General features: G+C 67.8%; 49 protein-coding genes, 1 tRNA gene and 2 pseudogenes (1 of these 52 cut by a window edge). 26 read left to right on the forward strand and 26 right to left on the reverse strand.

The window, feature by feature from the left end; genetic code table 11:
- A protein-coding gene (locus tag FFS15_RS06480; RefSeq protein ID WP_137844200.1) for an AI-2E family transporter crosses the window boundary here: on the forward strand, positions 1-188 show its final stretch. 964 nt of this gene lie to the left of the window's left edge; 188 of the gene's 1152 nt are visible here — the last part of the coding sequence; the start codon falls outside the window, past its left edge; its stop codon occupies positions 186-188.
- Between the two features lie 46 nt (positions 189-234).
- On the forward strand, positions 235-1281 hold the full coding sequence (locus FFS15_RS06485; protein WP_137844201.1) for an ATP-dependent DNA ligase: 1047 nt from the start codon (positions 235-237) through the stop codon (positions 1279-1281).
- A 117-nt stretch (positions 1282-1398) separates the two neighbouring features.
- Here the strand turns inward: FFS15_RS06485 and FFS15_RS06490 are convergent, their stop codons facing one another.
- From FFS15_RS06490 to FFS15_RS06505, 4 genes are all read right to left on the reverse strand, one after another.
- Complete coding sequence (locus tag FFS15_RS06490) at positions 1399-2286, reverse strand: hypothetical protein (RefSeq protein ID WP_137844202.1); 888 nt, start codon at positions 2284-2286, stop codon at positions 1399-1401.
- A gap of 19 nt (positions 2287-2305) precedes the next feature.
- Positions 2306-3349 (reverse strand): non-homologous end-joining DNA ligase, encoded by a 1044-nt coding sequence (gene ligD, locus FFS15_RS06495; RefSeq protein ID WP_137844203.1) that lies wholly within the window; start codon positions 3347-3349, stop codon positions 2306-2308.
- Between the two features lie 75 nt (positions 3350-3424).
- Positions 3425-7882 (reverse strand): carboxypeptidase regulatory-like domain-containing protein, encoded by a 4458-nt coding sequence (locus FFS15_RS06500; RefSeq protein ID WP_137844204.1) that lies wholly within the window; start codon positions 7880-7882, stop codon positions 3425-3427.
- A gap of 159 nt (positions 7883-8041) precedes the next feature.
- The gene (locus tag FFS15_RS06505) at positions 8042-8515 is read right to left on the reverse strand and encodes a helix-turn-helix domain-containing protein (protein ID WP_137844205.1); all 474 of its coding nucleotides are present in this window, start codon (positions 8513-8515) and stop codon (positions 8042-8044) included.
- A gap of 98 nt (positions 8516-8613) precedes the next feature.
- Between FFS15_RS06505 and FFS15_RS06510 the strand changes: the two genes are divergently transcribed.
- The gene (locus FFS15_RS06510; RefSeq protein ID WP_212743121.1) at positions 8614-9135 is read left to right on the forward strand and encodes an SRPBCC domain-containing protein; all 522 of its coding nucleotides are present in this window, start codon (positions 8614-8616) and stop codon (positions 9133-9135) included.
- Between the two features lie 13 nt (positions 9136-9148).
- Here FFS15_RS06510 and FFS15_RS06515 read toward each other — a convergent pair whose 3' ends face one another.
- The 4 genes from FFS15_RS06515 to FFS15_RS06530 form a co-directional block, all read right to left on the reverse strand.
- Entirely contained in the window at positions 9149-10165 is a 1017-nt protein-coding gene (locus FFS15_RS06515) for an SseB family protein (RefSeq protein WP_137844207.1), read from the reverse strand.
- 28 nt (positions 10166-10193) lie between these two features.
- Complete coding sequence (locus FFS15_RS06520) at positions 10194-12683, reverse strand: UvrD-helicase domain-containing protein (RefSeq protein ID WP_171013106.1); 2490 nt, start codon at positions 12681-12683, stop codon at positions 10194-10196.
- 67 nt (positions 12684-12750) lie between these two features.
- A complete protein-coding gene (locus tag FFS15_RS06525) occupies positions 12751-13176 on the reverse strand; it encodes a TA system VapC family ribonuclease toxin (protein WP_249353789.1) in 426 nt (141 codons plus the stop codon).
- An 8-nt stretch (positions 13177-13184) separates the two neighbouring features.
- On the reverse strand, positions 13185-13442 hold the full coding sequence (locus FFS15_RS06530; protein ID WP_137844209.1) for a ribbon-helix-helix protein, CopG family: 258 nt from the start codon (positions 13440-13442) through the stop codon (positions 13185-13187).
- A gap of 104 nt (positions 13443-13546) precedes the next feature.
- On the opposite strand from FFS15_RS06530, the gene FFS15_RS06535 reads away from it, so the two are divergent.
- Positions 13547-13936 (forward strand): YccF domain-containing protein, encoded by a 390-nt coding sequence (locus tag FFS15_RS06535; protein ID WP_137844210.1) that lies wholly within the window; start codon positions 13547-13549, stop codon positions 13934-13936.
- A gap of 7 nt (positions 13937-13943) precedes the next feature.
- Here FFS15_RS06535 and ppk2 read toward each other — a convergent pair whose 3' ends face one another.
- The 5 genes from ppk2 to FFS15_RS06560 form a co-directional block, all read right to left on the reverse strand.
- The gene (ppk2, locus tag FFS15_RS06540) at positions 13944-14744 is read right to left on the reverse strand and encodes a polyphosphate kinase 2 (protein WP_137844211.1); all 801 of its coding nucleotides are present in this window, start codon (positions 14742-14744) and stop codon (positions 13944-13946) included.
- Between the two features lie 51 nt (positions 14745-14795).
- Positions 14796-17816, reverse strand: coding sequence for a hypothetical protein (locus tag FFS15_RS06545; RefSeq protein ID WP_137844212.1), 3021 nt, complete (start codon positions 17814-17816; stop codon positions 14796-14798).
- Between the two features lie 78 nt (positions 17817-17894).
- Positions 17895-18782 carry a CHAD domain-containing protein gene (locus FFS15_RS06550; protein ID WP_137844213.1) on the reverse strand — a complete coding sequence of 296 codons (888 nt, stop codon included), beginning with the start codon at positions 18780-18782 and terminating at the stop codon, positions 17895-17897.
- A gap of 56 nt (positions 18783-18838) precedes the next feature.
- Positions 18839-19621 (reverse strand): ABC transporter permease, encoded by a 783-nt coding sequence (locus FFS15_RS06555; RefSeq protein WP_137844214.1) that lies wholly within the window; start codon positions 19619-19621, stop codon positions 18839-18841.
- Positions 19618-20700, reverse strand: coding sequence for an ATP-binding cassette domain-containing protein (locus FFS15_RS06560; RefSeq protein ID WP_349290454.1), 1083 nt, complete (start codon positions 20698-20700; stop codon positions 19618-19620). The genes FFS15_RS06555 and FFS15_RS06560 overlap by 4 nt, the downstream gene beginning before the upstream one ends.
- 15 nt (positions 20701-20715) lie before the next feature.
- On the opposite strand from FFS15_RS06560, the pseudogene FFS15_RS18840 reads away from it, so the two are divergent.
- From FFS15_RS18840 to FFS15_RS18595, 6 genes and pseudogenes are all read left to right on the forward strand, one after another.
- A pseudogene (locus tag FFS15_RS18840) lies at positions 20716-20841 on the forward strand (helix-turn-helix domain-containing protein); the annotation flags it as partial.
- A gap of 385 nt (positions 20842-21226) precedes the next feature.
- Positions 21227-21706, forward strand: coding sequence for a WYL domain-containing protein (locus tag FFS15_RS18845; protein WP_249353791.1), 480 nt, complete (start codon positions 21227-21229; stop codon positions 21704-21706).
- Positions 21703-22182 (forward strand): heme-degrading domain-containing protein, encoded by a 480-nt coding sequence (locus FFS15_RS06570; RefSeq protein WP_137844215.1) that lies wholly within the window; start codon positions 21703-21705, stop codon positions 22180-22182. Before FFS15_RS18845 ends, FFS15_RS06570 begins: the two co-directional genes overlap by 4 nt.
- Positions 22183-22198: 16 nt before the next feature.
- Positions 22199-23863, forward strand: coding sequence for a SulP family inorganic anion transporter (locus FFS15_RS06575; RefSeq protein WP_137844216.1), 1665 nt, complete (start codon positions 22199-22201; stop codon positions 23861-23863).
- Complete coding sequence (locus FFS15_RS06580) at positions 23860-24531, forward strand: GAP family protein (RefSeq protein WP_137844217.1); 672 nt, start codon at positions 23860-23862, stop codon at positions 24529-24531. Before FFS15_RS06575 ends, FFS15_RS06580 begins: the two co-directional genes overlap by 4 nt.
- Before the next feature lie 92 nt (positions 24532-24623).
- Positions 24624-24699 (forward strand) — tRNA-Met (locus FFS15_RS18595).
- A 146-nt stretch (positions 24700-24845) separates the two neighbouring features.
- Here FFS15_RS18595 and FFS15_RS06585 read toward each other — a convergent pair.
- Positions 24846-25997 (reverse strand): tyrosine-type recombinase/integrase, encoded by a 1152-nt coding sequence (locus tag FFS15_RS06585; protein ID WP_137844218.1) that lies wholly within the window; start codon positions 25995-25997, stop codon positions 24846-24848.
- On the reverse strand, positions 25984-26727 hold the full coding sequence (locus FFS15_RS06590) for a hypothetical protein (RefSeq protein WP_137844219.1): 744 nt from the start codon (positions 26725-26727) through the stop codon (positions 25984-25986). Before FFS15_RS06590 ends, FFS15_RS06585 begins: the two co-directional genes overlap by 14 nt.
- Before the next feature lie 95 nt (positions 26728-26822).
- On the opposite strand from FFS15_RS06590, the gene FFS15_RS06595 reads away from it, so the two are divergent.
- Positions 26823-27038, forward strand: coding sequence for a helix-turn-helix domain-containing protein (locus tag FFS15_RS06595; RefSeq protein WP_137844220.1), 216 nt, complete (start codon positions 26823-26825; stop codon positions 27036-27038).
- Between the two features lie 103 nt (positions 27039-27141).
- Positions 27142-28341, forward strand: a complete 1200-nt coding sequence (locus tag FFS15_RS06600; protein ID WP_137844221.1) for a Fic family protein — start codon at positions 27142-27144, stop codon at positions 28339-28341.
- A gap of 16 nt (positions 28342-28357) precedes the next feature.
- On the opposite strand, the gene FFS15_RS06605 is transcribed toward FFS15_RS06600, so the two are convergent.
- Positions 28358-31105: an AAA family ATPase gene (locus FFS15_RS06605; protein ID WP_137844222.1), complete on the reverse strand. Its 2748-nt coding sequence runs from the start codon at positions 31103-31105 to the stop codon at positions 28358-28360.
- Positions 31106-31598: 493 nt separating this feature from the next.
- On the opposite strand from FFS15_RS06605, the gene FFS15_RS18600 reads away from it, so the two are divergent.
- Positions 31599-31736: a hypothetical protein gene (locus FFS15_RS18600; RefSeq protein WP_171013105.1), complete on the forward strand. Its 138-nt coding sequence runs from the start codon at positions 31599-31601 to the stop codon at positions 31734-31736.
- Here FFS15_RS18600 and FFS15_RS06610 read toward each other — a convergent pair whose 3' ends face one another.
- Positions 31737-32975 carry a hypothetical protein gene (locus FFS15_RS06610; RefSeq protein ID WP_137844223.1) on the reverse strand — a complete coding sequence of 413 codons (1239 nt, stop codon included), beginning with the start codon at positions 32973-32975 and terminating at the stop codon, positions 31737-31739.
- 1149 nt (positions 32976-34124) lie between these two features.
- On the opposite strand from FFS15_RS06610, the pseudogene FFS15_RS06615 reads away from it, so the two are divergent.
- Positions 34125-35281, forward strand: a pseudogene (locus tag FFS15_RS06615) (IS3 family transposase).
- Positions 35282-35771: 490 nt separating this feature from the next.
- The gene (locus FFS15_RS06620; protein WP_249353793.1) at positions 35772-36554 is read left to right on the forward strand and encodes a CPBP family intramembrane glutamic endopeptidase; all 783 of its coding nucleotides are present in this window, start codon (positions 35772-35774) and stop codon (positions 36552-36554) included.
- Positions 36555-36782: 228 nt separating this feature from the next.
- On the opposite strand, the gene FFS15_RS18850 is transcribed toward FFS15_RS06620, so the two are convergent.
- Positions 36783-37283: a hypothetical protein gene (locus FFS15_RS18850; protein WP_249353795.1), complete on the reverse strand. Its 501-nt coding sequence runs from the start codon at positions 37281-37283 to the stop codon at positions 36783-36785.
- On the opposite strand from FFS15_RS18850, the gene FFS15_RS18855 reads away from it, so the two are divergent.
- The 6 genes from FFS15_RS18855 to FFS15_RS06650 all read left to right on the forward strand — a co-directional run bounded on the left by FFS15_RS18855 (position 37260) and on the right by FFS15_RS06650 (position 43327).
- Positions 37260-37925 (forward strand): zinc-binding dehydrogenase, encoded by a 666-nt coding sequence (locus FFS15_RS18855; protein ID WP_249353797.1) that lies wholly within the window; start codon positions 37260-37262, stop codon positions 37923-37925. The genes FFS15_RS18850 and FFS15_RS18855 overlap by 24 nt on opposite strands.
- Before the next feature lie 21 nt (positions 37926-37946).
- Positions 37947-38759 carry a MoaF C-terminal domain-containing protein gene (locus FFS15_RS06630; protein WP_212743124.1) on the forward strand — a complete coding sequence of 271 codons (813 nt, stop codon included), beginning with the start codon at positions 37947-37949 and terminating at the stop codon, positions 38757-38759.
- A gap of 12 nt (positions 38760-38771) precedes the next feature.
- Positions 38772-39170, forward strand: a complete 399-nt coding sequence (locus FFS15_RS06635; protein WP_137844225.1) for a nuclear transport factor 2 family protein — start codon at positions 38772-38774, stop codon at positions 39168-39170.
- Positions 39171-39266: 96 nt separating this feature from the next.
- The gene (locus tag FFS15_RS06640; RefSeq protein ID WP_137844226.1) at positions 39267-40223 is read left to right on the forward strand and encodes a helix-turn-helix domain-containing protein; all 957 of its coding nucleotides are present in this window, start codon (positions 39267-39269) and stop codon (positions 40221-40223) included.
- 134 nt (positions 40224-40357) lie between these two features.
- Positions 40358-41773: an aldehyde dehydrogenase family protein gene (locus FFS15_RS06645; protein ID WP_137844227.1), complete on the forward strand. Its 1416-nt coding sequence runs from the start codon at positions 40358-40360 to the stop codon at positions 41771-41773.
- A 39-nt stretch (positions 41774-41812) separates the two neighbouring features.
- The gene (locus FFS15_RS06650) at positions 41813-43327 is read left to right on the forward strand and encodes a GMC family oxidoreductase N-terminal domain-containing protein (RefSeq protein WP_137844228.1); all 1515 of its coding nucleotides are present in this window, start codon (positions 41813-41815) and stop codon (positions 43325-43327) included.
- Between the two features lie 56 nt (positions 43328-43383).
- Here FFS15_RS06650 and FFS15_RS06655 read toward each other — a convergent pair whose 3' ends face one another.
- The 6 genes from FFS15_RS06655 to FFS15_RS06680 all read right to left on the reverse strand — a co-directional run bounded on the left by FFS15_RS06655 (position 43384) and on the right by FFS15_RS06680 (position 50787).
- Entirely contained in the window at positions 43384-44070 is a 687-nt protein-coding gene (locus FFS15_RS06655; RefSeq protein WP_137844229.1) for an ATP-binding cassette domain-containing protein, read from the reverse strand.
- Positions 44067-45845, reverse strand: a complete 1779-nt coding sequence (locus FFS15_RS06660) for an ATP-binding cassette domain-containing protein (RefSeq protein WP_137844230.1) — start codon at positions 45843-45845, stop codon at positions 44067-44069. The genes FFS15_RS06655 and FFS15_RS06660 overlap by 4 nt, the downstream gene beginning before the upstream one ends.
- A complete protein-coding gene (locus FFS15_RS06665; RefSeq protein ID WP_137844231.1) occupies positions 45832-46695 on the reverse strand; it encodes a branched-chain amino acid ABC transporter permease in 864 nt (287 codons plus the stop codon). Before FFS15_RS06665 ends, FFS15_RS06660 begins: the two co-directional genes overlap by 14 nt.
- An 86-nt stretch (positions 46696-46781) precedes the next feature.
- The gene (locus tag FFS15_RS06670) at positions 46782-48017 is read right to left on the reverse strand and encodes an ABC transporter substrate-binding protein (RefSeq protein ID WP_137844232.1); all 1236 of its coding nucleotides are present in this window, start codon (positions 48015-48017) and stop codon (positions 46782-46784) included.
- Positions 48018-48236: 219 nt separating this feature from the next.
- On the reverse strand, positions 48237-49706 hold the full coding sequence (locus FFS15_RS06675; RefSeq protein WP_171013108.1) for an alpha/beta hydrolase domain-containing protein: 1470 nt from the start codon (positions 49704-49706) through the stop codon (positions 48237-48239).
- Positions 49707-49875: 169 nt separating this feature from the next.
- Complete coding sequence (locus FFS15_RS06680; RefSeq protein WP_137844234.1) at positions 49876-50787, reverse strand: helix-turn-helix transcriptional regulator; 912 nt, start codon at positions 50785-50787, stop codon at positions 49876-49878.
- A gap of 136 nt (positions 50788-50923) precedes the next feature.
- On the opposite strand from FFS15_RS06680, the gene FFS15_RS06685 reads away from it, so the two are divergent.
- The 5 genes from FFS15_RS06685 to FFS15_RS06705 all read left to right on the forward strand — a co-directional run bounded on the left by FFS15_RS06685 (position 50924) and on the right by FFS15_RS06705 (position 54805).
- Complete coding sequence (locus tag FFS15_RS06685; RefSeq protein ID WP_137844235.1) at positions 50924-51805, forward strand: aldo/keto reductase; 882 nt, start codon at positions 50924-50926, stop codon at positions 51803-51805.
- Positions 51806-51874: 69 nt separating this feature from the next.
- Positions 51875-52552, forward strand: coding sequence for a flavodoxin (locus FFS15_RS06690; protein WP_137844236.1), 678 nt, complete (start codon positions 51875-51877; stop codon positions 52550-52552).
- Between the two features lie 49 nt (positions 52553-52601).
- Positions 52602-52985: a DUF2255 family protein gene (locus FFS15_RS06695; RefSeq protein WP_137844237.1), complete on the forward strand. Its 384-nt coding sequence runs from the start codon at positions 52602-52604 to the stop codon at positions 52983-52985.
- A 28-nt stretch (positions 52986-53013) separates the two neighbouring features.
- Complete coding sequence (locus tag FFS15_RS06700) at positions 53014-53988, forward strand: aldo/keto reductase (RefSeq protein WP_137844238.1); 975 nt, start codon at positions 53014-53016, stop codon at positions 53986-53988.
- A gap of 73 nt (positions 53989-54061) precedes the next feature.
- Positions 54062-54805 (forward strand): class I SAM-dependent methyltransferase, encoded by a 744-nt coding sequence (locus tag FFS15_RS06705; protein WP_171013109.1) that lies wholly within the window; start codon positions 54062-54064, stop codon positions 54803-54805.
- Between the two features lie 31 nt (positions 54806-54836).
- On the opposite strand, the gene FFS15_RS06710 is transcribed toward FFS15_RS06705, so the two are convergent.
- The gene (locus tag FFS15_RS06710; RefSeq protein WP_137844240.1) at positions 54837-56402 is read right to left on the reverse strand and encodes an insulinase family protein; all 1566 of its coding nucleotides are present in this window, start codon (positions 56400-56402) and stop codon (positions 54837-54839) included.
- Positions 56399-57361, reverse strand: coding sequence for a hypothetical protein (locus tag FFS15_RS06715; protein WP_137844241.1), 963 nt, complete (start codon positions 57359-57361; stop codon positions 56399-56401). Before FFS15_RS06715 ends, FFS15_RS06710 begins: the two co-directional genes overlap by 4 nt.
- Between the last annotated feature and the right edge of the window lie 58 nt (positions 57362-57419).

Below are 57419 nucleotides of genomic sequence, written 5' to 3' on the forward strand. Positions count from 1 at the left end.
GCCGGTCGATGAAGCTGCACGCCTTCGTGATCCTCGTCGCCCTGACCGTGGGCACCGTGCTCGGCGGCATCGTGGGGGCAGTCCTCGCCGTGCCGATCGCCGCCGCGGCGTGGGGCGTCATCCAGGTGTGGGACGGACCGAACCTGCCCGCCCGGTGGGCGCGCCCCAAACATCCGATCGAGGCGTAGCGCGGGGCCCTGTCGCTCGCCGCGCCCCGCACGGCAGGATGGGGGGATGCCGTACGACATCCCCGCGCCGATGCTCGCGAAGTCCGTGCCCGACGTGCCGGACCCCGCCAAGACGCCCGGCGGGCTCAGCTTCGAGCCGAAGTGGGACGGCTTCCGCGGGCTCGTGTCGTGGGACGGCGAGAACGTCGAGATCGGCTCGCGCGGCGCGAAGCCGCTGACCCGGTACTTCCCCGAGCTCGTCGAGGCGTTCTCGCAGCTGCTGCCCGAGCCGTGCCTCCTCGACGGCGAGGTCGTGGTCCCGAAGGGCGAACCGGGCGCGCAGCGCCTCGACTGGGAGTCGCTCACGCAGCGCATCCACCCGGCGGCATCCCGCGTGAACATGCTCGCCGAGACGACGCCGGCGATGTTCATCGCCTTCGACATCCTGGCCCTCGGCGAGCGCGATCTGCAGCCCGAGCCGTTCGTGGCGCGCCGCGCGCAGCTGGTCGACCTGCTCGGCGGCGTGCCGCACCCGATCCATGTGACGAGGACGACGACGGATGCAGACACCGCCCGCCGCTGGCTGAGCGAGTTCGAGGGCGCGGGGCTCGACGGCGTGATCGCGAAGCCGCTCGCGCAGCCGTATGCTCCGAACAAGCGGACGATGTTCAAGATCAAGCACGCGCGCACGGCCGACGTGGTCGCACTCGGGTACCGCATCCACAAGTCGGGCGCCGGGGTCGGGTCGCTCCTGGTCGGGCTGTACAACGACGACGGCGTGCTCCACAACGTCGGCGCCGTCTCAGCATGGACCGACAAGCGCCGCCTCGAGCTCGTCGACGAGCTCGCTCCTCTCGTTCAGCGCGACGACGACGGCGCGGCACTCACCGGCGAGGGCGAGAAGTCGCGGTTCCAGTCCGGACGCGCCGACTCGTCCTTCGTCAAACTCCGCCCCGAGCGCGTGCTCGAGGTGCGGTACGACCAGCTCGAGGGGTGGCGGTTCCGTCACACCGTGCAGTTCGAGCGCTGGCGCCCCGACCGCGACCCGCGCTCGTGCACGTACGAGCAGCTCGAAAGTGTGTCGGCCTACGACGTCGGCGCCGTGCTGGATTGACCGGACGCTCCCCCTTCCTCCCGGTTTGGGGCGCGTTCCGTGCACGCCACGCCGCGGCATCCGGCGCGTCGCGCAGGTTTGACGCCCCAAACCGGGGAAGACCGCCGGTTCAGCGACTCAGGACGGGGCCGCGGGACCCTCGAGCTCGGGAAGGAACTCAACCGGCACCGCGAAGAAGCGCTCGTCGCGTTGATAGGCGCGGAAGAACGTGAGGATGAACCCCATGCGGTCGTCGAAGTCCTCCCACACGAGGGAATTGGATGCTGCGACATCCGCCTCGTGCGACTGACCGAACCGGTCGCACAAGGCACACAGGTCGGGATCTTCCAGCTGCATGAGCGGGAGCGGGAAGGCGTCGGGCGCGAGGTACCCCGGAACCACAACGTCTTCGCACACGTCGAGCTCACCGTCCGGCGTCACGATGCGCACGAACCGCGTCGTCACGAGCCCGAAGACGCCCCCAAGTGGCATCGCCTCGTCGATGAAGTGATCGACGACGTGCTGCTCGTGCGCGCCGACGAGGATGTTCGCGCGCAGCACGAGCTCGGCGATCAGCTTGTCGGTCGCCTCGAGCCCGTCGCCGGCTGCTGCGAGCTCGATCGCGCGCTGGTAGCACCGCACCGCGTCGGAGAGCAGCGGCGCGGCCTGCAGCAGCGGGTCGGCGAGCGCGCGCTCCAGCGCGTCACGGGTGGGCGCTCCGGCCTGCTCGACCGCGCACAGCCACGCAAGGAACGGCGGTGCGACGTCGACGATGATCGCGAGGTTTCCGGCGGCGACGTTCCGCGACGTCCCGAGGTCGAGGGGCAGCCCCTCGCCCCGGATGGCGGCCCCCGCGGTGCCGCTCGCCCACGCGCCGAACGCGAACCAGCTGAGATCGCGGCGACCGATCAGCGCCGCGAGGTGCTCGGCGAGGTCGCGGTAGCACTGCGTGATCATGCGGTTGCGCACGACCGGATCCGGCTCGATGGCAATCCGCTGCAACAGGCGTTCGGTGTCGGCGATCATCGCGGGCTCCGCACCCCGGTCATCCGTCGGCCGCCGGCCAGTTCTCGGGGTTGATGCGGCTGGGCTGAACGCGCGGCGGCTCGCCCGGCATCTTCGGGAAATCGGGCGGGAACGACAGTTCACCGAGGCCTGCATCGAGGTCGCGCCGCCACCACTCCAGCAGCGTGTCGATGCGGCCGGGCCCGTCGAGCAGTCCCGCCCACGGGTCGCCGACCTCCGCAAGGCGCTCCGGCACCGACCGCACCGTGAACGACCCCGGATCGACTCCGGCCGCGAGCTCGTCCCACGTCACCGGCGTCGACACGGTCGCGCCCGCGAGCGCTCGCGGGCTGTACGCCCCCGCCATCGTGCGATCGCGGTTGGCCTGGTTGAAGTCGATGAAGATGCGCTCGCCGCGCTCCTCTTTCCACCAGTTCATCGTCACTCTGTCAGGCATGCGGCGCTCGAGTTCGCGGCCGGCGGCGATCACGGCGTGACGCACGTCGAGGAACTCGTGCGTCGGCTCGATCGGGCAGAAGACGTGCAGCCCGCGGTTGCCGCTCGTCTTGACGAACGCGTCGAGACCGGACTCGGCGAGAACCTCTCGCAGCGCGGGCGCGACGGCCGCGGCATCCGCGAAATCCGTGCCCGGCTGCGGGTCGAGATCGATGCGCAGCTCGACGGGGTTGTCGGTGTTCGACGCGAGCGACGCCCACGGGTGGAACACGATCGTGTTCATCTGCACGGCCCACACGGCCGCGGCGATCTCGGTGAGGACGAGCTGGGGATGCCGTCGGCCCGAGTTGTAAGTCACGGTCTGCGCAGCCACGAATGCCGGCGCACCCTTCGGCGGGTTCTTGGAGTAGAAGCGCTCGCCGTCGACGCCCTCAGGGAACCGCTCGAGCGACACCGGCCGATCGCCGTTCGCTGCGAGGAATGGCTGCGCGACCGCGATCAGGTACGCGGCGAGTTCATGCTTGGTGATCCCGAGCTCAGGCCACAGCACGCGGTTGGGGCTCGACACCCGAACCTCGCGGTCGCCGTCGGGTCCGGGCACGGTCAGCATCACGAACTCGCTCGCCATGATGTCGACCCTAAGGCCGGTCGCCGCCGCCCGCACCTCCGCGGCTTCGTCTGGTCCGCCGGATGCCGCACGAGGTCACGTGATCGTGACCGTCCCGGACGTACGGGCGAGGGTCGGATAGCCGCTGAGTGTACCGGTGACCTTGACCGAGACCTGCTTCCCCGCGTGTACCGCCGTGAGACTGAGCGACGGCGCCGTTGCGCCCGAGAGCGCGACGCCGTTCGCGTACCACTGGTAGGCGAACGCGGTACCGGCGGTCCACACACCGGGTTGCGCGGTCAGCGCCGAGCCGACGCTCGACGTGCCGACGATCTTGGGCACGGCTGTGAGCGCCACCCGCAGAGTCTTCGCGGACGTCCTCGCCACCGTTCCGTAGCCGGGTCGCTGCCCCGTCACCGTGACCGAGATCTGCCCGCCGACCTGTGCCTCGCCGAGCAGCAGCGTCTTCAGCGTCGCTCCGGGGATGGCCACTCCGTCGTCGAACCACTGATAGGTGAAGGTCGTTCCCGTCCCCCACGTGTTGGGACTCGCCGTCAACGTGGCGCCGGCCCTCGGCGTTCCGGTGATCGTCGGCGTCGCGACTGTCGTGACCTTCGGAGAGAGAGCGGATGCCGCGACAACGGTCGCGAAGCCCGACTGCGCGCCGGTCACCTTGACGCTGATCTGCTTGTCGCGCTGCGCCGTCGTCAGCACCAGGGTGGACTTCGTGGCGCCGGTGACGGCGACACCGGCCGCGAGCCACTGGTACGAGAACGTCGTGCCCGCCGACCACGTGTTCGGCTTGGCGGTGAGCGTCATGCCGACCGCGAGTGAGCCGCTGATCGTCGGCGCGCTGAAGCGCATCACCTTGAGCGTCGCCGCGGAGGTCCGAGCCACCGTTCCGTAGCCGGCCCTTGTCCCGGTCACGCGAACCGTGATCGACTTGGCGTCCTGAGCGGCGGTCGGCACGAAGGTGTTCTTCGTCGCGCCCGCGACCGCGACCTTGTCTGCGTACCACTGGTAGGCGAAAGTCGTCGAGGTCGCCCAGACTCCAGGGACGGCAGTCAACGTGGCGCCGGTCCGCGCCACTCCCGTGATGGTGGGCGTGCCGACCGTGGTCACCTTCGCGCTCGCCGCCGACGTCTTGGATGCCGGGTTGTAGCCGATGAGGCTTCCGCTGACGCGGACGGTCATCTGCTTGTCCTTCTGGGCCGTGGTCAGAAGGAACTGGGGCGCGGTCGCCCCCGAAACAGCGACACCGCCGGCATACCACTGGTACGTGAGAGTCGCCGCCGGCGTCCAGGTGCCGGGCACCGCGGTAAGTCGGTAGCCGACGGCAAGGGAGCCCGAGATCGTCGGCGTCGGCGCGACCAGCGTGCCGAGGACGACGGTCGCCGTCTGCGAGGAGGTCTTGGTGACGGTGCGGTATCCCGGCTTCGTCCCCGTGATCGATACCGAGATCTTCTTGCCGAGCATCGCGGGCGTCACGACGAAGGTTGAAGCGGTCGCTCCGGGTATGACCACAGCGGACGCCATCCACTTGTAGGTGAAGGCGGTGCCCGAGGTCCATGTCCCGGCCACGGCTGTCAGGGTCGTGCCGACGGCCGCGGTACCTGTGATCGTCGGCGTCGCCGACGTCAGGGTCTTCCACGCCACGAGGCCGATATCGATCCGGTCCCGTTCGTCACCCGGCTGCATCACGATCGCGGCCCCGACCGTCGGCGACGTCCCTGGCGCTGCCTGACCGATCGTGCCGTTCCAGCAGCCCGGGACGATGTCTGTCCGATCGGGTGGCGGATCGACGCAGATCTTGTACGTGCCGGCCTTCACCCGGAAGCGGAAGGCCCCGGGCGCGTCACCCGACAGGTAGCCGGATTGCACGTCGGTTGTGGCCAGAAGCTCGCTCCCGGAGTAGAGCTTCACCTGCGCGCCCTTGAGCCAGATCGTCGGGTGAGGAGTCACCGACGCCCTGACCGTCCCCGAGATGAGAGCCCCCTGCTCGACCAAGCCGATGCCGAGGGTGACGTTCGAACTGATCGGCACGATCGTCGAGCCGCCCGACCCCAGCGAACCGCCGTACCACTCCGGCCCGTAGTACCCGTGGAGTGCCTCCGCCGTCTCGAAGTCACCGAAACGGATCTTGTAGTTGCCGGCGCGAAGATGCGTGATCGAGTACGCGCCGACTGCGTCGGTCCGCGCTTGATAGGTATCGCCGTTCACGGTGTCGATCGCGGTGACGAGGACGTCGTGGAGGCCCGCGCTGGTCGTCTGATCGCGCACCTCACCCGACGCCGAGAACCGCTGTCCGAGCCGGAAGTCTATGTTGACGATCGGAGTATCGACGTAGACGAGGTGCGAGTCGCCGATGTCTCGCACGCTCCATCCGCTCGTGTACCACTCATCCCAGCCTTCAAAGCCGGTGTAGATGACGTAGTACTGGCCGAGACGAACGTCATTGGTGAAGAAGAACTCCCCGTTCTTATCGGTCGTCGTTTCATCCACATAGCGCGCGGTTCCGTCGACGTCGACGATCAGGAGTGTCACCTGGGCGTCCCTGCCCGGTTGATTGTCTGTTCCCTCGAGACGCCCGCGTAGTGTCGCGTTGGCCGCGATCGCGGTGAAGTTGACGGTCACGGCAGTCGAGCCGACGGTCACGGGGGTTGCCGCGTCGGCCGAGACCGTCGCTGTCGTTGAGCGGTACCAGGTCTCGATATGACCCTTGAGCCCGAAGATCGCGACCCGATAGGTTCCGGGTGCAAGCCCGGCAATGGTGAATCGGCCATCGGGCGATGGCCGCACCCCCAGGCCCTCGGTCCCGTCGAAGGTCTCCGCGTAGACCCATGCATTGCTCCAATCCGTGGCGACACCGGATGCTGCGGTCACTCGACCCGAGATAGCACCTGAGAACTGGGGGAACGCGACACTCAGGCCGGTTATCGACTCGCCTGCCAGCACCGACACCGAGGACGCCTGCGCTGCCGTCGCCGCTCCCCCCAGCCAGCGCTGACTGTCACCTGAGGTGACCCCGACCGTGTACGTGCCCGCGACGAGATTCGTGAACTCGAACTCGACTGAGCCGTCGAGGTCGGCCGCATAGACACCGACGACGATTCCGCCAGCCGCCCAGCGATACAGGGTGACCGTGAGGTCGTCATCGGGATGCGGCGGCACGACCGTGCCGGCGATCGAGCCGCCCGCTGCCAGAGTGGTGGTGCCGGCATCGAGATCGGACTCGTCGATGGTGAAGTACACGGCGCCTTGTTCCGTCGGCGACTGGTACCACGAGTTCGCGAGCGCGGACCCCTCAGGTGGTTCCACCAGCAGCGTGTACTCACCGGCACCCGCGTGGGCGAACCCGAACCGGCCGTCAGCTCCGGACTCGGTGCTGACGTCCGTCGGGGCGGACTTGGCGACGAGCCATATCCGAGCACCTTCGACGGGAGCGCCGTTGGCATCGACGACCTTTCCTCCGATGCGCGGCGACGCAGGAAAGGCGAGGTCGGCGTCCTCGATCGACTGCGAGCTGAAGGCGTAGCGGTACTCGGCGTCGAGCGGCGACGTCGCACCACCGAGATACAGAGGCACACGGCCATCAGCCGACGCGCGGATCGTGAGCGAGCCATCGAGGAGACCCCGTAAGACATAACCTCCCGCCGCGTCCGACATCGTCGTCAGCGCCACAGCGCCGCTCGGCCGAACCGCTTCGACGAGCGCGCCCTCGACTCCCACCCCGTCGGAGTCCGTCACCACACCACCGACCACCGCGCCATGCGTCACACCCACGTTGACCGTTTCGGCCCGTCCGCCGAGGACGGTCATGCTCGACCGGAAGACTCGTTCGCCGTTCAGGGCTTCGACCGTATAGTCGCCGCGCGCGAGCTGCTCGAACGTGAAACTGCCGTCTGCAGCAGCAATCGTGGCACCGACCTCGAGCGGCCCGACGACCCCACTCCTGAACAGGGTGAGGCGCACTCCCATCACCGGTGCCGGCGCCTGGTCATACACATGGCCCTCGATCGAGCCGAAGGGTGCCACTTGGACGTTCTGGACGAGGCTCTGTCCCGAGGCGAGCGGGAAGCGCTCCGCATAGAAGGGCTCAGGCTCCAGCCGGACGATCGCGATCCCCGACTCGATCACCCACAGCGACGGATAGCCGGACCCGTGGCCACCGAACTCGAGGGAGTAGGTGCCCGCCGCGAGGCCGGGAATCGTATACGTGCCGCCCGCACCGGACTGCACAGTCGGCGCAGGAACGAGCGTGGCTTCGGAACCCACTCCGATCACACGATGTGCGGTGATGGGAACGCCCGCTTCTGCGTTCTGGTTCTCGTCGACGATCTTCCCGCTGATCGAAGCAGTGGCCGCAACGGTGACGCTCGCAGCGTCGACGCCATCGGATTCGGCGTCGGCAGATGCCGGCATCGCTGACATCGGCGGCGACTCGTCACTGGCTCGCGCCGCGACCGGCGTCACAAACAGCATCGATATGGCGAGCACCGCGATCGTGACGACGGTCACGAAGCGGGCAACACGGTCGGCGAGAATCGTGCGCACGAGACACCCCCTGCCCCGGCGTCATCGCCGGATGAACGACCCCCAGCCGTCTCCCAATGGATGGACGCAAAGTACACGCCTCGACAGCGATTGCGCGGGGGTCTATTCACAACCTCCGCTCAACTCGCCGAGCCGAGGGCACGCATTGGAGGAATCGTCCTATCGGCCTCGTGTACCGCCACGCCGCGCCGCGAGGTACTCGCTCGGCATCCCGGGACCGATGCGGATCGCGACCTCGGCGGCCGGAACCGCGCCGCACGAATCGCAGTGCGCCGTCGCGTGAACGGCGTCGCCGCACACAGAGTGCCGGTAGAGGATCGGCGGATCGACCGGGGATGCCCACTCGTCGCCCCACTCGGTCAGCGCCATGAGGGCGACGGCGAGCGCCCGTCCCTTCGGCGTGAGCATGTAGTCGGCGGCGTCGTCGCGCGACATGATTCCGCTCGCGACGAACGACTCCAGACGCGACGAGAGCACATTGGTGGCGATGCCGAGGTTGTGCTGGAAGTCTCCGAACTTCGTCACCCCCGCGAAGAGGGCGTCGCGGATGATGAGCAGACTCCACCGCTCACCCACGACCTCGAGCGACCGAGCGATCGAACACACCTGGGAGTCGTACGTCTTTCCGAGCATGGGTCGAATCTAACACTTGCGTGATGCAAGCATCTCCGCTAAGGTCGCTTGCATCACGCAAGTCATGGAGCCGACCGGGCGGAGCAGAGGAGCACGACATGGCCGCGAACTATACGACGACGATCCGCACGAATGCCTCCCCGATGGACGCCTTCGACGCGATCAACGACGTCGCGAGCTGGTGGGGACGCATCACCGGCACAACCACCGCTGTCGGCGACGAGTTCGTCTACGTGGTGCCGGGCCTGCACTACAGCGGGTTCCGGGTGATCGAACTCGAACAGGGCCGGCGCATCGCATGGCTGGTCACCGGCAGCTACCTCGACTTCGTCGGTGACAAGCAGGAGTGGAACGACTCGACGGTCCGGTTCGACATCGTCGACGTCGACGGCGGCACGGAGGTCGTGTTCACCCATGAGGGCCTCACCGCCGACGACGAGTGCTACGACATCTGCACGAACGCGTGGGGGATGTTCGTCAACGGCAGCCTGAAGGCGCTCATCGACACCGGTCAGGGGGCACCGTACATCTTCGGCGGCGACGAGGCGCTGACGGACGAGGATCACGACGAGCTCCACCGCCAGGTGGCTGCCGCCCGCGCGTCGAGCGACCCCCGCTGACCGCGGACCCGCGTCAGCCGAGCAGGGGCGCCAGTTCTTCGCGCGTGAGGCGGATCCACGGACCCGCGGGGTCGACCATGACGCCCGAGAGTCCGGCGTCGGCGTTCAACGCACCCGCGAGCTGGGCGGCGGTCAGCGGCGCCGCCTGGTCGGAGCGCGTCATGACCGCGACCTCGAGCGGGTGCGTGAACACCTCGAGATAGCGCGAGCCGTCGGAGGTGCGCCCTTCGGCGATGCCCGGGGCGCCGTTCGCGCCGCGCCCGACCGCGACCCACAGCGGCACGCGCGCGAGCGCGTCGACGACCGCCGCCGCAGTCTCGGGCGTCCGCTCCCCCGCGAGGAGCGTCTTCACGGTGAGCGATTCGTCGAGCTTCTCGAGCGCCTTCTCGAGCACCTCCCGCGGCAGCACCGCCCGCGCCGGCGCCGAGCTGTGGTCGAGGATGAGTCCGTCGTACCCGCTTGCGAGCACGTGGCGGATGACCACGAGCGCCGGCTGCGCCATCGCCGACGTATCGCGGTCGCCGTCGGCGCGCACGCTCGACTGCAGGCCCGCACCGCTGCTGTAGGCGAGGGCGAAGCGGCGCTCGCCGATCGTCGCGACCGCGAGCGGCAGTTGCTTGCCTTCCGCGAGGAGCGCACGCGCATCGCCCTTCACGCGCAGGAAGAGGTGCCCCTGCAGCAGCTGCCGGACGACGTTGAGCAGGTCGGCCGGCGTCGGCGGAATGCTCAGCGGCGCGAGCGCGTCGCGAACGAGCACATTGTCGCGCAGCCCCGGAACCGTCTCGACGTTCGTCGGCGCCGTCTCGGGCCCGCGCGGGCGCGGGGTGATGCCGGCAGCGGCCGCTGCTTCGCGCTTGCCGCCGAGTCCCTGGAACGACGACATCGAGATCGAGACGGATGCTGCCGCCTCGGTCTCGGCATCCGTCACCTCAACGGCGTCGAGTGTGCCGGAATCCTCCGCCGCGGCATCCGCGCCTTCGGGGGAATCGGGCTGATCGGCGCCGCCCTTGCGGCGCGAGAAGAAGGCCATCGTCCGAGCCTAACCCGCGAGCACGCGCCTACAGCTTCTCGATCGGCGCGATCTTGATGAGCAGCTTCTTGGGCCCGGCCGTGTCGAAGCGGACGTGGGCGACGCGCTTCGCACCCTCGCCGGTGACGGCATCCACGCGTCCTTCGCCGAAATCGTCGTGACGGATGCGGTCGCCGGTCGTGAGTTCCATCGCGCCGTTGTCGCGCACCTTCGCCGGGATCCGGTTCGCGAACTTCTCGATCGAGTCGCTCGGCGCGCGGCGAGCGAGCGGCACGAGATCGTCGCCGTACCTGCGGCCGCCGCCCTGCCCGCCGCCATACCCCGAACCTGACGTCCGGCGTGCATTGAGCGCACGCGACTGCGTGCCGCCGCGCGAGTTGACATCGCCCGGCGACTGCCGCCAGTGCAGCAGATCGGCCGGTATCTCCTGCAGGAAGCGGCTCGGCATCGCGACCGTGACCTCGCCGAACTGCGCGCGGGTCATCGCAAGGGACAGGTACAGGCGCTTGCGCGCGCGTGTGATGCCGACGTAGAAGAGGCGCCGCTCCTCTTGCGGGCCGCCCGGCTCGCCCGCCGAGATGCGGTGCGGGATCAGGTCCTCTTCGACGCCGGTGACGAACACGGCGTCGTACTCGAGCCCCTTCGCGGTGTGCAGGGTCATGAGCGAGACCGACCCCGATGCGTCTTCGAGGTCGTCGGCGTCGGAGACGAGCGCGACTTCGGTCAGGAAGTCGAGCACCGTGCCCTCGGGGTTGTTGCGGGCGAACTCGCGCGCGACCGCGACGAGTTCGTCGAGGTTCTCGACGCGAGCTTCATCCTGCGCGTCCTTGCTCGCCCGCAGCGCATCGATGTATCCGCTCTTGGACAGCAGCACCTGCAGGCCGTCGGCGACGGCGGTGGGCGGGGCGAGCTCACCCGATTCGGGGAGCATCAGAGCGGACGCCTCGGCGAGCACGGCGTCGAGATGCGCGATCGCCTTCTGGATCTTGGGCCCGACCGCGAGCGCGGACGAGTTCGCGAGGGCGTCGCGGAAGGTGATCTGCTGGTCGGCGGCGTACCGCGAGATGGCCTCGATCGTCACGTCGCCGATGCCGCGGCGCGGCCGGTTGATGATGCGCCGCAGCGCCATCTCGTCGGCCGGGTTCGCGACGGCGACGAGATAGGCGAGCGCGTCTTTGATCTCGGCGCGCTCGTAGAACTTCGTGCCGCCCATGATCTTGTACGGCACCGCCGAGCGGATGAGGATCTCTTCCAGCGCCCGCGACTGCGAGTTGGTGCGGTAGAACACCGCCATCTGCGAGTAGTCGACCCCGGTGCGTCGCAGCGCCTCGACCTCGTCGGCGACGAACTGCGCCTCGTCATGCTGCGAGTACCCGGTGAAGCCGACGATCTGCTCGCCGGCGCCCACGTCGGTCCACAGCTTCTTGTCCTTGCGGTCGAAGTTGTGCCCGATGACGGCGTTCGCCGCCGAGAGGATGTTCTGCGTCGACCGGTAGTTCTGTTCGAGAAGCACGACCTTGGCGCCCGGGTAGTCCTTCTCGAACTCGCTGATGTTGCGGATGTCGGCGCCGCGGAAAGCGTAGATCGACTGGTCGGAGTCGCCGACGACGGTGAGGGAGGCCTGCTGCTCCTCTTCGGCCGGCGGCGCGTCGAAGATCATCATGCCGCCGCCGCCCGCGAAGGGTTCGGCGTCCGAGCCGACGGGCCGCGTCAGCTCGTGGATGAGCGCGTACTGGGCGTGGTTCGTGTCCTGGTATTCGTCGACGAGGATGTGGCGGAATCGCCGCCGGTACACGTCGGCGACCTTCGGGAACGCTCGGAAGAGGAAGACGGTCTGCCCGATGAGGTCGTCGAAGTCGAAGGCGTTCGCCTTCTGCAGCTCGCGCTGGTACGCGCTGAACAGCTCGACGAAGACGCGCTCGGCGGGATCGCTCATGTTCGCCGAGCGCGCATACGACTCTGCGTCGGCGAGCTCGTTCTTGAGCTTCGAGATGCGGCTCTGCGTCGCCGCCGGCGTCAGCCCGAAGGCGTCGGCCTCGTGCTCCTTCACCAAGCGCTTGATGAGCGCGCGCGAATCGCCCGAGTCGTAGATCGTGAACGCCTTCGTGAAGCCGAACTGCTCGGCCTCGCGGCGCAGGATCCGCACGCACGCCGAGTGGAAGGTCGAGATCCACATGCCGCGTGCGGTGTCGCCGACCAGCTGCTCGACGCGCTCGCGCATCTCGCCGGCGGCCTTGTTGGTGAACGTGATCGCGAGGATCTGGCTCGGCCACGCCTCTTTCGTGCGCAGCAGGCTCGCGATGCGGCGCGTGAGCACGCTGGTCTTGCCCGACCCGGCACCGGCGACGATGAGGAGCGCCGACCCGCGATAGGTCACGGCGTCGCGCTGTGGGGGGTTGAGGCCCGCGAGCAGGTCTTCGTCGGGGCGGGCGTCGGCGTGGGCTCGAGGGCCGGCGTCGCCCGCGATGACGACAGGGACGGATGCCGCGCGAGAGGCGGCCGAAGACGGGTCGGTCATGGCCCGACAAGTCTAGGCTCGCGCGCCGACACCGCCGCCGCAACCGCTCCTCGGACTGCGGCGGTGCTCACGATACGTTCGGCGTCTCCCAGCGCAGGCCCGGGAAGCGGGCGAAGTCGCGGTCAAGGCTGACCCAGGTGGCGCCGTGCTCGATCGCGATCGCCGCGTGCGCGGCGTCGCTCGCGAGATTCCCCCTCGCGTCGCCCTCTCGGCACAGACGCGAGAAGATCTCCCAGTGCCTCGGTCCGGGCCCGATCACCGCCACCTCGGGCTGCGCGAGCAGATGGTCGACGTGGTGCAGTGCCGTTTCGACGTCGTCAGGCGCCGAGAACACACGCCGATTCGTCAGGACGCGCACCGTGCCCGTGATCACCGCCGGTGCCAAGCCGAGCGCCTCATCCGCGTCGACGGCCTGCTCGAGCCAGAGCTTGAGCGCCTCGTGGCCTGGCGCGTCACGACGAAACGCACCCACGAGCACGTTGACATCAGGCATCAGCACGATCAGCGTCGCCTCTCGATGGGGACGCCTTCGTCCATGAGGTCGAGGAGCGCGGCGTTGTCGGCCAGATCGACGCCCGGCATCACTCCGCCGGCGCCGGTCGGTCGGACCACATACGGCTCCGGCCGTGACAGCTCGCGCCGTGCGAGCTCCCGCCGCAGTGCCTCTTCCATGAAGGAGGTGACGGTGCGGTCCTCGGCGCGGGCGCGCTGCTTGACCTGGCGATAGAGCTCGTCGGGAAGGATCACCGTGGTGCGCATATGTCGAAGCATACGCCGCAGTATGCCGATATGCTCCGACATCGATGGCAAAGCCGCACTCCCCCCGGGCGGTCTCTCAGCCCTGCCCGGGCAGGATGGACCCCGTGCGCACCCTCCTCAACATCATCTGGCTCGTCCTGTCGGGCTTCTGGATGTTCCTCGCTTACATGTTCTTCGGCGTCCTGCTCTGCATCCTGATCATCACGATCCCGTGGGGCATCGCCTCGTTCCGCATCGGCGTCTATGCGCTGTGGCCCTTCGGCCAGACGATCGTCGCCAAGCCGGATGCCGGAGTCGGCTCGTTCCTCGGCAACGTCATCTGGGTGATCTTCGCCGGCATCTGGCTCGCGATCGGCCACATCGCGACCGGCATCGCTATGTGCCTCACGATCATCGGCATCCCGCTCGGCATCGCGAGCTTCAAGATGGTGCCGATCTCGCTGATGCCGCTCGGCAAAGACATCGTGCCGGTCGATTCGGTGAGTGCCGTCTGAGCAGCCGTCAGTACTTCGTCGGCACGTAGCGGTACGGATGCTGCGGATCGACGTAGTCGCCGGGCAGCTGTCGCGCGGGCAGCACCGCTTCCTCGCGCGGGATCTCCTCGTAGGGAATCTGCGACAGCAGGTGGGAGATGATGTTCAGCCGCGCGCGCTCCTTGTCGTCGGAGACGGCCACGTGCCAGGGCGCGACGTCGGTGTCGGTCGCGGCGAACATGTCGTCGCGCGCACGGGAGTAGTCGTACCAGCGGTTGTACGACAGCAGGTCCATCGGCGAGAGCTTCCAGATCTTGCGCCCGTCGGTGATGCGATCCGTCAGGCGCCGGGTCTGCTCTTCGGGGCTCACCTCGAGCCAGTACTTGATGAGGATGATCCCCGAGTCGACCATCGCCTGCTCGACGAACGGCACCTGCTCGAGGAACTTCCGTGAGGTCGCCTCGTCGGTGAATCCGAGCACGCGCTCGACGCCGGCGCGGTTGTACCAACTGCGGTCGAAGATGACGACCTCGCCCGCGGCGGGGAAGTGGCCGATGTAGCGCTGGATGTACATCTGGCTCTTCTCGCGGTCGGTCGGCGCGGGCAGCGCCACGACCCGGAAGACGCGAGGCGTCACGCGTTCGGTGATCGCCTTGATGACCCCGCCCTTGCCGGCGCCGTCGCGGCCCTCGAACACGATGCAGACCTTGAGCCCCTCGTGCCTCACCCACTCCTGCAGCTTCACCAGCTCGACGTGCAGCTTCTTGAGCTCCTTCGCGTACTGCTTCGAGGTGAGGCCATCGCCCTGCTTGTGCGACTTCTTCGACATGCGCGCCTTCCGATGCATCGATGCACCGCCCACGCGCGGTGTGGCGCCAGCCTAGACCCGGGTGCCTCGCCGCGGCAGCGACAGCAGACCGCCGACGACGACGAGCAGCGCACCGAGACCAGCCGCGATCCACGGCGTCTCGACCGGGATCTCGAGGTAGGTCGTGATGCCGAGGATCCGCGCGAGGCCCCACGGCAGCAGGCCCATCTCGTCGTTCCAGATCGTCAGCGCGGACTCGAGTCCGATCGCGCCGATCACGACGGCCGGCACGAAGAGCCCGGCGCCGATGCCGGCGAGGACGAACCCGGACGCGCGGCGGCCGCCGACCTGACTCGACAGCGCCCAGCCCGCGGCGACGAACACCCACACGAACAGAGCGAACGCGACCGCGATGTAGAGCGTGCGGAAGAGCGGCTCGGTCCAGAACGCGAACCAGTAGCCGCCCGGCCCCGTGAACGACAGTGCGGCGAGGGTGACGATGCAGCGCAACACGATCACTCCGCCGACCGCGGCGATCACCGGCCACGGCGAGCGCCTGCCGACGCACACGCGCACGACGAGCAGGAACATCAGCCACGCTCCGAGCACGACCGCCAGGTGCGTCCACGACAGGAACGACGTCTGCACCGCGCGTGTGGCCACCAGAAGTGCGGCGGGCACGACGAGCATGAGCCAGCGGTCGAGCTCGAGCGTGCCGAGCGTCGATTCCCGCGCGCGCCACGGCCGCGTCGAGGCGAGCCAGGTCGCGCGGGCGGCCGCGGCGCCCGGGCGACGGACGAGGCGCGTGCGGGCTGCGAGGATGCCGATGAGCACCCACGCTGCGGCGAGGACAAGCAACCCGCGCGCGAGCCACGCCATCGTCAGGTCGCGCTCCGCCCGCTCGACGCCGAGCTGCGCGGCGGTCAGGTTGAACGCCGGGTGGTCGATGTCGCCTGTGTAGGTCTCGAGATGTGCGGCGGCGAGCTCGTCGAACACGATGCGATCGGCATCCCACGCCGCGTGCGCCGCGGGAGAGAGCGTGTCGTGCCACTCCCCCTGGTGCAGGATCATCGCGCGGTAGGCCGTCAACAGCCGCAGCACGTCGACCTCGTAGTCCAGCGCCGCCGTGAAAGCGTCGCGCATGCCGGCATCGTGCCAGGCGCCGGCATCCGTCTCGGCCACGAGGTCGCGCATGCGCTCCGCCGTCGCGACCGCCTCGTCGCCACCCGCGATCGCGGCATCGATGTCGCCGCCCGTAGCGTCGCGGGCGATCGCGTAGAGCACATCGAGCACGGCCGAGTCGCCGGTGAGGATGTCCCACTCGAAGATCCACATCATCGGCGGCGGCTCGAGGCCGATCGCGAAGACGCGCTGGTCGGCGAACTGCTCGATGTACATGCCCTGCGTGATCGCGTCGCGCGAGAGGCCCATCGCCTGGGTGATCGCGGCGAGGGGCTCCGGGTCGTCCGAGAACCACTCGCGCGCCCAGTCCGCCGTGACGGCGTCGACGTCGACATCGGGATCTCGTGCGAGGGATGCCGCCACCTGCGTGTTCAGCTCGTAGAGCTGCCAGAATCCGGCCTTGAGATACAGCGTCATGGGGCCGGCGCGCCACGGGCCGCCGTCCTGCGTCCACACCCACACGCCCTCGATGCGGTCGTTGGCCGCGAGAAGCTCTTGCAGCGCCCACTGGTACTCGCGCCCGAGGTCGTTGGCGAAGGCGCCGAAGTTCTCGAACTCGCGGCGGCTCTGGAACTCCACGACGCGGCGCTGCGATCCCTGCTCGAGCGTGTCGTTGAGGGGCAGCCAGGTATAGAAGTCGCCGAGTGTGTACTTGGTCGACACGATGAGCGCGGGTGAGTCGATGCCACCGAGGACGGCCTCGTACGATTCGGCGTTGGTGTGCATGTCGCCGACGGCGCCGACGCCGACGCTCCAGGTGCGGAAGATCACTTCGCGCTCGGATGCCTCGGCCTGGGCCGTGAGGCTCTCGAGCATCGCGCGCACGCCGTCGACAGTCGTGACCGCGAGCGCCGAGTACACATCCCATCCCTCGACGTCATAGACCTGACCGGCCTCGCCGATGCGGATCAGCACGCCGTCGAGCGCGGGGGCGGCGGCGTAGAGCTCGTCGAGGCCCGCCGCGTACACGTCCCACAGTTCGGGGTTCTCGGTGTCGAGCGACCCGAACCGATCGACCAGGAAGCCCTCGAGGGGGCCGGTGAGCGCGAGCATGTCGGTGCGCAGGAACACCTTCATGCCGAGCTCGTCGGCGTGCTCCCAGAACGGCGCGAAGGCACCGCGGACGGCGAGCGCCTTCTCGCGGTGGTCGTCGCCGTCGGCGTAGACCGGGCCGCCGGGCGCATCGTCGAAGGTGACGAACTCGACGAATCCGGGGAAGGCGACCGCGTTCGACCCGTTGGCGAGCGAGTGCCGCACGAACGCGTCGAAATCGTCGAACGCCTCGGCGAGCGCCGCCTCGTCGATGTACGGCGCCTCGGGCAGGATGACGTCGGCGAACGCCTTCGACGCGTGCGAGTAGTCGGTGCCGGCCTCCCATTCGGCGGGGTCCGGGTCGACGCCGACGGCGCCGAGGTCGACCATGCGCAGCGGCAGGCGGGAGACGTCGTGCTCGCCGAGTCCGCCGGTGACCCCACGCCCGGCACGCACCGCAGCGGCGATGTCGTAGACGCCGCGGACGGCGCCGACCTCGGTGGTCGCGCTGATCCGGAGCGCCGTGGCGCTGCCGTCGAGGCGGTATGAGTCGTCGGCCGGGTCCGCGTCGCCGGGACCATCGACCACAACGGCGAGGGACGCCGCGCCCTGCGCGCCGCGCGCGGCGACGGCATCCGTCAATTCATCGATCGCCGCGTCGACGCGCATCGAGTCGGGAGCGTCGATCGTCGTGAACTGCGGAGGCGCGACCGCGTCGGCGATCGCGGGTGCGGCGGCGGCGGCCGGCTGCATCTGCTCGGCAGGCTCGGTGCGGATGCCGAGCGCGTCGCCCACGACGATCCCGAGCCCGGCGCCCAGAGCCAGCAGCACGATGGCGGTGACGACGGCGAGGATGCCTCGCCGTGTCGCCTGCGTCATGGATGAAGCCTAATCCCCCGGTGACTCCCGCAATTCCGCGCGAGTCGTGGTCGCGTTCGACGGAGCGAGCAGCCCGACTCAGGCGCTTCGGACCCGCTTCCACGCGTCGGTGATGCCGTCGAGCGCAGCGTCAAGGCCGTCGAGCCGTGTTCCCGCGTCGGCCCGCGCATCGCGCGCGAGGTCGTCGTAGAGCTGTACGGGCTCGATCGCGCGCGCTGCGAGGGAGCGAACGCGATCGATGCGGTCGGCGAAGATCACGAGGTCGCGGTGGTCGCCCAGCACGTCGTGCACGACCTCACCGGCGACCGCAAGCTCGGTGATCGCGTCGGGAAGGATCGTCGGCGCCGCCTCTGTCATCGCTTCCGCGACGTAGCGGAGGCGCCGACCGGCCTTGCGGACGTCGTGGAACGAATTGTCGGTTCCGTCCATCCGGCGTCGCGCTCCGTCGACCCGCTCCACCTCTCGCGCGAGCACCCGACGGAGCTGCTTCTTCGCCTTCCGATCGCCCTCCAGCACGTCCGGGTCGCGCGCGAACCCGCGCAGCAGGTCGTCCGCCTCGACGATCCGGGGTCCGGCGGCGAGGTCGATCAGGCGCGCGTGCAGACGCGAGTACTCCCCCCGCTCTTCGTCGACGAGCCGCCGCCAGATCGCGGATTCATCGGTCACTCCCCGCTCCTGCAGCGCCGTCGCGGCAACGGCGGCGCGCACTTCGGCGTCGCGGACGATGCCCAACTGCGTGCCCCACTCGCCGTACATGACTCGCAGGCGATCCGCGGACGGCTCGTCCAGCAGGGGCGAGAATCCGGCAAGGACGCTGCGCAGCCGCCGCACCGCCGTGCGGTGCTGGTGGACGGCGTCCGGCTCGTCGCGCAGCGCTGCGGGCTTCGTGTCGATCACGGCGGCGGCCGCCGTGTCGACGATCGAACGCACAACCGGGCCGATCCGGGGCGGCTGCGGCGACGACATGCTCTGATCGTAGGTTCCGCAGCCGCCCGGGGGTGTCGCCCCCACGCGGCTCGCGGTCAGCTGCTCTTGCGCATCGCCCGGATGCCGACCCACAGGCCCACGAGAGCGAGCACGAGCGCCGCGACCCAGCCCCACAGCACCTCGATCGCGCCGAGATCACCGGCGAACAGCGCGCGCTCGGCCTGCACGACCCAGTTCACGGGGTTCACCGTCGCCACCGCGCGCATCCATGCCGGCCCCTCATCGAGCGGCAGCAGCATGCCCGAGAGGATCAGCAGCGGGAAGATCAGCGTCTGCTGCACACCCCAGAACAGCCACTCGCGATCCTTGGTCTTCAGCGCGAGCGTGTACGACAGCGACCCGAGTCCGACGCCGAACACCGCCAGCAGCGCGAGCCCGATCACCAGCCCTGGAACGTTGACAGCGAAGCCGAACGGCCACGCGATGAGCACGATGAGGAGGGCCTGCACCACAATCGGCGCGATCTCCTTGAGCGCCCGCCCGATCAGCAGCGACGCCCGCGACAGCGGCGCGACGAGCGTGCGCTCGTGCGAGCCCGTCATCATCTCGTACTGCAGGTTGGATCCGGTCGCGCCGGTGCCGAACAGCACGATCATCACGAGCACGCCGGGCACGAACCACTGCAGCGTCTCGGCGACGGGCACGCCCGACGTGCCGACGAGCAGCGGCGCGAACAGCCCCAGGAACACGAGCGGCTGCAGCAGGCTGAAGATGAGCGAGAACGGATCGCGCACGACGGGCTTCAGCTCGCGCGTGAGCACGTTCCAGGTATCGCGCGCGGGGTTGGGGCGCACAGCGGTGTCGGGAGTGGTGGTCATCGGCTTGCTCCTGTCGTCTGGTCTGCTTCGATGTCGATGGGCTCGGCCTCGGTGGCCTCGCCCTCGCCCGCCTCGCGGAGCGTGCGTCCGGTGAGCGCGAGGAACACGTCGTCGAGCGTGGGCGGCACGCCCGTCGCCGTCTGCACCGTGATGCCCGCGGCATCGAGTGCCCGCACCGCGGTCGGCAGCAGGGCATCGCCGTCGGGCGCGGTCACCGTGACGGTCGCGCCGTCCGCGGGGCGCACCTCGCGGTCGGTGAGGCGCGCGACGACGGCGACGGCGGCCGCGGCATCCGCCTCCGACGCGAAGCCGAGCGTGAGCACGTCGCCGGCGAGTTCGGCCTTCAGTCGCGTCGCGGTGTCATCCGCGATCACACGGCCCTTGTCCATGACCATCACGCGCTCGGCGTACCGGTCGGCCTCGTCGAGGTAGTGGGTCGTGAGGAAGACGGTCGTGCCGTGCTGGCGGCGGAGGTCGAGGATGTGCTGCCACAGGTTCGCACGGCTCTGCGGGTCGAGGCCCGTCGACGGCTCGTCGAGGAACAGCAGCGGCGGGGCGTGCATGAGCCCGAGGGCGACGTCGAGGCGCCGCTTCTGCCCGCCCGAGAGCTGCTGCACCGACCGCGTCGCAAAGCTCGAGAGATCGAGCGATTCGACGAGCTCGTCGGCACGCGTTCGCGCGGCGGCCTTCGACATGCCGTAGAAAGCCCCCTGGCTCAGCAGCTCGTCCCGCGCGCGCTGCGCGAAGCTGCCGCTCGTGAGCTGACCGACATAGCCGATGCGCGCCCGCACGTCTGCGGAGCGGCGCAGGATGTCGTGTCCGACGACCTGTGCGGTGCCGGCGGTCGGCGGGATGAGGGTGGTGAGCATGCGCAGGCTCGTCGACTTGCCCGCGCCGTTGGGGCCGAGGAAGGCCACCAGCTCGCCGCTCGCCACCTCGAAGGTGAGGTCGGTGACGGCTTCGACCGTCTTCTTCTTGACCGTGAAGTGCTTGGTGAGTCCCTGCGCCTGAATGATCGGTTCGTTCGCCATGCCACCGAGGGTACGAGTCGATGCGGACAGATTCAGTCCGCATAGCATGAGAGAGTCGGAACCATGTCCGACACCACGACGCGAGCCCTGTCGCTGCTCAACCTCCTGCAGACGCACCGGCACTGGCCGGGATCCGAGCTTGCCGGGCGCCTCGGAGTCACCGAGCGCACGGTGCGCCGCGACGTCGAGCGGCTGCGCGACCTCGGCTACCGCATCGAGTCGAGCCCGGGAGCCGCCGGCGGCTACCGCCTCGAGGCCGGAAGCGCCGTGCCGCCGCTGCTCCTGACCGACGACGAGGCGGTCGCCATGGCGATCGGGCTGCGCGTCGCCGCCTCGCAGCGCCTCGTGAGCGGACCCGAGACCACGATCACCGCCCTCGCCAAGCTCGAGCAGGTGTTGCCCGCGCCGCTCCGGCGACGCGTCGCCGCCCTCGCCGAGACTGTGCAGCCGGCCGGCCTCGGCGCCGGCGCGCCGGTCTCGAGCGAGGTGCTCGGCGATCTCGCCCTCGCGTGCCGCGACCACGAGCGCGTGCGGTTCACCTACACAGCAGCGTCCGGCGAAGTGACCCGCCGCCGTGTCGAGCCGCACGCTCTCGCCCCCCGCCGAGCGTCATTGGTACCTGCTGTGCTGGGACCTCGATCGAGACGACTGGCGCACCTTCCGCGTCGATCGGCTGAGCGCCCTCGAGCAGACGCGGGTGCTCTTCGACCCGCGCCCCCTTACGGCCGAGCAGATCGAGGAGTTCATCCTCGTCGCGCGCTCGTGGGTGCGCCAGGCGGTCGAGGCGGATGCCGTGATGGAGCTCCCGCACGACACCATGCGCGCGATGTTCGGGCAGTGGGGCCAGGGCGCCACCGCCGAGGATGCGACGCACACGCGGTGGCCGGTCGGCGGCGCCGACTTCCGCGAGACGATGTACGGGCTGTCGTGGATTCCCGCCGGCGTCGAGTACACGACGGACCTCGCGGAACCTGCGCGCAGCGAGCTGCGTGAGACGCTCGAGCGGATGCTGCGTGCCCTCGATGCCGAGATGCCCGTAACCTCGGAGGCATGAGCGACGACGTCCAGGAAACCCTCGCCCGCGTCGAGTCCGAGGAGCGCGAGATCGTGCTCGTGCGCTTCGACCTCTCGGATGCGTGGAGCCTCGGCATCCGCATGCGCGAAGCGGCGCTCGCCGACGCCCTGCCGATCGTGATCGGCATCACGCTCGGCGAGGCTCGGGTCTTCCACACGGCCCTGCCGGGCTCGAGCGCCGACAACGACAGCTGGCTCGAGCGCAAGACCCGCGTCGCGCGCCGGTACGGTCGCTCCTCCTACGGCGTCGGGCTCTCGTTCCGCGCGGCGGGCAAGGAGTTCGACTCCGACGCGCGCCTGGACACCACCCGCTTCGCGGCGCACGGCGGCGTGTTTCCGATCACGATCACCGGGGTCGGCGTCGTCGGCACCGTCGGTGTGTCGGGACTCCCCCAGGCGGACGACCATGCCTTCGTGGTGGCGCACGTGCGGGCGCTCCTCCCCGCTTCGGCCTGAGTCCGAGGTGACGCGAATGCAGAAGCCGCTCGCGGGCCTCAGCCGCGGCAATCTCGTGACCGAGATCCTCGCCGGCGTCACGCTGCTCGCGATCGCGATTCCGCTGAACATCGGGTACGCGCAGATCGCCGGGCTCCCCGCGACGGCGGGCCTCTACGCCCTCATCGTCCCGACGATCGTCTACGCGCTCGTCGTGTCGTCGCGTCAAGTGGTCGCATCGCCGGATGCCGCAGCCGCCGCGCTCGTCGCGTCATCCATCGGCGGCCTCGCTGCGGCGGGCAGCGCCGACTATGCGACGTTGGCGCTTGCGCAGGCGATCATCTGCGGCGTGATGTTCATCCTGCTGGCGGTGTTCAAGCTCGGCTTCCTCGCGAACTTCCTCTCGAAGCCGATCCTGGTCGGCTTCGTCGCAGGACTCGCGTTCGACATCCTGATCAGTCAGATCGCCAAGATGCTGGGCGTCGGGATCGACTCCGGCGGCGAGTTCGTCGAGAAGGTCGGCGATCTGGTCACCGGACTCCCGACCCTGAACGTGTGGTCGCTGCTGATCTCGATCGGGTCCGTCGCCCTGCTGCTGCTGGGCCGACGGTGGCTGCCGATGGTGCCGTGGGCTCTCGTCGTCCTCGTGGTGACGACGGTGCTCGTCGTACTCGCGCACCTCAACCGGCTCGGCGTCGATGTGCTCGGCGAGGTTCCGGCCGGTCCCCCGGCTCTCACCTGGCCGATGCTCGACTGGACGCTGTGGCTCGCACTCATCCCGTCAGCGATCGCGCTCACCCTCGTCACGACCGCAGAGGGCCTCCTCGTCTCGCGCTCGTACGCCGAGAAGCGCGGATACGCGTTCCGCGCGAACCGCGACCTGCTCGCCTTCGGGGTCTCGAACATCGCCGCCGGCGCCCAGGGCAGCTTCGCGGTCGGCGCATCGACATCGCGCACGGCGGCGATGGATCAGGCAGGCTCCCGCACCCAACTGCCGTCGCTCATCCTCGCCGTGGGCACCCTGCTCCTGCTGCTCTTCGGCACCGCGCTGCTCGCCGACATCCCGTCACCGGCGATCGGCGCGGTCGTCGCCGTCGCGATCCTGCCCCTTCTCGGCATCCGCGAATTCCGCGATCTGTGGGGCAAGGACCGCTTCGAGTTCGGCGTCGCTGCCGCCTGCTTCCTCGTCACGCTGTTCGTGGGCGCGATCCCCGGCATCCTCGTCGCCTTCGTGCTCGCGCTCGTCAACCTCGCGCAGCGCGCGGCGAACCCCGCGATCGACGTGCTCGAGTCGACGGGCGACCCGCAGGAGTCTCTCCTCGACGAGGCTCCGGTCGGCACGGTGACCGCCCCCGGCGTGATCGTGATCCGCCTCGCGGCGCCGCTCTTCTTCGCGAACGCGAGCGTGTTCACGTCGGCCGTGAAGCGTGCGATCACCTCAGCCGGGGGCCCGCCCGTGCGGCACCTCGTGCTCGATATGGAGGCCGTGACAGATGTCGATGTCACCGGCGCCGAGGCGTTCGAGTCGCTGCGGGAGTGGCTCGAGACGGCCGAGGTCGACCTGAGTCTCAGCCGCGTTCGCCCGCCCGTGCATGACAGGCTCGCACAGCTCGACCTCGTCGGCGACGCGCGAATCTTCGACACCAATCGCGCGGCGCTCGCAGACCTCTACCCCGACACCGCGAAAGAGGATTCTCCGTGACGGAAGCCATCGGGGCGATCCTGCCCCTCGCCCTCGGAATCGCGATCAGCCCGATCCCGATCATCGCGGCGATCCTCATGCTGCTGTCGCCGCGAGCGCGGGTGACGAGCGTGGGATTTCTGCTCGGGTGGATGCTGGGCATCGTCGTCGCTGTGACCGTGTTCACACTGCTCGCGTCTGCCCTGCCGGACGAGGGCTCCGACGCATCAGCGCCGATTCTCGGAACGATCCAGCTCGTGCTCGGCGCACTGCTCCTCCTTCTCGCGCTCCGGCAATGGCGGGGTCGTCCGAAGGCCGGCGAGCAGGCGACGCTGCCGAAGTGGATGCAGGCGATCGACCAGATCACCTTTCCCCGCGCCCTCGGTCTCGGGTTCCTGCTGTCCGGGCTCAACCCGAAGAACCTGCTCCTCGGCGCGAGCGCGGGCGTCGCGATCGGCTCCGCCGCATTGGATGCCGGCGCCATCGCCGTCGTGATCGTGGTGTTCACGCTCCTCGCCGCCTCCACGGTAGCCGTGCCCGTCGTCGCTTACCTCATCGCATCGGAGAAGCTCAGAGGGCCCCTCGACGCGCTGCGCGAGTGGCTCGGCCGCGAGAACGCGGTGATCATGGCGATCCTGCTGCTCGTCATCGGCGTGACGCTCGTGGGCAAGGGCATCGCGGCCTTCTAAGGTGCGGCGAGCTGCGTCACACACCGACGCACGGCGCAACGGTGCTTCACGTTCGGCGCGAAGGTCGGAGGGTGGGCCTAGCGTTGTCGGATCGCGGCGATCCGGGTGGTCTCGGGCTCCGGTTCATACCCGGCAGCGTTGCGGGTTCGACTCCCGCCGTCGCGTCCATGTCGATGGAACTGAATATCGCAGATCAGATGGCTTTTCGGACTGCCCGAATGCGACCCCACACGTCGTTTTGCCCACATTTTGCCCACACTTTTGGTGGGCACAGGTACGCGTAGCCACGTCGTTGCGACTCGATCGCGACTGATTCAGGAGTGCGCGATCGCGGCGGCGCGGGCCACGTTCAGCGATGCCGACACGGTGTCGAGATCGTCGTCGAACAGGTCGGCGTAGACGTCGAGGGTCATCGCGGCGGACGCGTGTCCCAGCATCCGCTGCACCGCCTTCACGTTCGCGCCCGAGCTGATCGCGAGTGACGCGGCCGTGTGGCGCAGGTCGTGGATCGTCATGCGCTCGAGGCCGGCATCGTCGAGCGCCGTCATGAACCAGGACCGTGATGCACCCGAGGAGCGCGGGCGCCCGAAGTACTCGATCCCGTCGCCGAAAAGAATCATGTCCCGCGTCTTCCCCTCGCAGAGCTTGGCGATCGGCAGCTCGAGGAACTCCGGGTAAGGCACCGAGCGCACCTCATGTGTCTTCGGCGACCCGACGTGAATGTGGGCGCCGACGCGGACGGCGTTCTCGTTGACCGCGAGGCGCCGACGCAAAGCATCCACATCCCGCACCCGGAGGGCGGTGAGCTCTCCCCAGCGCAGCCCGGTGTAGGCGGCGACGTACACGAGGGTCGAGTGCTCGCCTGATGCCGCGGCGAGCCGCTCGATCTCCGCGTGGCCGAGGTAGCGATGGGCCTTGCGGTGCTTGCGGGGCAGGTTGTCGACGCCGCGGGCGGGGTTGTGCGGGATGCGGCGATCCTTCACCGCGATGTCGAGAACGGATGCCAGCACCCCGTGTGCCCGGATCACCACGGTCGCACTCTTCGGCCGCGCGCCCTGACCGCGCGTGCGGATGTGGTCGCGGCGGTTCGTCTTGGCCGTGCCGGCCGCGAGTTGCGAGACCCATATGCGCACGTCGCTGTGGGTGATCGCCGACACCGGCGTCGAGCCCCACCGCGGCATGACGTAGACGCGCCACGCGTCGTCGAGCGCGCGATAGCTCGAGGGCTTCAGCCGCGATCGCTTGGCCTCGAGCCATCCGGGGCCGAGCTCAGCGACCGTCGTGCGCGCCCGCGCAGGCTCGATGTACTCCCCGGTCGCCTTCGACACCTCGACCGTGGCGAGGAAGAGGTCGGCCTCGCGCTTGGTGCGGAAGCCGCGTTTGTCAGTCTGCCGATGATCGGGTGTGCGGTAGCGAACGCGGTATCGCTTGCCACGTGCGGTCTCGTAGGCGTCAATCGTTCCCATGTGACCTCTCCCGCGCTGCAGCCGCCTTGGCGTCCTCACGTTCGACGAGCGCCCGGATGTCATCGTCGGTGATGCCCCTGCGCGCACGGAGGGCGTTCAGCTCCTCGATGGCGTGGCGGCTCTGAAGAGCCGCGATGGCCTTCGCGAGTCGACGCGCGGCGGTGCCGTGATCGGTGCTCGTCATGTATCCCGCAGCCCGAGCACGCCCGATCCAGTTCGTGGCGGTACGCTGCTTCAGTCCGATCGAATCTGCGACGGCTTGAGCCGGATTCTCGCCGGATATCTCCGCGATCCGATAGATCAACGCAGTCAAGAGCATCGCATCCTCATCAGAGAGGGCGAACTCCGGGAAGCTTCTGACGCCACCGCGACTGCGAAGGCTTCGCAGCCAGGTGAGGTTGATCGCCCACGGCGGCACGGCTGCGGGGATCGCCACCCTCGCGATGGCATGCACTTGCACGGTGCGAAGGAACGCTCCGGAGATCTCGAGCGGATGCTCCGTTCGATCCAGGCCGAACGCCGCGACTTCGAAGCGACCGGTGCTGGTGGCGTACTCGATCCGAAGGTTGGCGATCACCTCCTGACCCTCCTCGAGCGCGGAGATCTGGTCAGCGCGGATACGCGCCCAGCCCTTCACGACGGGGCGAAGCGAAATCCCGGGAGGAACCATGATGCTCGGTCCTGACGGGCTGAACTGAGCCGACTGGTTCGGGGGATAGACCGTCTTCATGCGTGCATCCTCCCACATCGTGCGCCTCATTGACATGGGTGCGCAATCAGACTACCTTGTGCGTATTGGTGACATAGTGACGCAAGGAGGTCGAGATGGATGCCGACGACAACGAGTGGCTCACACTTCCCCAGGCTGCGACCCTCATGCGCATGACGAAGGCGGCGATCGCGCAGCTGCGCTATCGCGGGGTCGGCCCGAAGTTCTACCGGCTGTCCGCGAAGACGATCCTCTACAAGCGGTCCGAGGTGATCGCGTGGATGGAGAGTCGCGCGTGCACGCGGACGGACGACGTGCTCGCGTCGAGCTGACGCGCAGGACCCCACCCCGTCGAGACTTCGAGTGTCGTACTCACAAGCTCTTCTGAGAGTCTTATGGTTAACTTAGTTACTCATAAAAGGAAGCAGCGAGATTATGAGCACGCCCGCTCCAGGTACGACGTGGCCGGCGCTCGAGTGGGAAGACCAGACCTGGTTCCCCAGCACCGCGTTGGCGGTGGGTCACGGGTTGGAAGACTACGGAACGAGATACCGTTCGGCGATCCCGGCCCGAATCGCGCAGCTCATCCCTGACCCGATGCCGAAGGCTGCATCTTCCGCGGATGTGGCGGCACGAGAGCTGAGCCGCCTCGACGCGGAGCTCGGCGGACGCGTGGCGTCCTTCGCGCCGTTGCTGTTGCGCTCCGAGGCGGCCTCCTCATCGCAGATCGAGAACATCACGGCGTCGGCGCGTGCGATCTTCAGCGCCGAACTCGGCGCGAAGACGAGCCGCAATGCGGAGTTGGTCACGGCCAATACCCGGGCGATGACCGCGGCGATCGAGCTCGCAGACGTCGTCACCCCTGACGCGATCGCTCGGATGCACGAGGTGCTGATGTCCGGGCAGCCGAGACATACTCCGGGGCGCTGGCGCGACGAGGCCGTGTGGATCGGCACGCGCAGCGACTCACCGGTCGGGGCGGAGTTCGTTGCGCCGCATCATTCGCGCATCGAGGAGTTGCTCGACGACGTCACGGCATTCGCGAAACGGTCGGATGTGGCACCGCTCGTCTCGGTGGCGGTCGCTCATGCGCAGTTCGAGACGATCCACCCGTTCTCCGACGGCAACGGACGCACCGGTCGAGCCCTCGCACAAGCGCTGCTGAGACACCGTGGCGTGACGAGAAATGTGGCAGTGCCAGTCTCGGCCGGTCTCCTCGCAGACGTCGAGGGGTATCACCGTGCGCTCACGGCGTATCGAGACGGCGATGTCTCCCCCATCGTGACGGCTTTCGCGGATGCCGCACTGCGCGCCGTGGGCAACACACGGGCGCTCGTCGCCGACCTTGACCAGATCCGCGCGGGCTGGAATGACCGGCTCACGGTCCGCCGATCCAGCAACGCGTGGAAGCTCCTCGACGTCTTCCTACGGCGACCCGTGCTGAACTCGGCTGCGGCGGCCGCGGAGCTCGGCGTGAAGCAGCCGAACGTCTACCCGCCGCTCACTGCGCTCGTCGAAGCCGGCATCGTGAAGTCGAAAGCGGAACACCAGCTCGGGCCGTTCTGGCGCAGCGACGAGGTACTCGCCGCGCTTGACCAGTTCGCTCGTCGCGCCGGGCGACGCGAAGCAACCTAGTCCGCGCTCCCGTGGGCTATATCCCGAGCCCTCCCCTGCTCACCGACGGCTGCACCACCGGATTCATCGCTGCCGGAGCCACCGCACGCCGCGCGGCCCGGCTGAGGTCGATCTGCGCCGCGCGCCGCGAGTCTGCGATCGTCGGCTCGTTCACTCCGCGTCGCATCGCGTCGGCGAGTTCGTCGCGGGCAGCATCCGCCGAGCCGGCGACCACGATCGCCTCGTTCCATCGCCGCCCGCGGGTGAGCCCGACATACAGACCGGCGGCGTCGACGCCGGGCCCGACGATCGACGCGTTCACTGTCTCGCCCTGAATCCCGTGCACCGTCGAGGCGTACGCGAGGTGGGCGTGCTCGGCCGCATACTCGACCGGTATCCACCGCCGCTCGGTCGAGTCGGCGAGGTTCGTAAGTGAGATCCGATCGTCCGCGATGTCAGCGACGACCCAGGTCGCTCGGTTCTGCACGTCGGCGGCGCGATCGTTGCGCCTGGTCTGGATGACATCGCCGACGAGCATCCGTTGTCCGCCGCGGCCGAGGGCGACAGCATCCGTCGCAAGCTCGCCCGCGTCGAGCCGTCGTTGCTGGATCGCCTCGCTGATCGCGTTCGCGTCGTCATTGGTGGCGACCACGAGCGCGACCCGCTCGCCACGGCCAACCCTCTCGAACCAAGCGTCGACCATCGCGTCGTGCGCGGCATCCACACTGCTGACCCGAACGACGTGACCGCCGGTTTCAAGGTCTCGGGCGACCGTGGTCGCCTCGGTCGACGTCGACACCTGCCGCAGCCGCAACGTGAGCTCGCCATACGACGCATCCGCGAAGCGGTGCACCGATCGGAGCTCGACGACCTGGTCGGCATGGCGCGTGAGCAGGGCCATCGCGCCGACGTGGCCGACGGGCGCAGCTTGGCGCGGGTCGCCGATCATTGCGATGCCCGCACCGGTCTCCTCGAGCACCGATGCGAGAGCGTCGGCGCTCTGCAGGTCGACCATCCCGGCCTCGTCGACGACGACGCGATCACCACGCCGCAGCGCGAACCGCTGCGGGCCGAGATACCGTCGGCCGGTCGCCTCGTCGACCTCCCCGATGCCGAGGCGCGACCAGCGCTGGCCGCCTGCCGGGTCGGCATCACATCGCCATCCGTAGTCTGCGAGCAGCGCATGCAGGCTCGATGCCCTGACGCCGACCTCGCGTTCGGCGACGACCGCGGCCTTCTTCGTGGGCGCAACGAGCACCACCGCTCGCCGCTGCAGCGTGAGAGCATCCCGCGCGACGCGGAGGAGCGTCGTCTTGCCCGACCCCGCGGGACCGGTGATCGAGACGAGGCGGCTCGTGCCGGCGATGGCGGATGCGGCGGCCACCTGCGCGTCGTCGAGCTCTCCCCGCTCGCCCGCGTGCCGATAGGCGATCTCGCGCATCTGCTCCGGGCGTGGCAGAACTCCCGGCGCGGCGAGACCGGCGAACCGGTTGCCGACGCGGAGTTTCAGCAGCACCGTCTCCGACGCCATCAGAGCCTTGATGTGCGCCGGCTTCGTCGTGTCGTCGGGCACGAGGTCGACGGTGTCGTCGAGCGCTCGCGCGACCACGTCGTCGATCAGCTCGTCGAGAGTTGCGCGGTTGGCCGTCACTCCGGTGCGCGACACGGCCCGGATCGCTCCTGCACGCACGTCCCATGGCGAGAACCGCCCGCTGCTCGAGACCGACCGAGTGTCGGCATCCACAATCGCCATCTGCGCGAGGAGGTCACGATCGAGGTCGGCGATCGCGGACGCCTCGAGACGCGCGGGGCTGCGATGCCAGAGCAGGAACGGGTCGATCTCGGCGAGCTCGGCGAGTGCGCGACCCTCCCACTCCCCCTCGTCGACGTGAGACGGCTTGCCCGGGCGACCCTGCGCCCACGCGCGCGCATCAATGTGCTTCAGGTCGTCGGCGCCCGGCTCACGCCCCGGATGCCCGCTCCGCCACTCCGCAACGAGGCGCGCGCGATTGTGCTCGATCTTGTTCGAGCGTCGCGACAGCGGACGAACCACATGTGCAAGCTGCGCGATCTCGCCGTCGTCGTCGATCGTGTACCCGTGGGCGGCGAGGGCCTCGACCCACCGCGGATCGGTGCGAGCGGCAAGCTCACCCTCGGCGTTGATCACGGTGTGGAACTTCATCGCCACCCGCGAGTCGAGGCTCGACCACTTGCCGTCGACTCCCTGCACCTTCATGTTCAGCCACAGGTGCCGATGGATGTGCGGGTCGAGCGCCCGCGAGCGCCGGTGCTGGAGCTCTACGACCTCGAGCCGGGCGAGGTCTTCACGGATGCTGCCGCCATGCCCGCGGCGAGCGTTGAGCTCTCGCTGCCAGAGCGTGATGGTCAGGTCTCGCATCCGATCCTGAAGCACCTCGAACTCAGCGGCGATCTCGGGATCGAGGAGAGCGGCGATGCTGTACGACTTCGGGAAGTTGATCGTGCCGTCGAGAAGGAGGTCGGCGTTGTCGAGGCAGTGCGGCCTGCCGCGCTGCGCCCCCGTCTGAGGATCCGCACCTTCGATCCAGTGCCGAAGCTTCGTGGCGTCCAGAGTGTCGCGAGCGATTGATCCGTTGACGACCGTGAATCGCGAGACGGACGCGCCGCCGCTGTAGCTGAGTGCGGATGTCGCGCCGGCGGGTGAGGCGACGTGGGCATCGCAGGTTCCGTCGAATGCGTATGAGATGGCATTGCGGATGCCGCGGCCTGCCATTCCCCGCTTCCAGCTCCGCAACCCACCTCTCATGCCGACAGGATACATGCGCAGTCGTGTCACCACCAGGCATGGTGCCTACGTGCATTGCTTAGCGCTTGTGCTCAACAAGGCTTTCCTCGCGCAGTGGTCGGGCGTTGGACGTGCGGTGCTTCGCCGGCGAGGGTGCCTTGGACCTTCGTCTCGCTTCAGTTTCGAGCGGCGTCCGCGTCCCGCATGACGCACCTGACCGCAAGATTAGTGCGGGCAGGTCTTGCGGACATCTGCCACTCTCCGGCCGCGCAGAATGTTGCGGACGGTGACGCCCAACGTCGGCGTTACGTTGACCGACCGGCATGCGGGTGATCGACGCGAGTGACGGTGCGCACACTGGAGCCAACCTGCGTCATCAGCTCTCGATGGAACTGTGACAGGCTCGCATGCGTGCAGCCAGCCGACGTCTACTTCCTTGTATCGGGACTCCTGTGCGCGGGTTTCGGCGGATGGCTGGCTCTTTTTGCGGACCGGTTTGTGCGATGGGGTCGGCGTGGCGGAGCACGTTCATGTCAAGCATGCTCCTGCCGCGGTTTCTGCGGTGTTCGATGATCCGAATCTGCTGTCGGCCGCGGGGCTGGTCCCGATGCTCCGGCTCGCGCAGCAAGGCAGCCTGTCGTCGTACTGCTGACTAGTAGAAAAGAATCGAGACGGATTGGGCCGCGCTGATCGCATTGAGCTTGATAAAGAAGGACCCCTCGTTGCCCGAGACGCATCCGTGGCCGAAATGCTGTCCGTGCGCTGTCACGTAGCCAGTGCCCGTCTGCGTGGTCAGCCACGGGCCACCCGAGTCTCCTCCCGCGGTCACGTGCGTCTGCATTAGAACGCCAGTCAGACCCGCGTAGGCGCCCGCGCATGAGGTCAGGGTGTACGTCGCGTACTTCACCTCCGCGACGTTGAGACCCGTGGTCCGGCCGCTCATGGCGACGTCGTCGTCATAATCCCAGGAGGTGTCTATCTGTGTGACGCGCCGCACAACTGTCGTATTCGGGTTCGAAGGCGTCCCTCCGACAAAAACGGTAGGCGAGTAGGTCGTGCCGCTCATCAAGGCGGAGTCGGTCGACTGATTCGACTGGAACACGGTCCCTACGTATGTGCCGTTGTTGGACCAGACGAGGTTCGCGCAGTGTCGCGCGGTCGACCCGACGACTTGATTGCTACTCCATCGCCTCCACGTCCAGCCGAGCGTGCAGAGGCCAGTGGACGAATCGATCGCTGCGCCAGCTGTATACGGCTGGAAGTCGGCCATCCGACTCTCGGGGACCCACCCCTCCACCGGTTCGATGAGCTCAAGTTCAATTCGTGGGTCGCCCAACCCCTCGATCGCAGCAATCAACTTGGCAGCGTCCTTATAGTCCGGATCGACCTCTAGAATGACGCGGTTCTCCGGTATGTAGTGCCCTCCGCCGATGCCGCTGGCACCTGCCCACTCGACTTGATTGCTGAGCAGGCGGTCCGCGAGTGCGTCGAGCTCGACCCGCGAGTACTCCACTAGCTCATACGCCGTTGTCAGGCTTGTCCCCGAAAGTGAGATTGTCTTTCGTGCGGCCTCGAGTGCAGCGTCAGTCGTCATCCTGATAGTGAGAACCGCGCTGTCGTCGTCCCACATGAACCCTCCGTCGTATGCCCGGAGCGGGCTGAGAAGTTCCCGTAGGCGATCGCGCTCGTCAGATAGTGCCGCATCTCCGGTGATGTCTGCGGGCAATGGATCGTCCTCCGCGGGAATCTCCTTGTGATCCGGAGGCATGGAGTGGGTGTCTGCCGGCTCCGGAGACACGGAGGAGGTCTCTGCGTACGCCGGTCCAGCGACGGCGCCAGCGGTGAGGAGTCCTGCAACCAGAAAGGCGGCACACCATCTGCGACGATACATGCCTGAATGATATGATCCGCCCGATGGGCGTGCGATGGAAGGTGCTCAGCGCGGCCGCCGTAGTTACTATTGCGGGGCTAGCGTCGGCATGCACTCCTGCTCCGACGCCCACCCCCACGTCAGCTGATCTCCGAATTGTGACTAGTGCGAGTTCGGAACCGAGCGCCATGGAGGCGGCTCTGATCACCACACTGTCTGCGGATGCGGCGGGCTGCGTGATTGCCAACACACCTGGAGGCAATGTCACCTTGGTGTGGCCAGACGGCTACTCGGTGACAGGCGACGCCGCCTCATTCGATGTCGTTGACGGCAACGGTGCGACCATCGCACGCTCGGGCGTCGAGCTTCACATCGGAGGGGGTGGCGGGTCGTCCACCAGTGTCCAAGGCAATCCTGACTGCGCCGGAGAGACCGTCTGGCTAGTCGGAGCCGTCCAACCGAATCAGTCCCCCGAGTGATGCGAGATGACAAATCGACACCGTGATAGCACCTGACCCGGGCACTGTGAGGCCGCGGAGCGCTGTTCTGTGGCCCGTCAGAAGGGCTCTCTCCGATCGCATCGGGTGGCCACCGAGGCTACTCGTCGGAGTCGTCGAAGAACTGTTCGGGAGGCGTCTTGAGCGACTCGATGTCAACGCGATCCGTACCCCGACCCGGCCAGACAAGCACCCTCAATGTTGACCGGATGAGGGTCTGCTGTTGACTCAGGTTCAACTTCACGAACTCGTCACGGATGGCTTGGCGAGCACGTGACGCCTCAGTCAGGTCGATGCCTGTTCCTCTGACGCTTCGCCAGAATTGGCTCCGAACGGCAGAGAGCATGGTCGACTCTGCCTCGCGACGGCCGATGTCAACCAGGGATTGATCTAGCTTGGCTCCTTGTCGGACAGACCACGCAGCTTTGCTGTGATCGCGGGTGCGGGCCTCGGATCCGAAACCATCGCGTCAAGTAGAACGTCGCGCTGCTGGCGAATCCGAGCCAGCTGACCTTGGACGGCTCGCGCCCCCCGTTCGTCGACATCATCACCTCCGACCCCATGAAGAAGTAGTTCGGGACTGCCGCACGATCAGGTGACAGGTTGACCTGCCCCACGGATTGGGTTCCAGATTCGGTGGCTAAGTGGTGACATGATCCGAGAGGCTCGTCCCATGCCCCGTCCGTATCCGCCGGAGTTCCGTGCCCGTGCCGTAGCGCTGGTGCGCGCCGGCAAGCAGGCTAAGCAGACCGCCGTTGAGCTCGGCATCCACCCCGTCACGCTGTCGAACTGGATCCGTCAGGACGACATCGACAACGGACGCCGCCCAGGTGTCCCGACGTCGGAGTCGGCTGAGCTGCGGGCCGCACGTCGACGTATCCGCGAGCTCGAGACCGAGCGGGCGATCGTTCGCCAGGCGGCGAAGTTCCTCGATGAGGAGCGTCCCCGCCCAAAAGCTTCTACCCGGTGATCGACCGTCTGGCCGACGCCGGGGTTCCTATCGACCGGTGCTGCCAGGTCTTCGGGATCGCGCGGCAGAACTACTACAAGCACAAGCGGCGTCCGATGACCCCGTCGGAACTACGACGGCAGTGGCTGACCGGGCTGATTCGCGAGGTGCACGTCACGTCACGCGGCACCTACGGGTATCGACGCGTGCACGCCGAACTCACGATGGCAATGGAAGTGACCGTGTGTGAGCGCACGGTGTGCAAGCTGATGCGCCTGGCGGGGATCTACGGGCTTCCAGGTCCAGTCCGCACGAAGCGGCTGCGCGGTGTGCTCACCGCCGACTATCTCGTGAACCGAAAGTTCGACCGTGCCCGCCCGAACGAACTCTGGGTCACCAATATCACGTAGCATCGGACGCGAGAAGGGTGGCTGTACTGCGCCGCGGTCCTCGATGCGTACAGTCGCCGGATCGTCGGCTGGTCGATTGACTCGAAGCAGGACTCCACGCTCGTCGTGAACGCGCTCGACATGGCCATCCGCAACCGTCGGCCCGAGCCCGGCGGCGTGGGGCACGCCGACCACGGCACGCAGTTCACCTCCTGGGTATTCGGCGAGAAGATCCGCTCCGCCGGACTGTTGCCCTCGTTCGGGACGGTCGGAGACGGGCTCGACAACGCCATGATGGAGAGCTTCTGGTCCTCCATGCAGATCGAGCTGCTGAACCGCAAGAAGTGGAAGACCCGCGTCGAACTCGCGAACGCGATCTTCGACTACATCGAGATCTTCCACAACCGACGGCGCCGGCACTCCGCCCTCGGCTACCGCACCCCCACCGAATACGAAAGACTCAACGACAACACCCTCCCCGTCGCCAGTTAGCGACCGCGACTGGAACCCGTCAGGTGGGGCAGGTCGATCTGTCACCTATCCGTGCGGCAGTCCCCAAACTTGCCCACACTTTGCCCACACTTTCGCGAAAACGACCCCCGATCTACGTGATCGAGGAGCATCGACGAGGCTTCAACTTCCAGGGAATCACGCGGTTCTCGGGGCCATTTGTCGTTTGTCGTTAACACCCTGCTTCAGTTCGACTCCCGCCGTCGCGTCTGGGACGCTCCTCATCAACGACGTCGTGCGACGGCAATTGCCGCTGTGATCGCGCCCGCCGTGGAGCCGGCCTTCGCTCAGCCGAACCCGACGGAACAGGTGAAGAACGGCTGATTTCCCCCCTGGTGCCGTTCCTGCGGAGTACGCAATAGTTGTCCCAGCCGAGAACGTCGTGTCCCCGGACCGCACGATCTGGTCTGTCCACGGCGTCCTTGCGTCGACGCCGCAACGCACCATCCACGTTCACCGAAAGGCACACCGCATGCGCGTCACCCCTCGAGTCTGGATCGGCCTCGCGATCTATGTCGGCTACGTCATCGTCATCTACGTCGTCGGACAGTTGGGCGGCGTCCCATTCACCGAGATCGGGAAGTCCGCAGAGTTCACCTGGATGGGAGCGGTCCTCCCCCTCGTCGTCGCCGCAGTCCTTCTCGCCATCACCACATCCCTGCTCGGCTGGTGGCGACCGGCCCTGTTCGAGCGCAAGCGTTCGCATCACAAATGGCCGATCTTCGTGCCGGCGATCATGCTCGTCGTCGCCGTCCTCAACCTGTTCAACACGGACTGGTCGAAGTTCGACGCCTCGTTCATCCTGTCGCTCATCGCCCTCGGCGTGTTCGTGGGCTTCTGCGAGGAGTTGATGTCGCGAGGCCTCCTGCTGACCGCGTTCCGGTCCCGCCTGCCCGAAGTGTGGGTGTGGTTGCTCACGTCCCTCCTCTTCGGTGCGATGCATCTCGTGAACGCCGCCAACGGTTCCCCGTTCATGAGCGCACTTGCTCAGGCGGGGCTCGCGGCGATGTCGGGCACGGCCTTCTACATCGTCCGCCGCGTCACCGGTTCGCTCGTATGGGCAATGGCCCTGCACGGCATCTGGGATGTCGGCGCGTTCTCGGTCGGGTTCGCACCGGCTGGGCCCGTCTGGGGCGTCCTGGCCACACCGTTCATCGGCATCCTCGCCGTCGCCGTCGTCTACTGGGTGATCAAGGGCGCCGACGAGAAGCCGGTCGCCTCAACCCCCGCCGAACCCGCCAACGCGCGGGCATAGCTCGGGGCGAACGGCCGGTACGCGGCATCCGAACTTGCCCACACCTTCGCGAAAACGGACCCCGATCGACGTGATCGAGGATCATCGACGAAGCCTCAACTTCCGCGGAATTACGCGGTCTTCGGGGACGTTTGTCGTTCGTCGTCAACGCCCTGCTTCAGTTCGACTCCCGCCGTCGCGTCCACATTCGATGGGCCGCGCCTCATTCAGTGACAAGTAACGTGCCCGCTAAGGCAAGCCCAGTGATGCCCACTGATCCACAGTGGTCGAGTGAAGAGGCAGAGTCGGCAAGTCGTCTTCGAGTCGCGCAATGAAGTGACCATCGACTACATGCCCGTCCCCGCACCCGCGGCCGACGAGCTCGTCATCCGAGTTCGGCGTGTCGGTGTCTGCGCAACCGATCTGCATCTTCTGGCCGGACACATTGGAGACCCGTTTCCACTCGTGCCCGGCCACGAGTTCGTCGGCGAGGTCTCCGCGATCGGTGACCCGGCGGCCCTCGAGCGTGGGCTCGCAGTCGGCGACCACGTCGCTGTAGAGATGCTGCTGCCCTGTCGGCGATGTCCCCGTTGCATCGAAGGACGCTACAACCTGTGCGAACAGGACGACATGATGACCGGCCTCGCTCGTGGCCGAGAGCTCGGTATCAACATCCCCAGGACCGTTGCTCCTGGCCTCTGGGGCGGCTATTCCGAATACCTTTTCGTGCCTCCGGAGGCGATCGTCCACCGGCTGCCCGACGATCTCCCGTGGGATGTCGCCGCTCTGGTGGAGCCGCTCGCCGTCGCCTCCCGCGCGATCGCCAGGGGACGGGTCGGCGCGGGCGATCGCGTTGTCGTCATCGGACCGGGCCCGATCGGCATCCTCACCGTCGCCGCTGCGCGGTCCGCCGGCGCGTCCGTGATGATCCTGGGCACCCGCGCCAACCGCCTCGAGACGGCTCTGCGCTTCGGCGCGGACGCCGGTGTGAGCTTGGTGGACCATGATGCCGAGTCGGTGGTGCGCGAACGCTTCGGCGGCCTCGCTGACGTCGTGATCGAAGCGGCAGGCTCGCCCGACGCCCAGCGACTGGCCGCGCTGCTCGTTCGCCGCGGCGGCCGCGTCGTGCTCACCGGCGCCTGCGGCGCCGGAGCGATCACTTCCTTCCGATCGGACGAGGATCTGCTGACGCGGGAGATCGACATTCTGCCCTCCTTCCTCTCAGCCGGAGGTTTCGGCCCCGCAATCGCGCTGCTCGAGAGAGGCGAATTCCCCTACGCGGAGCTGGTCACACACTCCTTCCCGCTCGAAGCCGTCGCAGAGGCCTTCGGCGTCATCGAGGGGCGCGCAGAGGACGTCATGAAGGTCCTCCTGCTCCCGACCGGCCCCTAGCCCCATATGAGAGGATCCGCAATGGAACCGACGATCAGCGACGCCATCGAGGCGGCGCCCGCCGAGGAATGGCGCACGTACGACGAGTTCGCCGCCGGCATCGATACCTACCGGCTGCCCGACGCCGATTTGAGCGGACGATCGGTCCGTCTGAGGTTCGCCGAGGGTCCTGTGATCAACCTCGACTTCGTCGACCCGGACTCCGTGCGCTGGAGCGCGTCGGGAGCGATCGACGCAGCGGGGGTGGACGCCTACGAAGCCGTCGCCGTTCGGCCCGACGTCTTCTTCGTAAACATCCCCTTCGTCACGCGAGAGCGGGAGTCGTTGACGCTCGTCTTCTCCACCACAACCAGAAGGTCTATCGGAGTCCACTCCGTGATCCAGGCGGAGGCTGTTGAGGACGTCCCCCAGGTCGCTCAGCACTTCTGGGCCGGCGTGGTCGAAGGGGGCGAGGCCTCTGGAGAGGCACCGGCACCGTCGCGCGACTTGGTCGGCCGTCGGAACCTCTACCGCTACAGCCCCGAGCACCTGTACGAGCACGTGTACCTGTCGTCGGAGCGCTACGCCTGGCAGTGCGTGCAGGGCGTGCAGCGCGGGCACGGCGACGTCGACCTGTCGACCGTCTGGAAGTTCGAGCAGGGCATGTACCTCTTCTGCTTCCGCGAGTTCAAGATCGCCGTGGCCAGTGTCTGGCTGCACGACCTGGGCTATCAGCTGCGGACGACCGGCAACTTCCTCGGGCTGAACGGCGAGGGCCGGGCGGAGCACTCCCGGGCCGGAGGCCACATCTATCCACTGGGCTCGGTCGTCTACCCCGATGTCCAGCCGGTCTGAGAAGGAGAGAACATGACCAACGCAGAGATCATCGCGGCCCACTACGCCGCCTCGGATGCCGGCGACCTCGACGGCATGCTGGCCCCCTTCGCCGCCGACATCGAATGGACGGAAGCGGACGGATTCCCGCTGGCCGGCACATATGTCGGACCACGTGCCGTCGCGGAGGGCGTCTTCGCGCGACTCCAGCAGGACTGGGACGGCTTCCGCGCCGATGTCGACGAGGTGCTCGACGCCGGGGCTACGATCATCGGCATCGGCACGTACTCCGGGACGAACCGGGTGACCGGCAAGAGTTTCGCCGCACGATTCACGCACATCTGGCGGCTCGAAAGCACGCGGGTCGTGCGATTCGAGCAGGTGGTCGACAGCGCGCTCGTGGTCGAAGCCATGTCGTGGACGACTCGCTGAGCAGCGCGTTCGCGCCCGGCCTCATAGCCGCATGTGTCATTCGAGCGACCGATCGTATACGATGCCCCTAGGTTCCCGTTCACAATGAGGTGTGCAATGCCCGAAATCAGTGCTGTCGCTTCGATCGCGCCGCCCGAACTGCCGCTGCTGGGCTTCAGCGCCTATCGCGCGATGGTCTCGCAGTCGGTCGTACCGCTCGATGTGCACACGAACCGTCCCGACGACTTCGGCGGTTACCTCGACAGCGGCGGCGCGGGCGACATCCACGTCTTCCACATCCGAGCAGACGAGCACGCCGTGCACCGCAGTCACTCACTGATCTCGCGCGGGACGAGCAAGTACTACAAGTTCTCGCTCCTGCTCGAAGGCGAGGGCCTGATCGTCCAGTCCGGGCGGGAGACGCCCCTGCGCGCCGGTGACATGGCGATCTACGACACTGATCAGCCCTACTCCCTGGTATTCGACGAGAGGGTGCGGATGGGGACGGTGATGTTCCCCAAGGAGCTCATCGAACTGCCCGCGGAGGCAGTCCGCGAACTGACAGCGCGACGCTTCTCCGGCGACACCGGCATCGGTGCGATGGTCCGGCCGTACCTCTCTCAGCTGGTCGAGCAGTCCGATGGACTCGACGGTCACCTCGCGCGACGACTTGCCCGATCCGCCGTCGACCTGGTCGGCACCCTGCTCGAGGAGCACGCGGCCGGACGTCCTTTCACCGGCGGGCACGGCGCGATCATGCGGCGCGTCCTGGACTATATCGACATCCATTTGAGCTCACCTGAGCTGTGCCCCGCGGAGATCGCCTCGGCGCATTTCATCTCCGTACGTCACCTGCACGCGTTGTTCAGCACGCATGGCACGTCGGTGTCGACGACGATCCGCACTCGCCGCCTCGAGCGGACCTACGACGAACTCGTCAATCCGACCTATGCCGACCGCTCGGTGACGACCATCGCCCTCGGCAACGGCTTCGTGGACCCCGCCCACTTCAGTCGAACCTTCCGCGCGCACTACGGCGTGCCGCCGTCGGCTCTGCGTCCCGCGCACCGCTGACGCGACGCGACTCCCTTCTCTGCGGCCCGTCTGCGGAGGTGTGCGCCGTGTGACAGGTGCCGTGCGCTCGGCGTCAAAGGACAGCCGCTAGCTGCTCCGAAACTGGTCCAAGACCTTTCATCGAGGAGCATCACATGAGCGATACCACCACTACGAGTCTTCTGGACGCGATCACGGTTCCGGCCGCGGAGGGACGTGCGATTCCGGATGCCGCCACCGGCGAGACGATGGGCCATGCGCCCGTGCACGACGTCGAACACCTGAACCGCGCCGTGGCCGCCGCACGTGCCGCTCAGCCGGCATGGGCCGCGCTCGGGCACGCCGAGCGCTCGGCGATCCTCCATCGCACGGCCGACGAGATCGACGCGCACGCGGAGGAGCTCGCGCGCATCATCGCCCAGGAGCAGGGCAAACCCCTCAACGGCCCCGGCGCCCGGTTCGAGGCAGGCGGCTGCGCGGCATGGATCCGCAATGCCGCCGACACCGCGCTCGACCCCGAAGTGGTCTTCGAGGCGCCCGGCACCCGTTCGGAGCTGCACTACGGTCCGCTCGGCGTCGTCGGCGCCATCGGACCGTGGAACTGGCCCGCGATGATCGCGATCTGGCAGATCGCGCCTGCGCTGCGCATGGGCAACACCGTGGTCAGCAAGCCGTCCGAATACACGCCGCTCAGCGTGCTGGCCGTCGCCGAGCTGATGAACCGCCATCTGCCCGAAGGAGTGCTCACCGTCGTCTCCGGCGGCCGAGACGTCGGAGAGGGGATCGCAGCCCATCCTGATATCGACAAGGTCATGTTCACCGGTTCGACCAAGACCGGTCGCGCGATCGTCAAGAGCTCGGCGGGCAACCTCGCACGCTTGACGCTCGAGATGGGTGGAAACGACCCGGGCATCATCCTGCCGGGCACCGATGTCAAGGCGATCGCGGAGAACCTCTTCTGGGGGGTCTTCATCAACACCGGACAGACGTGCGCGGCGCTCAAGCGGCTCTACGTGCACGACTCGCAGTACGAAGAGGTCGTCCGCACTCTGGCGGACATGGCGGCCAGCATGCCCATGGGTCCTGGACTGGACGAGAGCAGCGTGCTGGGTCCCCTGTCCACCAAGCAGCAGTTCGACATCGTCTCAAGCCTGGTCGAGGACGCGCGGTCGCGCGGTGCGCGCATCGTGACCGGTGGCGAGGCTGCCCCCGAGCTCGGCCCTCACTTCTATCGCGCGACCGTCGTGGCCGACATCGACGACGGCGCGCGCCTTGTCGACGAAGAGCAGTTCGGTCCGGCGATCCCGGTGATCCGCTACACCGACGTGGACGATGCCGTGGCGCGCGCCAACGCATCCGACCAGGGTCTGGGAGCGTCGGTGTGGGGCAGCGATGTCGCCGAGGCGGTCGCCGTCGCACAGCGGATCGAAGCCGGCACTGTGTGGATCAACCAGCACGGCACCCTCAACCCCGATGTTCCGTTCGGCGGGGTCAAGGGCTCGGGATACGGCATGGAGTTCGGGCGCGAGGGCCTGAAGGCCGTTTCGGCGCCCAAGGTCATCACGGTCTGAGCACGGCACGGCCCGAACAACTTCCACGAAGGAGATGCAATGACGGATCACTACGACGCGATCGTGATCGGAGCCGGTTCGGCCGGCTCGGTCGTGACCCGGCGCCTGGTCGATGCAGGACGCACCGTGCTCCTGCTCGAAGCGGGCGGCCCCGATACGAACCCCATGATCCACGACATGGTCGGCATGGGCTCGCTCTGGCACGGCCCCGAGGACTGGGCCTACTACACCGTGCCCCAACCCCACGCCGCCGATCGCCGACTGCACCTGCCGCGCGGGAAGGTGCTAGGTGGCTCCCATTCGCTCAACGCGGCGATCTGGGTGCGTGGAGACGAACGCGACTTCGACGGCTGGGAAGCAGATGGCTGTACCGGCTGGGGGTGGAAGGACGTGCTGCCCATCTATCAGGCCATCGAGAACTACGACGGCGGCCCCGGCCAGACCCGCGGGGTCGGCGGTCCCCTCGACGTGGTGGGGGGCTACCCGCTCGTGCCGATCCAGCAGTCGATCATCGACGCAGCGGTGGAGATCGGGCTCCCGCACAACCCCGACTACAACGACGGCGTCCTCGACGGCGTCTCACAGGAGCAGATCAACGTTCGCAACGGCTCGCGCCTCAGCACCTATGTCGCTTACGTACGACCGATCGAGGGCCACCCCGATCTGACAATCCTGACCGGCGCGTGGGTGCACCGCCTGCTGCTCAGCGACGGGCGCGCGACCGGTGTCGAGTTCGAGATCGACGGCGAGGTGCGCACCGTGACCGCCGACGACGTCGTGCTTGCTGCGGGCGCTCTGGATTCTCCCCGCATCCTCCTTCGGTCCGGAATCGGGCCGAAGGACGAGCTCGCACAGCTCGGCATCGAGACGCTGGTCGATCTCCCCGGCGTGGGCAAGAACCTGCACGATCATCTCCTGTCGCCGGTCATCTTCACCACCGACGAACGCGAGATCGCTCCCCCGCAGCCGGGCGTCTCGGTGACTCAAACCCATCTGTTCTGGCGGAGCGACCCGGAGCTGCCCGTACCCGACACGCAGCCCATCAACTTCAGCGTGCCGATGTACCAGGACGGGATGACCGGCCCCGAGAGCGGGTTCTCGCTCATGGCCGGCCTGATCACGCCCTACAGCCGGGGCAGCGTGACGCTGACCGGCGCCGGGCCGCACGATCCGATCGCGATCGACCTCGCGGCGCTCGAGGACGATCGGGATGCCGCATCCCTCGTCGCCTCCGTCGCGCAGTGTCGCGAGATCGGCCGCGCGCCGGCCCTCGCGGCGTGGGGAGCCCGCGAGCTCTACCCCGGACCGGAGGTCGCGGACGAGGATCTGGACGAGTACGTGCGCAAGAGCGCCATCACGTATCACCACCAGGTCGGCACGTGCCGGATGGGAGTCGGGCCGGATGCCGTCGTAGACCCGAAGCTGCGCGTGCACGGTGTCGACGGGCTGTGGGTGGCGGATGCCTCCGTCATGCCGACGATCATCTCGGGCAACACCAACGCCCCGACCGTTCTGATCGGCGAGCGCGGGGCGGCCTTCCTCCTCGAGGGCTGACAGCAGGAAACGAGAACGCCCCCTCCGTCGGAGGGGGCATTCTTGCGTGCGGATCTCTAGCCCATGTAAGCCGAGCGCAGCAGGCTCTCATCTTCCAGCAGCGCCTTGGCCGGGCCGTGATAGCTGACCCGCCCGCCGGTGATCACCAAGGAGTCCGACGCGATGTTGAGCGCGAGATGAGCGAACTGCTCCACGAGCAGCACACCCGCGCCGTCCTTCGCGATCTGCTGAATGATCGGGATCAGGCGCAAGAACACGACCGGCGCCAGGCCCAGCGACATCTCGTCGAGGAGCAGATACTTCGGCTTTGCAGCGAAAGCCCGCGCCAGGACAACCATCTGCTGCTCGCCTCCGGAGAGCAGGCCGCTGACACTGCCGATGCGCTTCTCGAGCTCGGGGAACAGTGCGAGGGCGGCATCGAGGTCCGCCGGCGTGCGCGCCGTGAGTTGGAGGTTCTCCTTGACGGTGAGCGACGGGAAGATCATGCGCCCCTGCTCGACATGGGCGAGGCCGGCGCGCGCACGACGGCGGCGTGACATCTTGGTGAGGTCGGCACCGTCCATGGTCACCGAGCCCTTGCTCACGCCGATCACGCCGGAGAGCGATTCGAGCAGGCTCGTCTTGCCCGCCCCGTTCGGCCCGACGAGCGTAGTCACCTCACCCGGCACGATCTCGAGGCTGACATCGGAAATCACCGGGCCGATTCCGCGACGGACGGTGACGTCGGTGAGCGTGAGGGTCATAGCATCTCCGTTTCGCCCATGTAGGCCTTCAGCACCTCGGGGTTGGACAGCACGTCCTCCTGCTTGCCGGTGGCGAGCACTTCACCGAAGTTGAGCACGGTGATCGTCGAGCAGACGCTGCGCACCAGATCGAGGTCGTGCTCGATGATGATGATCGTCACGCCGTACTTGTCGGGAACGAGGCGCAGGCGCTGCCCGAACTCGATGTGCTCTTCGTGGGAGAGCCCGGCGGCGGGTTCGTCGAGGACCAGCAGCTTCGGTCGGGCAGCGACATTCGCGGCGACCTCGATGAGCCTGCGGGTTCCGACGTCCACGACGGAGATTGGAGTCGACGCGGCGGGGCAGCCGAAGAAGTCGAGCACCTCGTCGATCTCCGCCGCGGTTGCCTGGCCGTTGGCCACGAAGTCGACGAATGCTCCGACGGTGAGGGTCGGCGGCACGCGGTCCTGTTGGTACGTACGTCGAAGTCCCAGCTTGGCGCGCTGATGGACAAGCTTGCCCTTGAGTGGAACGCCATCGAGAACGAACTCTCCCGTGTGCTGCGGGAGGAACCCGGTGAGGGCGTCCACGAAGGTCGACTTGCCCGCGCCGTTGGGGCCGATGAGGCCCAGGATCTCTCCCTCCGTCACCTGCAGCGACACGCCGTGCAGCGCCCTCACCGCACCGAACTCGACGCCGACATCCTCCACGGTGAGCAGAGTCCGCCCCGTCCCTTCGGGGATCGGCACGGCTTCCCCACCCTCGAAGGTGGCGAGCTTCTTCTCCGCAATCCCCAGCCCGAGCCGCTTCCGGCGACGCCGGAAGGCGGCATTGCGGAGGTCCTGGCCGAGATTCGAGTTGGACGTCAGCGCCTGCACGCCGAGGAGGGCGAACACGATGTTCCCCCATTCCAGCGGAACGCCGAACTGCTTCAAGATCTCCGGGACCAGGACGAACAGGATGCCGCCGAACAGCGCCATGTCGATCAGGTGCGCCCCGACGACGATCGCGAGCACGTAGAGCGCGAGAGAGTTGATCGGCAGGAAGGTCATGAAATTGACCTTGCTGATCTGTGCGGCAAGCAGCACACCCGAAATGCCGCCGATGAACGCGCTCACCGAGAAGGCCGTGAGCTTGGCCCCGCGCACGCTCGTCCCGGTGGACGCCGTACCGCGCTCCGAGAACGCAACGGACTTCCACGAAGCACCCCATCGACCGTTCTGCAGGAAGTAGACGGCGAGACAGACGAGCATGGTCACCACCGCGGTGAAGATGAAGTAGTACCGGTCGCCGGTCGGGTCGTTGGCCAGGTCGAACGGACGCGGCATCCGCACGTTCGTCGTGGCATCGGGGAACGAGATCTTCTGGAAGGTCGCGTCTGCGGCCGCAGCGACGCCGAGCGTCAGCACCGCGAGGTTGACTCCGCGCAGGCGCAGGGCCGGCAACCCGACGAGCAGACCGAGGACAGCTGCGGCGAGGCCGGCGATCAGCATGATGATGATGAAGCTGAACCCGCCGAACATCGTTCCGAGCGGCGTGTTGATCGCGAGGTGCTCAGCCACCCAGGCGCCGACGGCGGCGAAGGTCAGCTGCATCAGGGAGATCATGCCGGCAGTGCCGGTCACCACTCCGAGACCGAGCAGGGCGATCATCGACACCAGGACGGTTGTGGCGAGGAAGACGATGTAGGCCGGCAGGCCGAAGGCGAATCCGATGGCGACGGCGAGCGCCGCGACCGCGATGATGAAGGGCATTCCGACCCGTCGGGTGCGGCTGCTGCGATCAGCGAGCGACATCCCACACCTCCTTGCGCTGGCTCCACAGCAGGAAGATCACGATGATTATGATCGGTATCCAGTCGCGGAGCAGGTTGATGGACGGGATGGCCGTGAGCAGTCCCTGGATCCCGCCCAGCAGGATGCCGCCGATGATCGCGAGGTCCATCCGTTTGAACGCACCGATGAGCGCGGCCGCCGCCCCCGGGATGATCAGGTTCACCATGACCCCGGCGTTGGCAGCCTGACTGTTGCCCGCAAAGCTGATCGCCAGGGCCATGACCGCCCCCGTGAATGCCCACACGCCGATCTGCAGCACCTTGACGTTGATCCCGAGCAGCTCAGCGGCCGTCTGGCGATCGGAGATGGCGCGGAGCTGAACGCCCAGCGGGGTCTTGGTGAGCACGAGCTTGGCGAAGACGGCCACCGCGATGGCGAGAATGATGAGCGCCACGGACAGCTTCGTGATCGTCACCACACCGAAGCTCACGAGAGGCCCCGACACCAGAGGCACGAGCGCTTGCGGGCGCGTGCCGAACTGCAGGTAAGAGACAGAGAGGAAGAAGAGGAGCCCGGCGACGGTCACCGCGGAGCGAGCCGTGCCCGTGGCTTCGGGGAGCCAGGTCGCGATGATCCAGCCCAGAAGCGAAGAGACCGCCGCCCCCACGATCAGCGCGATGATCACAATGCCCCACTGCGGCACGCCCAGTGGAACGAACCTGATCGCCAGGAACGCGGCGTAGACGCCGACGGCGACCTGCGAGAAGTTGATGACCCGCGTGAGGGTCGCCATCAGGACGAGACAGACGCCGATAACGGCGTACAGCCCGCCTGCTCCCAACCCGGCGGCTAAGGCTCCGATGATCGTCACGGGACTCCTCGTATTCGTTGGTGGTCTGACGGGGAGGCGGTTGCGGGAACTCCGTGGAGCTCCCGCAACCGCCCTCTCAGGACGTGCTAGCCGGCCGGGACCTCGAACGGCACGAAGCCGATCTGGTCACCGGTCAGCCACGGCCCCACCGAAACCCAGGTCTGGGTGTTCGGCTCGATGATCAGCGGCCATGCGGCGGCGTTCGGCTGGTGCGAGTCGCCTTCACCGAAGATCCACGGGGTGCCGGTCATGCCCGACCCCACGCCGTCGTACGGCTCGGTCATCGCACGAGCAGCCTCGGTGAACGAGTCCCGCGTCACGTCACCCTCGATCGTCTCGAGGATCGTGATGAAGTACTGAGCTGCGAGGAACCCGCCCTGCGCGAACGACGTCGCCGGAACACCGTGGTCTTCCATCACGGCGCGCCATTCGGTCGTCGTGGTGTCCTCCGGGTCGGTGAACGGAGCGAACTCGGCCGGAAGCGAGATCGGTCCGGCGTAGTTGACCGATGCGGCGAACTCGTCCGAGTACGCCGACGTCAGCAGGAGGAACGGCAGGCTCAGACCCTGGTTCGACGCCTCGGCGATGATGGCGGCATCCGCCACACCGACCTCGTTCGCCACGATCGCGTCGCACTCCGCGCTCTTGAGGTTCGAGATGTTGGCCGCGTACGAGGCCTGGCCACGCACGAGGGTGTCATCCACGTAGGAGATCTCGTTGCCGGTCGCGGCTTCCCAGTTGTCGATGATGTCGTAGTAGTTGGCCTTGCCGACCTCGTCGTCCGTCACCAGGAGCGCGCAGATGCTCTCATAGCCGAGGTTCTCGGAGCCGTCGTAGAGCGTCGCGGCCATGTCGAAGTACGGGCCCGTGTTGGCCGGAGCGATATTCGGGGTGCCGAAGCAGAACGAGTCGACCCCGGTGCCCTGGAGCGACACGATGTTGTTGTCTTCCCAGGTGGTGTGGTTGACGGCGCAGTCCAGGAGCGAGGAGGAGCCCACGAGGGCCACGGCTCCGGAGTCCAGAGCATCCTTCGCTGCCGTGGCCGACGCGGCCGGGTCGGTCTTGTCGTCGTACACGGTGTATTCAATGGGCTGGCCGTTGAAGCCGCCGCCGTCGTTGTAGTCGTCGAAGACCGCCTGCACCGCTTGGGGCGCCTCGGGGAAGAAAGTGAGTCCGCTGAGACCGGCCACGACGATCGGCTCGCCTGTTGCCGGCGTTCCGCCGCCATCGCCGCCGTCGCCGCTGTCGGCGGATGAACAGCCGGACAGGACCAGCGCTGACACGGCGGCGACGCCGGCGAGCGCGAGGAGTTTCTTGTTCATGGATGTGCCTCTCGGATTGTGCGGGACATCGCTGTCCCGCGTCGCTGGGTTTCAGCATGGAACGCAGCCGCCATTCCCACTTGCCTCTGGGCGTATGGCCATTGACTTTGAGCGAAGGACGCGCCGCTGCAATCGGGTCAGAACAGACGATCGGTGCTGGGACTCACATGCGAGGGGCGGATGACCCCGGTCCGAGGTCACCCGCCCACGTCCAGAGGACTACTTCCCCTTCTTCGCCACGTCCGACTGCGCTGCGGTGCGGATCTCCGCCTGCGCGTCCTCCGCCAGCAGGTAGCCCTGCTCGACGAGCTTCTGTGCCGTCTTCGACACCAGCGAGACGTACTTGCCGTGGTTGCCGTACATGGCCTTCAGCTCGGCGGGCGTGTAGTCGATGTGGTAGCCGCCCACGGCGCATGGGAAGAGGTACGGCGGCCCGTTCCACGCGTCGAAGAACATGGTCGGTGCGACGAGCGCCGGAAGGTGGATGCCGCCCTGCGAGATGTGCTGGGCGTCGCGGATCGGCGTACCTGCGGCATCCCGATCGAAGTAGATCGACGGCGGTGCTGGCTCCCCCGTGGCGTTCCAGGTCTGAATGGCTTTGAATGCGGCCGCCAGCACATACCCGGTGTCCACCGGACCGAATTGCCCACCCGTCGCGGTGTCGACGACGGCGCACGACGGCTCAAGCCACTGCGTGAACGTGATGGGCTGACCGTCGGGTCCGAGCTTGGCCTGATCGCGAGCGAAGGCGACGTCCATGTACTGCCGGACGAACTCGGAACCGTGCGTGCCGCCGGCGAGCTCCCATACGCGCGTCCAGGTGCTCGTCTGCCAGTAGGGCCAGGATCCCAGGGCGTGCAGGGCGTCTGAGTCGACAGTGATGGCCGGTGTGTCCACATCGGCCCGCAGCGGAGCCGCGCGGTCGTGGTAGACGAACCCGTCGAAGTAGTCGTAGATCGGCTGGATCGTGTTGTAGTACGTCGCCAACCGGATGCCGGACTGCGACTGACCGGTGGCGACGACGCTCTCGACGTCGAGTCCGGCCAACGCTCCGCCGCTGTTGTCGGCCACGGCCTTGGCGACCTGCGTGAAGATGTCAAACGACAACGGGTCGCCGGTGCACAGCGATGTGCCGCCGCTGCCGCAGACGTTCGCGTCCACGCTCAGCGTGCCGTACCGGGTCGGCTCCCAGGTCTTCAGCGTCTCGACGCCGTTGCGCTGAGCCGACACGGCGGCGACGGCATAGCCCTCTCGGAGCAGATACTCGTTCACCTCGCCGAAGACGAATTCGCCGTCGACGCCGATGGTGACGTTGTTCCACTCGACGACCAGCGACCCGTTGAACTTGTCGGGAGACGGCGTGCGCACGATCACGCGGGTCGTGTACGCGTGGCCGCCGTCAAGCACGGTCGCGGTCGTCGTACCCGCCGTCCCGTCATAGCGGTTCGCGGTTCCCGAGGCGTAGTACTCGGTTTCGGTGTATCCCGCAGCGGCGAGGTCGACGGCCGCGGCGCTCTGAATTAACGTGCCGGGAACATCGACCTCGGTCAGGATCGCAGTGCCGACCGGCTCCGCGGCGTTCGCCGCGACGGGTATCGACACCAGTCCTCCGACGATCAGGGTGGGGATGAGGAGCACACCCAACGTACGGCGCCTCACCCCCGGTTTCTTCGACTCGATCTGCGACATCGTTGTTGCCTTTCGGTAGGCGCCGATACGCGGTCGCTCACGCGACCCGGCACTATGGCAGTTTCACGGCGGTGGCGAGGGCGCGGTTTTCCTGTCGCGCAGCGGACTTGACTCTGCGCGCGCAATCGTCGTGGCACCCGTGATGACGGCCACCCGGTGACCTGTTGAATCAGGCACGATTGGGATCCTTCGGTGGGGCGGATGGGTCGGTGGTGAGTCTGGGCTGCTCTGCCGTGAGTGGTGTGGCCACCCAGCTGCGGAGGAGATCCAGGGCGTCGGCGGAAGGGCTGCCGATCTCGGCGAGGTAGGTGGCGAGCCGGATGTCCGGGGCGGACTGGGTCGTGAGGGTCTGGTAGCTGAGCGTCATGTCGCCGACGATCGGGTGGTTGATGCGTTTGGTGCCGGTGGTGTGGGTGCGGACGGTGTGGCTGCCCCACCAGGTGCGGAACTCGGTGCTGCGGGTGGCGAGCTCGCCGACGAGAGCGGCCAGTTGACGGTCGCTGGGGTCGTGGCCGGCGAGGAGGCGCATCGCCGACACCGACTCACGCGCGACGGTATCCCAGTCCGGGTAGAAGTCTCGGGACCGGGGGTCGAGGAAGAGATAGCGGGCGGTGTTGACCGGCGGGGCGTCGGTGGGGAAGAGATGTGGGAACAGCGCGCGGCCGAGGGTGTTCGAGCCGAGGGGATCGCCGAGCTTGGACAGAGCGACGGCGGGTACGTCCCGCATGGTCTCGATCAGCTGCGCGAGTTGACGGGAGAGTCGCGCGACGGGCTTGGACCGCGAGGGTCGGCGTGTGCCGGTGGCGTTGCGGGCGAGGTCGAACAGGTGCTCGGATTCAGCGTCGTTCAGCTGCAGCGCGTTGACGAGCGCGTAGAGGACGCTGTCAGAGACCCCGCCGAGATCGCCGCGTTCCATGCGGGTGTAATAGGCGGTGCTGACCCCTGCGAGCTGGGCGACTTCTTCGCGGCGCAGACCGGGGACCCGGCGTTCGCCGCCGAACGTTGTGAGCCCAGCCTTCTCGGGGGAGATTCGGCCGCGGAGCGCGGTGAGGAACTCCTGTACCTCGTGCCTGGTGTCCATGCATCCGACGCTAGACCCGCCTGGCCCACGGGTGAGAGTCCCTGGCGGTTACCCCCACGGAGGCGTAGTGCAGCATGTGTTGGGGGTGAATGCCAGGGACTCTCACCCCTCGAGGCATCGTGCATACCGTGGAACCATGACTACTCCGAACCTCACCCTGAACAACGGCGTCGAGATCCCCGCGATCGGCCTCGGCGTCTTCCAGACACCACCCGACGAGACCGTGGCTGCGGTGGCCGCGGCGCTGCAGGCCGGGTACCGACACATCGACACTGCTGCCGCGTACGGCAACGAGCGCGAGGTCGGTCAGGGCATCCGCGAGTCTGGTGTCGATCGTTCCGAGATCTTCATCGAGACGAAGGTGTGGATCAGTGATTACGGCTACGAGGAGACCCTGCACGCGTTCGACAAGAGCGCCGGCAAACTCGGCGTCGACGAGATCGACCTGCTGATTCTGCACCAGGCGTTGCCGTCCGCGTTCGAGAAGACGATCGGCGCGTACAAGGCGCTGGAGAAGCTTCTCGCCGATGGGAAGGTCAGTGCGATCGGTGTCAGCAACTTCATGCCCGAGCACCTCACCCAGCTGCTCGAGCAGACCGATATCGTGCCGTCGGTGAACCAGATCGAGCTGCACCCGTACTTCCAGCAGAAGGAGCTCGTCGCGCTCCACACGGAGCACGGAATCACGACGCAGGCCTGGTCCCCGATCGGGGGAATCACGTCCTACCGGGAGTCGGCGAAGCGCAGCTTCGATGAGCCGGTGATCCTCGCGATCGGTGAGAAGTACGGCAAGTCTGCCGCCCAGGTCATGCTCCGCTGGCATATCCAGAACGGCGTGCAAGTGATCCCGAAGTCCACGAAGTCAGAGCGGATCACGGAAAACTTCGACGTCTTCGACTTCGAGCTCACCGCTGAGGAGATCGCGCAGCTCGACGCGCTCGACACCGGCGTCCGCGGCGGGCCCGAGCCTGAGGTCATCACCCTCGAAACGTTCGGACGCGCCATCCCCGAAGCGTGAAACCGGCGCGGGTATGAGCCGCCATCCCGCGCTCACACCCGCGCGATCACGGCCAGAAGCGACGCGCTCATGGACCGACGCGACTTCCTCATCACGACAGGCCTGCTGGGTGCCGGCCTGCTCGCCAGCACCCTCGCCGCCTGCACCCCCAGCCCGGAGGCTGCCATGCCCACCGAATCTCCGCCCACACCGGCCACGGTCCCCACCCCCGCCGCGGCCCCGACCTCGACGAACCGCGTGCTCCTGGCCTACTTCTCCCGGCCGGGCGAGAACTACTACTACGGCGACCGCATCGCTCTCGAAACGGGCAACACCCAAGTCGTCGCCGAGATGATCGCCGCCACCGCCAGCGTCGACATCTACCGGATCGAAGCCGCGGACCCGTACCCGGAGGACTACGAGGCGACAGTGGCCCGCAACGTGCAAGAGGAAAACGTAGACGCCCGACCCGCCATCGCGAACCCCCTGCCGGACCTCACCCCGTACGACACCGTGCTCCTGGGTAGCCCGGTCTGGAACGTGCAGACCCCGATGATCATGCGCACCTTCGTGGAGAGCACGGACCTTGCCGGGAAAACGATCCACCCCTTCGTGACCTACGCCGTCAGCGGCATCGGCCGCGTCGAAAATGACTACGCCGAACTCTGCCCGGACTCCACCCTGGGCGAGAGCCTCGCAGTCCAAGGCGAACAAGCGACAGAGGCCGGTGCTGACGTCGCCGCCTGGATACGCCGTATCGGTCTGTGAACCACCACCCCGCTGGCACTTTGACTTTCGAACTGAAGGACCAATAGACATGACCATCTGGACCACCGAAGACTTGGCAGCGATCGACTCTGCCACCGAGCTGCTCATCTCCACGCGCCGTCCAGACGGAACACTCAGATCCCCGATCCCCATCTGGCACACCACCCTGGGCGACGCCCTCTACATCCGCTCAGCAAGAGGACCCGAGAACGGGTGGTTCCGTCGGGCAGTGGCCTCCGGCACCGGTCAGATCTCCGCAGGCGGAGTCACGAAAGACGTCTCCTTCGAACTAGCCGACCGCGCCGTGCGGCACGCCCTGACCGCCAAACTCCACCAGAAATACGACCGGTTCGGGGCGGCGCCGATCGCGGCGATCACCGGACCCGATGTGCTGCAGACCACACTCAAAGTCCTCCCTGCCGACGGCCACTGACCCCATGACAGTCAAAGGACACCACCCGATGGAATACACCCGCCTCGGCCGCTCCGGCCTCCGCGTCAGCCGCATCGCGCTGGGCTGTATGAGCTTCGGCGACCCCACTACCGGCTTCCAGCAGTGGACCCTGCCGCAAGACGAAGCGCTGCCCTACTTCCGGCAAGCACTCGACCTCGGAATCAACTTCTGGGACACCGCCAACGTCTACTCGTACGGCGACTCCGAACGCGTCGTCGGAGAAGCGCTCCGGCGGTTCACTCAACGCGACGAGATCGTGGTGGCCACGAAAGTGTTCATCAAGGTCGGCGACGGACCGGGCGACAGCGGCCTGTCGCGCAAAGCGATCATGCAGCAGATCGACGCGTCCCTCACCCGACTCGGAACCGACTACATCGACCTCTACCAGATCCACCGTTTCGACCCGAACACCCCGGTGGAAGAAACCATGGAAGCCCTCCACGACCTGGTGAAGGCCGGGAAGGTCCGCTACCTCGGCGCATCTGCCATGTGGGCGTGGCAATTCGCCAAGATGCAGACCGCAGCCGACGTCCGCGGGTGGACCCGGTTCATCTCCATGCAGGACCAGTACTCGTTGCTCTACCGCGAAGAAGAACGCGAGATGTTCGGACTCCTCGCCGACCAAGGCGTCGGCAGCGTCCCCTACAGTCCGCTCGCCAAGGGACGCGTCGCCCGACCCGCCGGCGAGCAGACGAAGCGATCCTCCGACGACCTTGTCGGCAACAGCTTCTTCGCCGACACCGAACGCGACCGCCCCGTGATCGATGCCGTCGAGCAGGTCGCGACGTCGCGGGACGTGCCGATGGCCCAGGTCGCTCTCGCATGGGTTCTCACCAACCCGGTCGTAACGGCACCCATCATCGGCGCCACCAAGCCGCACCACCTAACAGATGCCGCGGCTGCCGTGGGACTCAAACTCACGCCTGAGGAGCTCACAGCTCTCGAGGAGCACTACAGCGTTCGTGCGGCGGGGGGCTTCTGAGAGGCGTCAGTTGTCCCGCGTTGCCGGCCATGCTCTCGCGCCCGGCCGGCATCGCGCCGCTATCATCGGCGGCGTGACCGATGCCGACCTCGCCGCCACCTTCCTTTCCATCGGCGCAGAGTATGAGCGGTCCCGTCCCGGCTTTCCTGTCGAGATCGCTGCCGCCGTAGCGCCCGACCGGGTCAAGAGGGTCCTTGATCTGGGAGCGGGAACCGGCAAGTTGACCGAACGCCTGATCTCCCGAGCCGATGAGGTGATCGCGGTCGAGCCTTCGGAACCGATGCTCGCCCAGCTGCGTCGCAAGCTCCCGCAGGTGAGAGCACTCATCGGCACTGCCGAGGCGATCCCGCTCCCCGATGCCGTTTGCGATCTCGTCACCGTGGCCCAGGCGTATCACTGGTTCGAGCCGGAGGCCGCCTCGCGTGAGATCCGACGCGTCCTCGCCCCCGACGGCCGGCTCGCACTGATCTGGAACGGCCCCGACCCCCGATGCGCGTGGGACTCCGACGCGCACAGGATTGCGCACCCCGCCGAAGACGACGACGACGCCGATGCCCAAGCGCTCCCGGTCCTCGATGTCCCCGGCTTCACACAGGTCGGCAGCATCCGCGTCTCCTGGATCGAAGAGATCTCACGCCGGACCTACCTCGACCGCTGGCTGACCGTGAGCACCTTCCTCGCCGCCACCGAGCGGGCGCGCACAACAATGATCGGCCAGGTCGAAGCAGTGCTCGACGCGCACCCCGACACCTGTCAGAAGGACACACTCCAGTTGCCGCACGTCACTGATGCGCTCGTCTACGAAGCCGGCACCTGACGCGTGATCGGGACTCGAGCGTCGAGGTCGGTCACTCCTCGCGGCTGCGAGGAGGGGCAATGCGGCTGGACTCCCACCAGCGCCACCCGCGCCGGCGGGTAGGGCCGGACGCGCCCGATGGCGCCGGCGGTCGCTGTGGGATCTGCTCCGGAGGTCGTGCGGGCCGCGGGAGGTGGTTCGTCGGAGCGACGCCGGCATCGACCGAGGCGATGGTCTCGAGATCGAGGTCTTCGTGCAGCGTCGGCTCGATGTGGACGACGAATCCGTCGCAGCCAATGAGCGTTCGGGCCCCGTCCGGCCAGCTTTCCAGGGCTACGCAATCCTCGAAGCGGACCGTGGTCCGACCATCCGCGCTCCGCATCATGACCCCGTCGTCGCCGATGACCAGCTCGGCGTCCGCTTGATCGAGGCGGGGGAAGGAGCGACCGGTGATCTCGGCGGTCGAGCAGGTGGGGAGGGCGGCGAATCCTGCCCAGTCCAGGGCGCCCTCCGGGATCTGGATGAGGGCGTCATCCCACACCGCCTGCGCCACGGCGGTGAGGTCCGCGATCGTCACCGCATCGCCCTCCCGCTGCAACTCGGCGGCATCCCGGCGCTCGCCACCGATCAGCTCGTTCATTGCGATCCCCGGAAGCATCGCGGCGTCGATGAACGGGTCGTCGAGCGCGAGCCGGGCGGCTTCTTTGCTCGCGAGTAGGTCGTTCGCATCGACCGCTCCGCCGCGGAGAGCGGCCAGAACATCGACCATCCCTCCCACGACCGCCGCCTGCGCGTCCTCGAGCGCGTCGGCGTACATCGTGACGCGCGCCGAATCCGCGCCGATGGGCTCGTACTCGCATTGAGCCGCGTACGAGTAGCCACCTTCGTCCCGCAGCACCCGGAACAGCGCGCGGGAGGCCACCTTCGCGAACAGCGATGCGGCGGCCGACCGGGGGACGACGGCGTCCAGCAGTACGCCGCCCGGATTGCCGCGGCAGAACGCCGGGGTGCTGATGAGGAGGTCTGTCCAGACCGGCACCGGCCGCCGCGGCCCTGGGGGAAGCCGGAGGTCGAGGTCCGGCGGGACTCCCGCGCCGGTGATCCACATCACGGCGTTGCCGATGACGAACCACTCGCTCACCCAGTCGCGAACATCGTCGACGGTGATCGCACTGAGGCCGAACCCTGCGAAGCCCGCCAGGCCCGGGCCGCGGGCGCCGTAGCGCTCCAGACGATGCCGGTCGAGGGCGCCGAAGCTTCGGCCGGCGGCTTCCGTGCGCAGGATCTCCTTCTCCACCTCCATCCGCCCCAGCGGCATCTCGCGCAGTGCGGCGCACGTCCCACTCAGTGCGGCCACGACCTCGGCCTCGGTGCCGGTTGCGTGGAAGTGTGTGATCGATTCGCCCGTCGACGCGTTGTGGTGCCCGCTCACGTCGTGACGGCCGTGAAGGGCGAGATGCTCGACCAGATGGGTGATGCCTGCCCGGGCGAGCGGCTCGTCCGACCAGCCGACGCGGAAGAGGAGACCCCCGCTGACCGGTCCGGGACGGTGGGCGAACAGCACCGGCACACCGTTCACGACACCGGATCCCGTGCCTGCGTCGGCGCCGAGGCTCATCTCGGCGCCTCCTGCGGGCCGAGTACCTCTTCCGCCACGATGCGCAGGGCATGCGGACCGGCGATGGCGTGGTCCCACGGAAAGGCACTCGCCCTGCCGTCGAGTGCACGGAGGTGTACTGCGGCATCAGCGCGCTCTCCGGCCAACCACAGTGCGAGTGCGAAGGCGCTCTGCGCCTGGATTCCGAGAGGGCTCGGCACGTGCGAGGGATGCAGAACCGACCGTGCGGCAGCATCTCGGATCTCGACGAGCACCGCAGGCTGGGCGAGGATCGCGGCACCGGCCTCACCGCGACCGGCTTCCATCCAGCGTTCCAGATGGTAGAAGGCGACCAGCGCTCCGGAGTCGGCTCCGTCTGGCGCTTCCTCGATCGCCCTCAGCGCGAAGGCGTGCGCGGTGCGATTGTCGCCGTGCCACCGGGGCGACAGGTAGATCAGAGTGTCGCGCTGCCCGGGAAAGTGGTGCGGGAAGACCGCGTTCAACTGCCGGTAGCGCCGGATCGCCTCGGACTGCCCGACTTCCAGGCCCCGGGCGGTGAGGATGCGGGCCGCCCAGGCCGGTGCGTAGGCCGGTTCGTGCGCGCAGACAGCGGTGAGCAGTCGCTCCGCGCGGATGAGCCACTCGCGGAAGGCATCGAACTCCTCTGCGGATGTCTCGGAGGCGTCAGCGTGGCCGCGCGCCGACCACCCCAGGACAATCCACCGTGCCGCCAGCGCGGTGCGTGCACGAGCCGACGCGGGGTGCGCCTCGGCCGCATCCTCGAGGAACGACTCGACGCCGTCTTCGTCGGCGAGAAGCTCCATCGCGTACGACTCCTGGTCGGCAGGCAGAGCGCTCAGCGCTTCCTCGGCCCCCGGCCAGTCGCGGCGCCCCACCGCGTCCGCGAGGGCGGAGAACTCGGGAACCGATCCGAGCCGGTCATAGGCATCGGCGACGCTGTCGTCAGTCCCGGGGTTCATCGTCGTCCTCTCGTGCCGTCGGCTGCGGCGGCGGTGCCGGTCACGCTAACAGCGCGGC

The sequence above is a fragment of the Microbacterium sp. 2FI genome (assembly GCF_005502885.1).
Lineage (GTDB): Bacteria > Actinomycetota > Actinomycetes > Actinomycetales > Microbacteriaceae > Microbacterium.

Bases quoted from the DNA above. Each gene is read 5' to 3' on its own strand.
- FFS15_RS06585 (WP_137844218.1), bottom strand. From the start codon at position 25,997: ATGGGAACGATTGACGCCTACGAGACCGCACGTGGCAAGCGATACCGC.
- FFS15_RS06680 (WP_137844234.1), bottom strand. From the start codon at position 50,787: ATGGACACCAGGCACGAGGTACAGGAGTTCCTCACCGCGCTCCGCGGC.
- FFS15_RS06550 (WP_137844213.1), bottom strand. From the start codon at position 18,782: ATGTCGTCGCCGCAGCCGCCCCGGATCGGCCCGGTTGTGCGTTCGATC.
- FFS15_RS06690 (WP_137844236.1), top strand. From the start codon at position 51,875: ATGGACCGACGCGACTTCCTCATCACGACAGGCCTGCTGGGTGCCGGC.
- FFS15_RS06660 (WP_137844230.1), bottom strand. From the start codon at position 45,845: ATGTCGCTCGCTGATCGCAGCAGCCGCACCCGACGGGTCGGAATGCCC.
- FFS15_RS06510 (WP_212743121.1), top strand. From the start codon at position 8,614: ATGGCCGCGAACTATACGACGACGATCCGCACGAATGCCTCCCCGATG.
- FFS15_RS06490 (WP_137844202.1), bottom strand. From the start codon at position 2,286: ATGATCGCCGACACCGAACGCCTGTTGCAGCGGATTGCCATCGAGCCG.
- FFS15_RS06570 (WP_137844215.1), top strand. From the start codon at position 21,703: ATGAGCGACGACGTCCAGGAAACCCTCGCCCGCGTCGAGTCCGAGGAG.
- FFS15_RS06595 (WP_137844220.1), top strand. From the start codon at position 26,823: ATGGATGCCGACGACAACGAGTGGCTCACACTTCCCCAGGCTGCGACC.
- FFS15_RS06530 (WP_137844209.1), bottom strand. From the start codon at position 13,442: ATGCGCACCACGGTGATCCTTCCCGACGAGCTCTATCGCCAGGTCAAG.
- FFS15_RS06610 (WP_137844223.1), bottom strand. From the start codon at position 32,975: ATGTATCGTCGCAGATGGTGTGCCGCCTTTCTGGTTGCAGGACTCCTC.
- FFS15_RS06515 (WP_137844207.1), bottom strand. From the start codon at position 10,165: ATGGCCTTCTTCTCGCGCCGCAAGGGCGGCGCCGATCAGCCCGATTCC.
- FFS15_RS06650 (WP_137844228.1), top strand. From the start codon at position 41,813: ATGACGGATCACTACGACGCGATCGTGATCGGAGCCGGTTCGGCCGGC.
- FFS15_RS06645 (WP_137844227.1), top strand. From the start codon at position 40,358: ATGAGCGATACCACCACTACGAGTCTTCTGGACGCGATCACGGTTCCG.
- FFS15_RS06560 (WP_349290454.1), bottom strand. From the start codon at position 20,700: ATGCTATGCGGACTGAATCTGTCCGCATCGACTCGTACCCTCGGTGGC.
- FFS15_RS06685 (WP_137844235.1), top strand. From the start codon at position 50,924: ATGACTACTCCGAACCTCACCCTGAACAACGGCGTCGAGATCCCCGCG.
- FFS15_RS06710 (WP_137844240.1), bottom strand. From the start codon at position 56,402: ATGAGCCTCGGCGCCGACGCAGGCACGGGATCCGGTGTCGTGAACGGT.
- FFS15_RS06575 (WP_137844216.1), top strand. From the start codon at position 22,199: ATGCAGAAGCCGCTCGCGGGCCTCAGCCGCGGCAATCTCGTGACCGAG.
- FFS15_RS06675 (WP_171013108.1), bottom strand. From the start codon at position 49,706: ATGTCGCAGATCGAGTCGAAGAAACCGGGGGTGAGGCGCCGTACGTTG.
- FFS15_RS06715 (WP_137844241.1), bottom strand. From the start codon at position 57,361: ATGAACCCCGGGACTGACGACAGCGTCGCCGATGCCTATGACCGGCTC.
- FFS15_RS06555 (WP_137844214.1), bottom strand. From the start codon at position 19,621: ATGACCACCACTCCCGACACCGCTGTGCGCCCCAACCCCGCGCGCGAT.
- FFS15_RS06640 (WP_137844226.1), top strand. From the start codon at position 39,267: ATGCCCGAAATCAGTGCTGTCGCTTCGATCGCGCCGCCCGAACTGCCG.
- FFS15_RS06600 (WP_137844221.1), top strand. From the start codon at position 27,142: ATGAGCACGCCCGCTCCAGGTACGACGTGGCCGGCGCTCGAGTGGGAA.
- FFS15_RS06670 (WP_137844232.1), bottom strand. From the start codon at position 48,017: ATGAACAAGAAACTCCTCGCGCTCGCCGGCGTCGCCGCCGTGTCAGCG.
- FFS15_RS06700 (WP_137844238.1), top strand. From the start codon at position 53,014: ATGGAATACACCCGCCTCGGCCGCTCCGGCCTCCGCGTCAGCCGCATC.
- FFS15_RS06635 (WP_137844225.1), top strand. From the start codon at position 38,772: ATGACCAACGCAGAGATCATCGCGGCCCACTACGCCGCCTCGGATGCC.
- FFS15_RS06590 (WP_137844219.1), bottom strand. From the start codon at position 26,727: ATGAAGACGGTCTATCCCCCGAACCAGTCGGCTCAGTTCAGCCCGTCA.
- FFS15_RS06485 (WP_137844201.1), top strand. From the start codon at position 235: ATGCCGTACGACATCCCCGCGCCGATGCTCGCGAAGTCCGTGCCCGAC.
- FFS15_RS06620 (WP_249353793.1), top strand. From the start codon at position 35,772: ATGCGCGTCACCCCTCGAGTCTGGATCGGCCTCGCGATCTATGTCGGC.
- FFS15_RS06605 (WP_137844222.1), bottom strand. From the start codon at position 31,105: ATGAGAGGTGGGTTGCGGAGCTGGAAGCGGGGAATGGCAGGCCGCGGC.
- FFS15_RS06695 (WP_137844237.1), top strand. From the start codon at position 52,602: ATGACCATCTGGACCACCGAAGACTTGGCAGCGATCGACTCTGCCACC.
- ppk2 (WP_137844211.1), bottom strand. From the start codon at position 14,744: ATGTCGAAGAAGTCGCACAAGCAGGGCGATGGCCTCACCTCGAAGCAG.
- FFS15_RS06505 (WP_137844205.1), bottom strand. From the start codon at position 8,515: ATGCTCGGAAAGACGTACGACTCCCAGGTGTGTTCGATCGCTCGGTCG.
- FFS15_RS06520 (WP_171013106.1), bottom strand. From the start codon at position 12,683: ATGACCGACCCGTCTTCGGCCGCCTCTCGCGCGGCATCCGTCCCTGTC.
- FFS15_RS06655 (WP_137844229.1), bottom strand. From the start codon at position 44,070: ATGACCCTCACGCTCACCGACGTCACCGTCCGTCGCGGAATCGGCCCG.
- FFS15_RS06630 (WP_212743124.1), top strand. From the start codon at position 37,947: ATGGAACCGACGATCAGCGACGCCATCGAGGCGGCGCCCGCCGAGGAA.
- ligD (WP_137844203.1), bottom strand. From the start codon at position 3,349: ATGGCGAGCGAGTTCGTGATGCTGACCGTGCCCGGACCCGACGGCGAC.
- FFS15_RS06545 (WP_137844212.1), bottom strand. From the start codon at position 17,816: ATGACGCAGGCGACACGGCGAGGCATCCTCGCCGTCGTCACCGCCATC.
- FFS15_RS06525 (WP_249353789.1), bottom strand. From the start codon at position 13,176: ATGCCTGATGTCAACGTGCTCGTGGGTGCGTTTCGTCGTGACGCGCCA.